Genomic DNA, 56,124 nt, shown 5'->3' with positions numbered 1-56,124 from the left:
GCCTCGCATCGTTCGCGAATAGCCGGCTCGGCTCGCCAATTGGATCTGGCTGCCGAAAGGCCGACTCTCCTTTGGCCGCTGCCTTTGATTGCTTGATTTTTGGACTATCGCGGGCGCGCGCTTTCCATATCAACCGATCCGCCGATGAAGTTGCCATCGCCGCAGCGCAACCAAGGCCCAGATCGCCTCGACGAGGCCAAAGGGCCAAGCGCCTTGCAAGAAGCCATAGAGCGAGCCGAGACAGCAAGCGCCCGCAAAAGCAAGGATGAACCAGGAGCTGCGCTCCTCCAGAGCGTAAGCCGCCAGCATGAGGCTGACAGCGACAAGTCCGAAAAAAGTCAAGCCGTCCATATGATCGCGATCCCGGCCAAGATGCAGTTGGCGCTAAATGATTTATATTTGTTTCCAAATCGAGTTGTTTCGTATATGGGATGCTGCAACTGCGAAGACGCTTATCCCAAACCGCTAGCTGGCTCAGCTCTGGATCGCTCGAAACTCCGGGCGTAAGAGCGTGTCCGGCATGAGCCTGTTTGGTTCGGCGTCGCCCCTGTTTCGCCGTCTCGCTCCCAAGCGCGGCCCCGGCACACTGATTAAGATGCGGCATTAATTATGAAACTGCGCAATATCGCCATCATCGCCCACGTCGATCACGGCAAGACGACCCTCGTCGATCGCCTGCTCCAGCAATCGGGCGCGTTTCGCGAGAATCAGCGCCTGGTCGAGCGGGTCATGGATTCGAACGATCTCGAAAAAGAGCGCGGGATCACGATCATGGCCAAGGCGACGTCGATCGCCTGGAAGGATACCCGCATCAATATCGTCGATACGCCCGGCCACGCCGATTTCGGCGGCGAGGTGGAGCGGATTCTGTCCATGGTCGATGGCGCCATCGTCCTGGTCGACGCCTCCGAAGGGCCGATGCCGCAGACCAAATTCGTCGTCGGGAAGGCTTTGAAGATTGGCCTTCGGCCTATCGTCGCGGTCAATAAGGTCGATAAGCCGGACGCCCGGATCACCGAGGTCGTCAACGAGGTCTTCGATCTTTTCGCCGCTCTCGACGCCACCGATGAGCAGCTCGATTTTCCGATTCTCTATGGCTCGGCGAAGCAGGGCTGGATGGCCGATAGCCCGGACGGTCCGCAGGAGGGCATGGGCCCCTTGTTCGACCTCGTGCTGAAACATGTCCCGCCGCCCCGGATCGAAGAGGGCGGCTTTCGCATGCTCGGCACTTTGCTCGAAGCCAACCCCTATCTCGGCCGTCTGGTGACCGGGCGGGTTTTCGCAGGGTCGGTGAAGCCGAACCAGAGCGTCAAAGTGCTGGATCGCAAGGGCAATGTCGTCGAACAGGGCCGGGTTTCCAAAATTCTGGCCTTCCGCGGCATTGAGCGCACCCCGATCGATGAAGCCGAGCCTGGCGACATTATCGCCATCGCGGGACTCGAAAAATTCAACGTGGCCGACACGCTCTGCGCGCCTGAGGTCGTCGAGCCGCTGCAGGCTCAGCCGATCGATCCGCCGACGCTGTCGATGACGTTCCTCGTCAATGATTCGCCTTTGGCCGGAACCGAGGGCGACAAGGTCACCAGCCGCGTGATCCGCGACCGGCTGTTCAAGGAGGCGGAAGGCAATGTGGCCTTGAAGATCGAGGATTCGCCTGGTTCGGACTCCTTCATCGTCTCCGGCCGCGGCGAATTGCAGCTCGCGATCCTGATCGAGACCATGCGCCGGGAAGGGTTCGAACTTGGCGTCTCGCGCCCCAAGGTGGTCTTTCAAAAGTCCGAGGACGGCAAGCAATTGCTGGAGCCGATCGAGGAAGTCGTCATCGACGTCGATGAAGAGCATTCCGGCGTCGTCGTCAAAAAAATGGCCGAACGCAAGGCCGAGATGATCGAGATGCGCCCCTCCGGCGGCAATCGGTTGCGGCTGGTGTTCCACGCGCCGACGCGCGGGCTCATCGGCTATCAGGGCGAACTTTTGACAGATACGCGCGGCACCGCGATCATGAACCGCCTGTTCCACGAATATGCGCCGTGGAAAGGCGAGATCACCGGCCGGCGCAATGGCGTCCTGATCTCGAATGACAATGGCGAATCCGTCGCCTATGCGATGTGGAAGCTGGAAGACCGCGGCCCGATGATGATCGAGCCCGGCTGGAAGGTCTATCGCGGCATGATCGTCGGCGAGCATACGCGCGAGAACGATCTCGAAATCAATGTGCTCAAAGGCAAGCAGCTCACCAATATCCGCGCCGCCGGCAAGGATGAGGCGGTGCGCCTGACCCCGCCGATCCGGATGACGCTGGAGCGCGCTCTCGCCTATATCGAGGACGACGAACTCGTCGAAGTCACGCCGAAATCGATCCGGCTGCGCAAGACCTATCTCGACCCGAACGAGCGCAAGCGCGCCTTCCGGGCCAAGGAAAGCGCCTGAGCGAGCGCTTTTGTCGGCGGCAGGCGGACCGTCGAGCGAGCCTTTGGAGCGAGCGTTTGTTTGACGCGAGCCTGGGGCGCGCACCTCGACCGTGCGCGAAAGAAAGCGGCGAGCGTGGCTTTCCTGCAATATCGCCGTGCGATTTTCTCGGCTAGGGTATGGGTTCCGCTCTTCTTACGAATGATCGTCCCATGACCCGATTGAACCGTCGTCTCGTCATCACCGGCGCCTCCGCCGCAGCGGCTTGCGGCCTCGCGGGCTGCGTCAGCACAACGCCCAATCCTTCGGTTCAAGCTTTCTCCGCTCCAGTTCCGCAGCCGCCGCCACAATCGGAGCCGCTGCAGCCCGCAGCGCCGCAATCAGGGGTCGCCGCAGCCGGGGGCGCGGAGCCGCAATCCAGCGCGATGTATGGGCCAGCGACCGGCGAGCCGTTCCCGGTTCCCGCGGTTAAATTGTCGGAGGTCAACGCCGCTTTCTTGCGCAAGAACGTCGCCTACGACACCAAGGAGCCGCCGGGGACGATCGTCGTCGATCCCGCGAATCATTATCTCTACCACGTCGAGGAGGGCGGCCGGGCGACGCGCTATGGCGTCGGCGTCGGGCGCGAGGGCTTCGTCTGGTCGGGCGTGGCGACGATCAACAGCAAGCAGGAATGGCCGGACTGGTATCCGCCGAAGGAAATGTTGGACCGCCGGCCAGAGCTCAAGAAGCAGATGAGCCAGCTTAGAAGCGGGACCGGCATGGCGGGCGGGCCTGACAACCCGATCGGCGCGCGCGGCATGTATCTTTGGCAGGGCAAGGTGGATACTTTGTTCCGGATCCACGGCACGAACGAGCCGTGGACGATCGGCAAGAGCGTCTCGTCAGGCTGCATTCGGATGATCAACCAGGACGTCATCGATCTTTATGCGCGCACGCCCGTCGGAACGCGGGTCGTCGTGCTCGGAACGGCGCCGGCCAAAGTCGCCAAGACGGACCGTCTTTGACGCGCCGCTATTTTTGGCACGAGCCACAAAGGAAGGTCGCGCGGCCCGATTGAACGATTCGCCGCACGACCCCGCCGCAGCCGGGCGTCTGACATGGGCGCCCATCGCAGCCGTAGACGCGGAAATTGTGCTGGAAATAGCCAAGCGCCCCATCGGTCTGGCGATGATCGCGCAGCGATGAGCCTCCCGCCGCCACAGCCTCTTCGAGAACATCGCGAATGACGCGGGCGAGAAGATGCGCTCGCGCGTTCGGGCCGCCATCCTTGCGCGCGAGGCTGCCGGCGGCGCGGCGCGGCGACAGGCCGGCCCGATGAAGCGCCTCGCAGACGTAGATATTTCCTAGACCCGCGATAAGGCTTTGATCGAGAAGCGCGGCTTTTAGAGAAGTGGCCCTGCCCTTGAACAGAAGCGCCAAAGCGGCGCCGTCGAGTTCGTTCCCAAGCGGTTCGATGCCGACATGTCGGAAGAGGGGATGCGAGGCGAGATCGGCGCGCGCGATCAACTGCATGAAGCCAAATCGGCGCGGGTCATTATAGACGATCCGCGCGCCGGTCGAGAGCTTGAAGAGGATATGATCATGCGCCGCGTTCTTGGTGGGGCCGGAGACCGGGTTTGGCTCCGCCCCGGGGTCTTCGATGCGAAAGGAGCCCGACATGCCAAGATGCATGACAAGGACCTCGCCGTCGTCGAGATCGGCGAGGAGATATTTCGCCCTTCGCGCCAGGGCTTCGACGCGGCGGCCGATGAGCCGCGCGGCGAAATTTTCCGGAAAAGGAAAGCGCAGGTCGGGCCGCCTCTGATCGACGCCGATGAGCCGCGCGCCCACCATCGCCGGTTCGAGCCCGCGGCGAACCGTTTCGACTTCGGGGAGTTCAGGCACCCTTTGGCGTCCTTGCTTGGATCATTGCTAAAAGCGCCGCTCGCGGGAATCCTCGGCCGGCGGTCCGATGTTCTAAACCCCGCGCCAGCGCGGCGATCTCTTTTCGAGAAAGGCGGCGACGCCTTCGCGGAAATCCTCGCTGAGATAGCACATCAGGACAAGATCCTCCGCCGCGCTTTGCGGCGCTTGCCCGCGCATGCGAAGCAAGGCTTCCTTCGTCGCCCGGAGGCTCAGGGGCGCGTGGCCTGCGACGCGGCGGCCGAGATCATGCGCGCGCGGAAGAAGCTCTTTCGTCTGATCGACGGCTTCGTTTAAAAGTCCCATCGCGATTGCCTCCTTCGCGCCGACGAGGCGGGCGGTCAAGATCAGATCCTTGACGCGGGCCGGGCCGATCAGCCCCGCGAGCCGCGCGTAATTGGACATGGATAGGCAATTGCCGAGCGTGCGGGCGATCGGCATGCCCAGTTTCGTTTCCGGTTCGCCGATCCTCAGGTCGCAACAGGCGGCGATCATGGCCCCGCCGCCGGTGCAGACACCGGCGATTGCGGCGATGGTCGAGGCTCGGCAGCGCTCCAAAGCGCTGAGCGCGGCCTCGATCCGCGCCTCATAGGCCAAAACGTCGTCGGGAGAGGCGAATTGGCGAAATTCCGCGATGTCCGTGCCCGAGGCGAAGGCTTGGTCGCCAGCGCCAGTCAGGATCAAAACCTTGATTGCCGGGTCGGCGTCGACCTTGGCGCAGATCGCGGCCAAACCTTCATACATCCCCGAGGTCAAGGCATTGCGCGTGCGGGGGCGGTTGAAGACGACTTGGGCTATTCCCGCCTCGACCTTGAACAGCAGGTCTTCGTTCATGTCGCCATGCCTTCCTCGCGCGGGGGCGGTTGTCGAATTGCGCCCAAGCGCGCTTTCGACATTCTTGAGCTTTCCTGTGGAATCCTTAGCCGGATTTGCCGGCGTTTGGGCGAAAAACGGAGGGCGCATTGGTCATGCCGCCTTCCGGGATTCGGCTTCCGGCCCTTGGCGGCGTGGGCGCGACGATAAACTCTTCTGCTTTTCCTGATGAAGACTTATTGAAAGGGGTTTGACGGGCCGCGTTCCGGCCGGTTTGGGATTTTGCGGGATCAATGGCGTCGTTTTTTTCCTATGCCGGGGCGGTTTGGTGGTGCCTCGCGCTTGCGCTTTTTTGCCTCAGTCTTTGCTGCGGACTTGTGCAACCCCTTGTCCAGAAGCGGCGGGCGACAAATGCAAAGCTGCCGCCGGTCTCGGTGATCGCGCCTATCAAATTGCTCGAGTCCGGTTTCGAGACCGCGCAAGAGTCGATGTTTCTCCAAGACTATCCGGACTACGAGATTTTGATCAGCGCCGCCGAGAGCCAATCCCCGGCGCTTGACGCGGCGCGAAGGGTCGCTGGCGGCTATCCCTGGCGCTGCTGCCGCATCCTGCGCTCGGAGGCGGCGGCGGCGGTCAGTCCCAAGCTCAACAATCTGACGGCGCCGCTCGCGCAGGCGCGGCATGATTTCGTCTTCATCAAGGATTCGAACATGACGCTCGAACGCGACACGTTGGCTGCTTTCATGCAAAATTTCGCGCGAGGCGTCGGCCTCGTCGTCGCGGTTCCGGTCGCGGTGCGGCCGGAGAGTTTCGCCGGGCGGATTGAAGCTTTCCTGCTCAATGGACATGCGCGGTTGCTGCTCAGCGCCTCGGTCCTTGGGATTGGCTTTGGCGTTGGCAAGGCGATGCTGTTTCGGCGCAGCGATCTCGCCAGGGCGGGCGGGATCGAGGCGATGAGCCATATGCTTGCCGAAGATACCGCGATTTCGACGGGTCTTGCGCGCTTGGGGCTCAGAACCGTGTTCGCCCATCGCACTGTCGCTCAGGAGATCGGCGCCCGCAGCCTGCGCGAGATCTATCAGCGCCAGGCGCGCTGGAGCGTGATCCGGCGCGCGAACGAGCGCTTTTCCTTTCCGCTTGAGCCGCTTGGCAGTCCGCTTCCTGCCGCCCTGGCCGGCGCTCTCGCCGCGCCGCTGATGGGAACTCCGGCCTGGTGGGGGTTTTGCGCTACTCTCTTCGGATGGTTCTGCGCCGAAATGGCTTTTGCCATTTTGAAAGGTTGGGAGGTTTCGCCTTGGTCGCCGCTAGCCTTCCTGGGCCGCGAGATACTCAGCCTTTCGGCTTGGCTTCACGCCTGGACCACCCATGATGTTGTCTGGGGCAAGGGCCGTTTCGATGCGCGCAAAGGCGCGCGGGAGGCGGCGAGGGCCTCGCGTGAGGATGCCGACTGACGGAAGGCGCCGCCTGATCGGGGTCTTGTCGTCAGGCGTCGGCTCCGGTGCGGCTTTGCCGAACGAATTCGGTCTTGAACACATAGTCCCACCAGGGCGCGCTGACCCCGAAGCCGCGGGTGGGATCGCGGAAATGATGCAGCAAATGGAGACGCCGGAAAGTCAGGCCGACGCGCGTCGTCGGCTCGCCATGATGCACATAGTAATGCACCATGTCATAGGCGAGATAGCCGAGGAGAAAGCCCATCATGACCGGATAGGCCAAGGGGTGGCCGAAGAGAAGCCGCAGGAGGCCATAGGCGATCAGCATGATCGGGCTGCTGAGCAGCGCCGGCATGACGAGGCGCAGCGGATCATTCGGATGCACGTGATGAACGCCATGGATCAGAAAATGGATTCGCGCGCCGAACGCGCCGGGGAATTCATAGTGGAACAGATAGCGATGCCCGAAATATTCGACGAGGGTCCAAATCAGATAGCCAAGGGCGGCGGCGGCGGCGACGGCCGGAGCGGCATATGTCGAAAGGCTGACAAAGGCGAGGACGGCGACAAGCGGCAGATAGATAAAGAGCGGCGTCGACCAATGGACCCGGGACAATTTATCGAGCACCGGGTTGGCGAACAGGCGCGGCGACGCGCTGAGGGCTTCCGATTCGCGCGGGAGGCTATGGCTGCTGTTTTCTGAAGTCGGCGTCATGAGGGTCAATCGAACCTGAGAAAATCTGATTCCAGGTTCTTAGAGCATTTTCGCCGCCGGTGGAAATCAGGCCTCATGCGGTCGCAAGACCCGCGCGCGATCGGGGCCAGGGGAATGGCCAGAGTGCTATCTCTTTGTTTCGACGGATTATCTCGGCTAAGGCGCCTGGAGCTTGCCGCACCGCGCGCCCGTGATTGTCGGAAACCACACGACAAAGCCATAGGCAGGACAATTTGGCGCGGCGCGCCGCCTTCAGGATTTTGCCCGGCGGCGCTTTGCTTCCCGCATGAGATTGAGGCACTCGAGCGTCGCGGCCATGTCGAGGGCGCCGACGCCATCGAGTTCATAGTCGAGATCGGCTCCCGCGGCGAGGAGTTTCGCCAGGGCCTTGGCCTTGCCGGCGGAGGCGGCATACATGAGCGCCGTCGACCCATTGACGTTTTTATGGTCGAGATCGGCCCCCGCCGCGATGATCATCGCGACGATTTCGGGATCGTCGCCGACGCAGGCGAGCCAGAGCGGCTGGCCGCCATCGCCGTTGCAGGAGTCGACCCGCGCGCCGGCCCGCAGCAGCTCGGCGACGAGGGCGGGGGGCCCCTGATAGGCGGCCCGCATGAGGGGCGTCATATCATTGGCGGCGACGGCGTTGACGCCGGCGGGCGGGAAGCCTTGTTCGGCAAGGAATGCTTGCAAGGCCTCGCTCAGCGCCGGGAGGCAGGGGGGCGAGTTATCCAACAGCTTTTTTCCAGCCTTCATAGCCGCCATCGAGGCTATAGACCTTGCTGAAGCGGAAATCGGCGAAGGTCTTGGCGTAAACCTGACTTGCATTGCCGTGGTAGCAATAGATCAGCACCGGCTTGTCCTTCGGCGTTCCAGATAGAAATTGGAAGATATTGGCTTCGTTGACATGTTCGGCGCCATCGATATGGCCGCTTTCGAACGAGCCGGGGTCGCGCATGTCTAGGACCAGGGCTTGCCCGCCGCTCATCAGCTCCCGGGCGAAGTCCGCGCCAATGCGCTGGAACGTCGCTTCCTCACTCATCGCTGCTGCTCCTTTTTGCGTTGCGTCGGTTGTTGCATCGGCGGGCGAAGTCTCGCTCGGCGGTTCGCCCCCGGCCTCCCGATGGGCATAGGGCGGCAGGGTCATGATCCGATTGTCGACCAGGGGATGGCCCAGGGTAAAATGGTAAAGCGAGGCGAAGGCGGCGTGCTTCAGACCGAGGACTTCATGCATGGAATCGTCGAAATAGCAGCCGATTCCGGTGCCGCGCAGACCCAGCGCCTCGGCCTCCAGATAGAGCACATGGCCAAGCAGGCCGGCCTCCCAATGCAATTGCTTGTAGCGCCAGGGCTCGGCCCGCACGAGGCTTTCGAACTCGCTGATCATGCCGAGCGCGAAGCAGCTATCGGCGGCGATGGGCTGATGGCAGTTCAAAGTCCTCGCCAATTTCACGCAATCGGTGGCGATGAGCTGATAGAAATCGAAATGCTCCGGCGCCGCGTCGGGTTTGCGCCAGACGAAATCCTTGTGCGTCGCGTCGCGCAGCTGCGGCTCGGCGCCAGGGTTGCGCAGGAGGATATAAAGCCCGGGCTCCAGTCCTTCGACGCGATGAACGAAAAAGACCGGATGGATGCGCGGCGTAAAGCTCCAGACGTCCCAGGGCGCGACCTTGCGCGGCAGCAGGCGGTCCAGAATGTGAAAGAAGGCCTCCGCGCTCATCGAGCCGCGCTTGTCGAATCCTTGCGCGCTGCGCCGGTTCAAGATCAGGTCCTTGGCCGCAATCCGCGACCCGGAATTGAGCGCGGGGAAATGCGGTGTTTGCGCCTGATCCCGCGCCGCCGCGCTCTTGCGCGTCGCCAGCGAGGCTTCCTCGATCACCGGCCATTTATACATCGGGTGGCGGTCGAGCACATTGGCGCGCCCCGTCCAGCCGGTTTGCCGCTCAGGCGGGATGAGGCTTTGAGCCGTCTCGGGGCGTTCGGCCGCCGGGTAGAGCGCGAGAAGGAGATCAGGGGTTTCGCTTTCCGCCGCGCCAAAATCCTCGCCGCGGTCGAGGCCGAGCAAGCGGGCGATCTCCCGGCTGCCGGGCTCCTCGACCATTTCGGCCTTCCAGCCAAGCGCGCCGGCGGCGTAGCGCAAGGCTCCGATCGCGTGACCGACATCGAGCTGGCAATAGCGGAAGGCCCTTTCGCCATATTTCCAGGCCTCGCGCCAATGGATCGACGCCAGCCCGATCCAAAGCAGCGGCGCGCTTTCTGTCGTTGGCCAATCAACCGCGCAGCGCTTCTCGAGACTATGATCGCGGCTGACATAGTGATGGACGCCATCCTCGAGGCCCACGATCCTCCGGCTCAGAACATAGGCCTCGGTCGGATGCAGATTGCCGCTCGATGGGGCGCACCGCAGCGCCCAGCGGTCGGGGCCATATTCCTTCCAGGCGGCCAGCGCCAAGGAGAGTTGCAGCAGGGTTCCAAGCGAGCCAAGGGTGAGGGGCGCGGCCGGGCCGCTCCGGCCTTGATAGATTTCCGAAAAAGGCGTCGCGACATCGTCCGCCCCCAAAGGGAGCAGAATGCGGGCGGCTCCCGAGAATTCCCGAAAAGGGTTTGGCTGTTCGGACCAATCGAGGGTTTCGGGTCCCGCCGCATAGCGCTCCAGGCGATGTTTGGTGCGCTGGTGATAGGCGAGTATGACTTCGGCGGCATTTGCCGCGGGATTAGGCGCCGCGGTCATGGCGCGGCCTCATCTTGCTCATTCCCTGACGGATCAGGCGTCGAGGACCCGCGCCGGCAGGTCTCCAAGTCAGCGCCTTGCGCGCGCGGATTGGTCAGCCCCACCCAGCTGTCAACATAGGCGGGATCGAAACCCACCGCGCGCACGCCGCCCGATTCCATCAGCGGGCGCCGGATCAGCAGCGGTTCGGCGAGCATCAGCGCGATCGCTCCGGCTGGGTCCAGCTTTTCTGGGTCGATGGCGCCCGATTTCACCCTTGGCGCCGCCTTATTGAACCACTCCGCCACTGGCCTGCGCCCAAAAAAGGCAAGCAGGCGATCGGCGCTCCAGGGCTCGTTCAAGAGGTTGCGGACATCCAACTTGTGCCCGGCCGCCTCAAGAAGCTGCTTTTGCCGCGCGTTATTGGCGCAGCCCGGCTTCTCGTAAAAGACAATATCCGCCATGCCGCCTTTTCCGTCACGCTATATTCACCATGGCGCGCCGGGGTTTATCCCGACCGCATCCGCGCCGCCGCGCCCGCGCCGGAAGTTCTTCGAAATGCGGCCGCAGGGAAATGGCCCCTAGCCTTGACGTCGCATTTTTCGGCTTGTCGGGCGCTCAGCCGAAATTGAAGTCGCCAAGTTGCACGAATTCGCTCTTCAATCGGCCCAGCAGCATGTCGACTTTGCGGCGGACGACCTCAACGGTCAGCGGCTTCGTTAAAATGCCATGCGCGCCGCCGCCTTTGGCGAGGGCCTCCTTGGCGAGCGGAACCTCGGCATTGTCGGCGACGACGATGATCTTCGCCTGCGGAAACTTTTCAGCGATTTCCTTCAGGACGCCAATGCCTTTTTCTTCCAGAATATTGACGCCGACAATCAGAAGCTGCGGGATCGACTTCTCTGTCTTGCCGTAAATCACCTTTTCCGAAGCATCGAACGCCTCGGCGACGGTCGCGAACTCATGCGTTTCGTTATCATCCTCAAGCATGAACTGAAGGATGGATCCGGTCATTCCATCATTGTCGATGACGAAGACGCGTTTGTTCTCAACTCTGCGTTCATTGTCGACGCCGATCTGCATGTCTACCTCGCTATAATTTTATTCGCCCGTCGCGACGCTCTTGATGCCTGACGAGGGCGTCGCCGCAATGGCGAAAAGCAAGTTTTGTTCCTTAATGCGGATTGAGCCGCCCCGATCCCGGCCAGCGGCGTTTTCTCCGCCGCGTCATCCCGCCCGACGACCGCCCGGCAGGATGCCTCCGCGCCAGCGCGGCCATGCCGTGAAGCGCGGCCGGAGCCGATCCTCTTACCTGTTTTGTTCATGACAGCCTAAGGGCCAGTGTCGGAATCGGAACATAGCCAAGCGCACCGAACATTCCGCCGCCGCCCCTGCGTTTTCAACGTGTTACCCAAACCCTGGGAGGTGGCACGGCGATTGCCTTATAGGGGCCGGGGATACGTCGCCGAGATCAAGGCATTTGACGTGTCGTGTCCCGCGCCGCCATGGCGCGTCGATGTCTCAATGTGGGGATCGAGCGTCTCGGGTCCACGGTTAACTGCGAAAACGGCACTAAGGAGATCTTTAATATGCGCCAGATTGCGTTCTACGGTAAGGGAGGTATTGGCAAGTCCACGACCTCGCAAAACACGCTCGCCTGCCTCGCCGAGCAGGGTCACAAGATCCTCATCGTCGGCTGCGACCCCAAGGCTGACTCGACCCGCCTGATCCTGCACAGCAAGGCGCAGGACACCATCCTCAGCCTCGCGGCGGCCGCTGGTTCGGTCGAGGACCTCGAGATCGAAGACGTGATGAAGGTCGGCTATCTCGACATCAAGTGCGTCGAGTCCGGCGGTCCGGAGCCAGGGGTTGGCTGCGCGGGTCGCGGCGTCATCACCTCGATCAACTTCCTCGAGGAAAACGGCGCCTACGAAGACACCGACTACGTTTCCTATGACGTGCTCGGCGACGTGGTTTGCGGCGGTTTCGCCATGCCGATCCGCGAGAACAAGGCCCAGGAAATCTACATCGTCATGTCGGGCGAGATGATGGCCATGTATGCGGCCAACAACATCTCCAAGGGCATTCTGAAATACGCGAACTCCGGCGGCGTCCGCCTCGGCGCGCTCATCTGCAACGAGCGTCAGACCGACAAGGAGCTCGAGCTCGCTGAAGAGCTGGCCAAGAAGCTCGGCACGTTCCTCATCAAGTTCGTTCCCCGCGACAATATCGTGCAGCATGCCGAATTGCGCCGCATGACTGTCGTGGAATACGCTCCCGACTCCAAGCAGGCTGGCGAGTATCGCGACCTTGCGACCAAGATCCACGCGAACAAGGGCAATGGCATCATCCCGACCCCGATCACGATGGACGAGCTCGAAGACATGCTCATGGCCCATGGCATCATGAAGCAGGTCGACGAGTCGCAGGTCGGCTTGACGGCGGCCGAGGTCGCTGTGGCCTAATGCTTGCTTAAACTTTGATCTGACCCCTCTTCGGAGGGGTCAGTGATCGGCTTATAAGTGACTTCAGGAGATTGGCATGAGCCTATCAGCACCCGAAACAATTGAAGAGATCAAGCAGAGGAACAAGGAGCTCATTGCCGAGGTCCTCGAAGCCTATCCCGAGAAGAGCAAAAAGAACCGCGCCAAGCACCTCAACCAGTTCAATGAAGGCAAGACCGATTGCTCGGTTAAGTCCAACATCAAGTCCGTCCCGGGCGTGATGACGATTCGCGGTTGCGCCTACGCCGGTTCGAAGGGCGTGGTCTGGGGCCCGATCAAGGACATGATCCACATCAGCCACGGTCCGGTCGGCTGCGGTCAGTATTCCTGGGCTTCGCGCCGGAACTACTACATCGGCACGACTGGCGTCGACACTTTCGTGACGATGCAGTTCACCTCGGATTTCCAAGAGAAGGACATTGTCTTCGGCGGCGACAAGAAGCTTGCCAAGATCATGGACGAGATCATGGAGCTGTTCCCGCTGAATCACGGCGTTACGGTTCAGTCCGAATGCCCAATCGGCCTCATCGGCGACGACATCGAGGCGGTGTCGAAGCAGAAGTCGCGCGAATACGGCGGCAAGACCATTGTTCCGGTCCGCTGCGAAGGCTTCCGCGGCGTGTCGCAATCGCTCGGCCATCACATCGCGAACGATTCGATCCGCGACTGGGTGTTCGACAAGATGGAGGGCAAGCCCGCCACCTTCGAACAGACGCCCTATGACGTCGCCATCATCGGCGATTACAACATTGGCGGCGACGCCTGGTCTTCGCGCATTCTGCTCGAAGAAATGGGCCTTCGCGTCATTGCGCAGTGGTCTGGCGACGGTTCGATCGCCGAACTCGAGGCGACGCCGAAGGCGAAGCTCAACGTTCTTCACTGCTACCGTTCGATGAACTACATCTCCCGCCACATGGAAGAAAAGTTTGGCGTTCCGTGGGTGGAGTATAACTTCTTCGGACCGAGCAAGATCGCCGAATCGCTGCGCACCATCGCCAGCCATTTCGACGACAAGATCAAGGAAGGCGCCGAGCGCGTCATCGCGAAATATGCGGCTCTTTCGGATGCGGTGATCGAGAAATACCGTCCTCGCCTTCATGGCCGCAAGGTCATGCTGTTCGTTGGCGGCCTGCGTCCTCGGCACGTGATCGGCGCTTACGAAGATCTCGGCATGGAAGTCGTCGGGACCGGCTACGAGTTCGGTCACAATGACGACTATCAGCGCACGACCCATTACGTCAAAGACGGCACGCTGATCTATGATGACGTGACCGGCTTCGAGTTCGAGAAATTCGTCGAAAAGATCCAGCCGGACCTCGTTGGTTCGGGCATCAAGGAAAAATACGTCTTCCAGAAGATGGGCGTGCCTTTCCGTCAGATGCATTCGTGGGATTATTCCGGTCCGTATCACGGCTACGATGGCTTCGCCATTTTCGCGCGCGACATGGACATGGCCATCAATTCCCCGATCTGGGGTCTGACGAAGGCTCCGTTCTAATCTCCGCTAGCCCTCCCCTGAAAAAGGGGAGGGCCACAGCCGGGGTGCAGCGGGAAAAACACATCAAAGGATTTTCAGAATGCCTCAAAACGCCGATCACGTTCTCGACCACTTCGACCTGTTCCGGCAGCCGGAATATCGGGAGATGCTCGCGAATAAGAAGAAAAACTTCGAAAATCCCGTTGCCGAAGCCGAGTTGCAGCGGGTTGTCGAATGGACCAAGACGCCGGAATATCGCGAGAAGAATTTTGCCCGCGAAGCTCTGACCGTCAATCCAGCCAAAGCCTGCCAGCCGCTGGGCGCCGTGTTCGCCGCTGTTGGCTTCGAGGGCACCGTGCCTTTCGTCCATGGCTCGCAGGGCTGCGTCGCCTATTACCGGAGCCATTTTTCGCGCCACTTTAAAGAGCCGAGCTCGTGCGTCTCGTCATCGATGACGGAAGATGCGGCGGTTTTTGGCGGCCTCAACAATATGGTCGACGGTCTGGCCAATACCTACAATCTTTATAAGCCGAAGATGATTTCGGTTTCCACCACCTGCATGGCCGAAGTGATCGGCGACGATCTCAATGCCTTCATCAAGACGGCGAAGAGCAAAGGGTCGGTTCCCGAAGCCTATGACGTTCCTTTCGCTCATACTCCCGCATTCGTCGGCAGCCATATCACCGGCTACGACAATGTTCTCAAGGGCGTGTTCGAGCATTTCTGGGGCGGCAAGGCCGGCACGGTCGAAAAGCTCCAGCGCGTGCCGAATGAGACGATCAATTTCATTGGTGGATTTGATCCCTACACCGTTGGCAACCTTCGCGAAATCAAGCGGATCTTCGACCTCATGGGCGTCGAATATACGATGATCGCCGACAATAGCGATGTGTGGGATACGCCGACGGACGGCACGTTCCGCATGTTCGATGGCGGCACGACCATTGATGAAATGAATGCGGCGGTCCATGCCAAGGCGACCATTTCGATGCAGGAATATTGCACCGAAAAGACGCTGAACTACATCAAGTCGGAATGGGACCAGGAGACGGTTTCTTTCAACCATCCGATCAGCGTCCAGGCGACCGACAAGTTCCTGATGGAGATCTCCCGGATTACCGGCAAGCCGGTTCCCGACCAGCTCAAACTCGAGCGCGGCCGTCTCGTCGACGCCCTGGCTGATTCGAGCGCCCATATCCATGGGAAGAAATTCGCCATCTATGGCGATCCGGATCTGTGCATCGGTCTTGCTGAATTCTTGATGGAATGCGGCGGCGAACCCACCCATATCCTCGCCACCAATGGCGGCAAGGCATGGGAAGCCAAGGTTCAGGCGATGCTCGACGCCAACCAGTTCGGCGCCAATTGCCATGTTTATCCGCTTCGGGATCTGTGGCACATGCGCTCGCTGCTGTTCACCGAGCCGGTCGACTTCCTGATCGGCAACACCTACGGCAAGTATCTGGAGCGCGATACCGGAACCCCGCTGATTCGCATCGGGTTCCCGATCTTTGATCGCCATCATCACCATCGCTATCCGGTGTGGGGCTATCAGGGCGGCCTCAACGTGCTGGTCTGGATTCTGGATCGCATTTTCGAAGAGATCGATAGAAACACAATCGTCCCGGCCCATTCGGATTTCAGCTACGACATTATCCGCTGATCTTCGGCGCGCGCGCTAACAATGCGGCGGGCAGCGAACTTAAAAAAGTTCATTCGCCCGCCGTTTGATCTTAAAGGCATTTTCTGTTGGTAAATTTGTCCATTCCTTGGGCGCTAATCTCTTGGACGCCGGATATCGTGGCGCCCATTTATGCGCCACGAGGGCGCATTGCGCCAATTGGATGGCGTGGATAGCCCGGCGGTGGTGGGTCGGCGGGTGAGGAGGTTCTGATGAGCAGTGTTTCGGCTACCGTTCAAGACGTTTTCAACGAACCCGCTTGCCCCAAGAATGCAGCGAAATCGGAGAAGGAACGTAAGAAAGGCTGCACGAAGCAATTGCAGCCGGGAGGAGCCGCCGGCGGCTGCGCGTTCGACGGCGCGAAGATTGCTCTCCAGCCCATCACGGATGTCGCGCATCTTGTCCATGGCCCGATCGCCTGCGAAGGAAATTCTTGGGACAATCGCGGCGCCTATTCGTCAGGCTCGACCTTATACCGCACCGGCTTTACGACCGACATCAATGAGACGGACGTCGTTTTCGGGGGCGAAAAACGCCTTTATAAAAGCATCAAGGAAATTATCGAGAAATACAATCCTCCCTCCGTATTCGTCTATCAAACCTGCGTCCCCGCGATGATCGGCGACGATATCGACGCGGTGTGCAAAGCGGCAACGAAGAAATTCGGCAAACCCATCGTTCCGGTGAACTCGCCCGGCTTTGTTGGGCCAAAGAACCTGGGCAACAAGCTTGCCGGGGAAGCGCTTCTGGCGCATGTGATTGGGACGGAAGAGCCCGACTTTACCACGCCTTATGATGTCAACATTATCGGCGAATATAATCTTGCGGGCGAAATGTGGCAGGTCGAGCCGCTTCTGAAGGAGATTGGCTTCCGTATTTTGTCCTGCATTTCCGGCGACGCAAAATATCACGAAGTTGCGCGCGCGCATCGCGCTCGGGCGACCATGATGGTTTGCTCAAAGGCGATGATCAACATCACGCGCAAACTCGAAGATCTGTATGGAATTCCCTATTTTGAGGGGTCCTTCTACGGGATCGGGGATATGAGCGACTCCATTCGGCAGCTCGCTCAGCTCGTGATCGACCGAGGCGCGCCGCCTGAATTTATGGACCGAGCCGAAGCCGTGATTGCTCGTGAAGAGAAACGGGCGTGGGAGCGGATGGCCGAATATACGCCGCGCCTCAAAGGCAAGAAGGTTTTGCTGATCACCGGCGGCGTCAAGTCCTGGTCTGTCGTCGCGGCTTTGCAAGAGGTTGGACTTGAGATTGTCGGAACAAGCGTCAAAAAATCCACGAAAGAGGACAAGGAGCGCATCAAGGAGCTGATGGGCGATGACGCCCATGCGTTCGATGATATGTCGCCCCGCGAGATGTATAAAATGCTGAAGGATGCGCGGGCAGACATCATGTTGTCCGGTGGGCGTTCGCAATTCATTGCGCTGAAGGCGTCGATGCCCTGGCTCGACATTAATCAGGAGCGGCACCACGCTTATGCGGGCTATGAGGGCATGGTCGATTTGGTGAAGGAGATCGACAAAGCGCTTTACAACCCGATCTGGGAGCAGGTTCGCATGCCCGCGCCCTGGCAAAACGCGTCGGACACCTGGCAGGCCAAGGCCGATGCCGCCGCTGCGAAGGAAGCGGCGGAGCTTGCCGCCGATCCGGCCAAGGCAGAAGAAAAGCGGCGCTCGAAAAAGATCTGCAAATGCAAAACCGTGGATTTGGGAACAATCGAGGATGCAATCCGCGCCAATGCGCTGACGACGGTCGCTCAGGTCACCGAGATTACGCATGCCGGCGGCGGTTGCACGAGTTGCCGGGGAACGATCGATGGGATTCTTGCCGATCTTGGCGTTGGCGAGATCGAAACAGATCCGGTGAAGCTCGAGGAGAAACGCCGCGCGACGAAGATCTGCAACTGCAAGTCAATCGATCGCGGCGCCATCGAAGACGCCATCCGGGCAAACGGCTTGACGACGGTAGCGGAAGTGACTGCGGCCACACAAGCGGGCGGCGGCTGCACCAGTTGCTGCGATTCGATTGACGATATTCTGGCCGAGCTCGTCGCGCCGGCTGAAGCCGCTCCCGTTGCGATCGCGGCCGAGTGAGGATCAGTTCAATGGCCGAAGTCTCAGTTACCAAAAAGGCCTGCACGGTTAATCCCTTGAAGATGAGCCAGCCGGCCGGAGGCGCGCTCGCCTTCATGGGCATCAAGGACAGCATGCCGCTGTTTCATGGATCGCAGGGCTGCACATCCTTTGGCCTCGTTCTATTCGTGCGGCATTTTCGCGAAGCGATTCCGCTGCAAACCACGGCGATGAGCGAAGTCGCCACGGTGCTTGGCGGTTATGAGAATGTCGAACAGGCGATCGTCAATATTTCGAACAAGCAGCGCGCGCGCCTCATCGGGATCTGTTCCACTGGCGTGACAGAGACCAAGGGGGACGATGTCGACGGCTACATCAAGGAGGTTCGGGCCCAGCATCCCGAACTGAGCGATGTGTCTTTAGTATATGTCTCGACTCCGGACTTTAAGGACGCCTTCCAGGACGGTTGGGAAAAGACCGTGGCCAAGGTCATCACAACCTTGGTCAAGCCGCGCCCTGCGGACGCTCCGCGGAACTCACGTAAGATTGCGGTGCTGCCTGGGTGCCACATGACGCCGGGCGATCTCGATGAATTGCGTGACATCATCGAATCCTTTGGCTTTGATCCTTTGTTCTTGCCTGATCTGGCTGGCTCGCTCGATGGTCATATCCCCGACGATTTCACCCCGACGACGCTGGGCGGGATCTCCTTGGAGGAAATCGCGGATCTTGGCGATGCGTTTTACGCAATCGCCATTGGCGAACAAATGCGGACGGCCGCCGAAGCCCTGAAGCAAGTTGCTGGCGTTCCGTTTCAACTTTTCGATCGCATGATCGGTTTGTTGCCCAATGACGAATTTATCGCCTTTTTGACGAAGATCAGCGGCAAGCCGGTTCCAAACAAAATCAAGCGGCAACGCGGTCAGTTGGTAGACGCGATGCTGGACGGTCATTTCCACATTGGAGGCAAGAAAATAGCGATTGGCGCGGAGCCCGATCTGCTGTGGGACATCAGCAGTTTTCTCGTGGATATGGGCTGTCGCATCGACGTAGCGGTGACCACCAACCTATCACCGGTGCTCGAGCGGATGCGCTGCGAATCTGTCCTCGTTGGTGATCTCGAGGATTTTGAAAAAATGGCGCCGGGCTGCGATCTTCTCATCACCCATGCGCACGGCCGGCAAGCTGCGCAACGGCTGCAGATCCCCTTTTTCAGATTGGGTTTGCCGATCTTTGATCGACTGGGGGCGGGACATATTACGACAGTCGGGTATCGCGGAGCGCGCGATTTGATTTTCGATATAGGCAACATGTTTATCTCCAACGCCCATGTCGCCAAGCCAGATACTTGGTATCCGCATCCGGCTGGCGATCTTGAGCATGATGCGCACGCGCCTGCGGCGGCGCACTGAATGCGTTTCCGTAGGCTCGCAAGACGAATAATAAAGGAGATCGCATGAAAGTCGCTTTTGCTACCCAGGACCTTGAAAGAGTCGACGCCCATTTCGGTTGGGCTAAGAATATCTCGATCTATGACGTATCGCCGGAAGGGCACGCTTTCGTCGAAACGATCGAGTTCAATGGCGATCTTCAAGAAGATGGAAACGAGGACAAGCTAGAGCCCAAAATCAACGCCGTGAAGGACTGCGCCATTTTGTATGTCGCGGCGATCGGCGGCTCAGGGGCCGCGCGCGTCGTGGCAAACAATATATTCCCAATGAAGGTCAAGGAGCCTGAATCGATTGCAGAGCTTTTGACCAAGCTACAGGACGTTCTGAAAGCCCCCGCTCCGCCGCCGTGGTTACGCAAGGCGATGGCCAAAGGCGCGGAAAAAGAAGAAGTCAATTACGACGATTGAGGTGGATCATGTCTGAAGTAGCAGTTGCCGCGCCGACGCCGGCTGGGATCGATAGCGTCTTTGTCAAGGAATTGATCAAGCAATGGCGCGCACAGGATATGCACGGCGCCTGGGACGGCAAGTCGGATCTCGATCTGTTGGAGCCCTACATCGTCGATAAGGCGAAGCGCAAGGAAATCCCTTTGGTCGGAGATCCGGATCCAGAGACGATCTGGCGTCTTGAGCTCTTTTACAATGCAGTTGGGCTGACCATCGAGCGCTCCACCGGTTGCATGGTGTCGCCGATGATGAAGATGTCCCATGAAGGTTTCGGCCGGATGATCCTGATGGCCGGGCGGCTCATTGTCGTGAACAAGATGCTGCGCGACATTCATCGCTATGGCTACGATAATCTTAACAAGCTCGCTGAAGAAGGCGAGAAGGCCGTGGCCGCGGGGATTGAGATGATCAATAAATTCCCCGAAGTCGCTAAGTATTGAAAGCAGTATTGAAACATTGGCGGAAGGCCGGAGGTTCGATTTATGAGCGAGGCTGAGGAATTGAAGGCGGAGATCAAGAAGCTGTCCGCCAGGGCGATGCAGGCGAAGATGGATCTGCACGATCTTTCCGAAGAGCTGCCGATCAATTGGGAACAGATTCTGTCGGTCGCTCAGCGCGCGCACGAAGCTTTCGAAACATTGGAAAACAAGCGCGCCGCGCTCAACGCGGTATCCCCTGCGTGAGCGCATGAGGCAGCTGGAAGGAAGCAAGAGGATGGACGGAAAAGCAACGCGCGACGGCCGCATGTGGGAGCCGGAATTTCTGACCGCGATCGATCCGGAGACATGTATCGGCTGCGGGCGCTGTTACAAGGTTTGCGGTCGGGATGTCATGACCTTGAAAGGGGTTAACTCCGACGGCGACATCCTTGAGCTCGAAGATGAGGACGATGATGATTTCGATCGCAAAGTCATGGCGATGAATGACATCGGAGCCTGCATCGGCTGCGGGGCCTGCGCTCGCGTCTGTCCGAAGGATTGCCAAACGCATACCAAGGCAAGTGAAGTTGAAGAAATAGGCGCTTGAAACAATGCATGGGACCGGGCAATCCCAAGGACATCTTGCCCGTCTCTCGGCCGGTCTTGAACATTCTGGCGTCGAGGACGGTCAAGGGTTCGATTTGCGGGTCCTGGTGCGGATGGTCCGCCATGCGGCCGCCGAGGCTGAACGGTTAGGGCAGCCGGTTCCTGACCGGCTCGGCGTCGATGGGGGCGGGTTTGCAGCGCTGGCCGCCTATTTATGCATCGATAGTTTGCTCGGCGGATCGCCGCATAGGCAGACGGATCCGGAAGATGAAGAGATCATGGTTCGGGAGCTGCTCAGGCAAAACTGCGCGGCAAATGGCCCCGTTGCGGAATGGATTTCCTGCATCGTGGCGCGGCGCGCCTTAGAGCCGAATCATTTGTGGGAGGATCTGGGGTTGGCGGCCAGGGGTGATCTTTCCACGCTTCTGGATCGGCATTTCCCCGCTCTGGCAGCCAAAAATACCCGCAACATGCGCTGGAAGAAATTCCTGTATCGCGCGCTTTGCGAAGCGGAGGGCTTTTCGATGTGCCCATCCCCAACCTGCGACTCATGCGCCGAGTTTGATCTCTGCTACGGCGACGAATCCGGGGCGTCACAGATCGTGCGCAACAATCGGAAAAGCCAAGAAGCTGATTAACGAACATTTCTTGAGCACTTTCAGTTTCGGCGGAATCAGAAAGCAGCTCTAGGTCTTTGTTTTGTCGGATTTTATCAACGCAAACCGGTATCCACTTCGCACGAAAATGCTCTAGCTCGCATTTTCTTACGGTTGGGCGTCGCTCGCCTGCCGACATTAGGAGCGCCCGATTGCCGCATGCGCGCTCAGCCGCTCCTGGGCCGGCTCCAGCGGGATAGCTCCGTTGGGCAAATGATCTGGTTTTTCAGGCCATATCACATTATCCATTTGGTCTTTGGCGTCGGCCGCCATTTGTTTCGGCCGGGGGTTGGTCGGCCGAAACAAATGGTGACTGCGGATGTCGCCGATGAGACGGATGTCGGCATCGCGACATGAGCCGGCGCTCGCTGCATCCCGCGCCAAATCGTGGCATCCTGCGCGAGAACAGGGAGTTAGCGCATGGCGCGGGTCTTGCTAGTACGTTATGTCGAGCTAATGTGACGGAGGTTTCCTGATGATTTCCCTTACCGACAGCGCGCTTAGCGCTGTGAAAAGCGCACTTGTCCGTTCTGGGAAAGAAGGGGCGGGCTTCCGGGTCAAGGCCGAGGCCGGCGGATGCGCCGGATATAAATACCAAATCGGCCTCGATGCGCAGGCGCGCGAAGGCGACACCGTCGTTGACGCCGGCGAGGATGTGAAGGTCTTTGTCGATTCGCTGTCCCAGCCGCTTTTGACCGGCATGCAAATCGACTTCGTGGAAAGTCTCGAAGGCGCGGGTTTTGTGTTCGAGAATCCAAACGCGACCAATTCCTGCTCTTGCGGCAAGTCATTCAGTTAAGGGGCATTTGATGTTGGATTCCGCTCAAAATGGCGATGTCAAAGTTGACGACGCCGCGCTTCAAAAAGAAGCGGCCGCCCTGGATCCGGTCGCGATCGAGCGCCGGAAAATAATCGAGGCCACGCTTGAAAGCATTCGTCCGAACCTTCAAAGGGACAAGGGCGACTGCGAATTGATCGATGTTCAGGGCGATAAGGTCTATGTCAAGATGACGGGCGCTTGCGTCGGCTGCCAATTGTCGTCGATGACTCTCAATGGCGTCCAAGCGAAGCTTGTCGAGGCGACTGGCCGCATGATCCGCGTCATACCAGTCGGATCCGGTCTGGTGAAATTATAACCAGCAAAGGCGGTCGCGCTGGCTACAGGGCGGGAGTCGCCTTGTTTCGCATCCATTGGTAATCTCGGCCTGATTGTTCAGGCCGATCCGGAGCGTTACACCCATGCCGGCAATGAAAAATCTCATCGCGGGCTCGATCGCGGAGCGGCGGCCGTCAATCGTTCTTAACGACACGACCTTGCGGGACGGGGAGCAGGCGCCTGGCGTCGCCTTCACCGTCGCAGAAAAAGTGGCGATAGCGCGCGTCCTTGCCGCCGCGGGCGTCCCTGAAATCGAAGTCGGGACGCCGGCGATGGGCGCGGAGGAAATCGCCGCCATCAACGCGATCGTGCGCGAGGATCTGCCCGTCACCGCGATAGCCTGGTGCCGCATGCTGCGGTCCGATGTCGTCGCTGCGCTCGCCTCTGGCGTCGGCATGGTCAATATTTCGGTTCCCGTGTCAGATATTCAGCTCAAGGCCAAATTCGGCTCTGGACGCGATCACGCCTTGAAGCTCATCAGGGACGTGGCGCCCTATGCGAGAGACAAGGGCCTCGAGATCACGCTTGGGTGTGAAGACGCCTCGCGCGCGGATGTCGACTTTTTACTGCGCGTCGCCGATTGCGCCTCGGAAAACGGCGCCAGGCGGATTCGCTTTGCCGATACTCTAGGCGTTCTCGATCCTTTCGCCACTTTCGCGATGATTGAGCGATTGCGGCGGGGGTGCGATCTCGAGATCGAGATTCATGCGCATGATGATCTGGGCTTGGCGACCGCCAATACGCTCGCGGCGTTGAGGGCGGGGGCGGCGCATGCGAGCGTCACAGTCGTCGGCCTTGGCGAACGCGCCGGAAATGCGCCGCTTGAGGAGGTCGCGGTCGCGGTGGAGGTGCTCTATGGGCTTGAGACCGGGATCGCCCTCCAGCGTCTGTCCGAGGTCGCCGGGATCGTTGCGCGCGCCGCCGGCCGCGCCATTCCCGAAGCGAAAGCCATTGTTGGCGACGCCATTTTCACGCATGAATCGGGAATACATGTGGATGGGCTGTTGAAAGACAGGCAATGCTATCAGGCGCTCGATCCCGCCGTCCTGGGTCGCAGTCACCGCATGGTTCTTGGCAAGCATTCCGGTCTTGGCGCCGTCGTCAACGCGCTCAAGGAATTGGGCTTCGATGTTCCGCCAGACGACGCCAAGGCGATATTGACCGAAATCAAGGCCTATGCCCAACAAACGAAGGGCGGCGTATCGAAAGACATGCTGCTGAGTTTCTACAAGGCGGTGCATAGGGAGCCATTGGGCTCGGCGTGTTTGCATGCGCCTGATGCGGCGGCGCGGCCCAATTGAGGGAGACAAAAGTGAGCAACGCTGCGGTTGCGGAGAGTCCGGCCAAGGATAGCGTCGCAACAGCTCGTCCGCTCTGGCGTTTGCTCGGTGAAGATCTCGGCTGTGTGGCTGCGCGCGACCCGGCTGCGCGCAATGCCTTGGAGACGCTGATCACCTATCCGGGCGTGCATGCCCTGATCTGGCATCGGATCGCGCATTGGCTTTGGGGGCGGGGCTTTCGGTTCCCCGGCCGTTTCTTGTCCTGGTTTGGTCGGGCGGTCTCGAATGTGGACATCCACCCAGGGGCGACAATCGGACGCCGTTTCTTTATTGATCATGGTGCCTGTGTTGTGATAGGGGAAACCGCGATCGTGGGAAATGACGTGACGTTGTATCATGGCGTCACGCTCGGGGGCGTTTCCTGGACTCCGGGCCAACGGCATCCAACCCTCGAAGATGGCGTGCTCGTTGGATGCGGCGCAAAAATTCTTGGGCCGATAACAATTGGGCGCGGATCTCGCATTGGCGCTAATTCCGTCGTGATCGAGGATGTTCCGCCCGGCGTCACCGTCGTCGGCATTCCCGGGCGCATCGTGCGGAACGCGCGCGAGCGGCGTTTGCTGGCCGGCGGCCGGATCGATCTCGAGCATCATCTGATGCCCGATCCCGTGGGAGATGCGATAGGGTCCCTGCTGGACCGCATCGAATTTCTCGAGGCGAGACTGACCCATTTGCAGGGCGAGGTCACAGGCAGGACGCGCCATGCGCGGGCCGCCGCCGAATAGGTGGGTGCTTGATATTTGAGCGCCTCATAATTGAGCGCTCTTGGAGCTAGGGTCGTTTGGGCGTATCGCGATCACGGCTCCGGTCCGGTGTTTGCGACGCATGGCCCGCTCCAAGAAGTCTGCGGCTTTTCGCCCGGCCATGCTCTCTATCTGATCATTTTAACGCATGATCTATCCAAATAGTCCGCAGCTTTTTGGGATCGTGCTCAAGGGGACGCTACCGTCATGAGCGAGACTTTAAAAACTCTACAAACTCTTTCGTCCGCGGAGGATTTCTTCAAGCTCCTCGAGGTTCCTTATGACCCGGACAAGGTCAATGTCGTGCGCATGCACATCATGAAGCGCATGGGTCAATATCTGGCGACGGAAGACCTCGAGGGCCTGCCCGACAATATCGTTCGGCAGCGATGCCAGACGACGCTCGAACGCGCCTATGAGGACTTCCAAAAATCCGATCCGTTGAAAGAGCGCGTCTTCAAAGTGCTCAAGGAAGCCGTCCAGGAAAAGACTCCGGCGCCGCCGCCGATCGTGCCATTTTCCGATCTTCTAAAATAGCCGATCGGATCGCGGCGCGGCGGGGAATTGCCGGTTCGCCGCGATTATCGTCCCGTGGCCGGGATGCGGCGACAAAGCATGCCGGCGTGGGCCCTATCATTGATGGCCTAGAACTTGCTTATTAGTATATCTAGCAATTATTTTGGGCGGAGGCGAGAGGTTAACCATGCATATCGTGGTCTGCATCAAGCAGGTTCCGGATTCGGCGCAAATCCGCGTTCATCCGGTCACGAACACGATCATGCGGCAAGGCGTGCCGACGATCATCAATCCTTATGATCTGTTTTCGCTCGAGGAAGCCTTGCGGCTTCGCGACAGGCACGGCGGCGAAGTGACGGTTGTCACGATGGGTCCGCCCATGGCCGATACGGCATTGCGCAAATGCCTGACGTTCGGCGCGGATCGGGCGGTGCTGCTCACCGATCGGTTCTTCGCGGGCTCCGACACTTTGGCGACCTCTTATGCGTTGGCCCATCTCATTGCCAAAGTAAGCGAGAATTGGGGCGCGCCCGACCTTATTTTCTGCGGCAAGCAGACCATCGACGGCGACACTGCGCAAGTTGGGCCCGGCATCGCCAAGCGGCTCAATTTATTGCAGCTGACATATGTGGCGAAGATCGAGAATTTCGATCTGGAGGCGCGTGAAATCACGGTGCATCGTCGGGCGGAAGGCGGAATCCAGGTTCTGAAAACCAAGCTGCCCTGCCTTCTGACAATGCTCGAAGGCACCAACGACATGCGCCGCGGCACAATGCAGGATGCATTGAGGGGTGCGCGGTCGGAGATCATTACCTGGAGTGCGGCGGACGCGGGAATTGCGGACCTGACCCTATGCGGCTTGCGCGGCTCCCCAACGATTGTGAAAAAGGTTTTCGCCCCGACCGCGCGGGACGAAAAAGCGTTCCAGATCAAGGTGGCGGACAAGTCGATGGGCGATATTTCCGAGGCGTTGATCGCCGAAATTTTAACGCGGCAGCCGGTCCTTGATCAGGAATTGACGAAGACGGCGGCAGGCTTTTGATGGATCTCCGTAGCAAGGGAAGCTTTCTATGAACGACAAGGCGAAAGCGCCTGCGGCGCCAGCTGGAAAGGGCCGCGCCAATCAGAAGAAGGAGCTGCCGGAGCACCTGAAGAGCTACAAGCATGTTTGGGTCTTGCTGGAGCTCGAGCGCGGCGTTGTCCATCCGGTGTCCTGGGAGCTCCTCGGCGAGGGCCGCAAGCTCGCCGACCAACTCAAGGTCGATCTGGGCGCGGTGGTCCTTGGGCCTCCAGGGGGAACGGAAGCGGCTGTCACAGACGCGTTCGCCTATGGCGCGGACGTGTGCTACGTTGTCGAAAATCCGTCGCTCGTCGATTATCGCAACGAGCCCTACACGATGGTGATGACGGAGCTGGTCAATAAATATCAGCCCGAAATTCTTCTCCTCGGCGCGACCAACCTTGGTCGCGATCTCGCCGGATCCGTGGCGACCACGCTGCTCACCGGCCTCACGGCCGATTGCACGGAGCTCGCCGTCGATGCGGATGGTTCGCTGGCGGCGACGCGGCCGACCTTTGGCGGTTCGCTGCTATGCACGATTTATACGCTGAACTACCGGCCGCAGATGGCGACGATGCGCCCGCGCGTCGCGCCGATGCCGGTCTATCAATCCGGGCGCACAGGCCGGATTGTCCGTCATGACGTCTCGCTTCCGGAAGATAACATCATCACCAAGCTGTTGTCCTTCCTGCCGGACGGCAGCACGGACAAGGCCAATCTCCCCTATGCCGATATTGTCGTCGCCGGCGGGCTGGGGATGCAGAACGCCGACAATTACCAATTGATCCGCAAACTCGCCGGGGTGCTCGGCGCCGAATGGGGCGGATCGCGCCCGCTCGTCCAAAAGGGTTGGATTCCTTCCGACCGCCAGATCGGCCAGACCGGCAAGACAATCCGGCCGCGCCTTTACATCGCCGCCGGGATATCGGGGGCGATCCAGCATCGAGTCGGCGTCGAAGGCGCCGATCTCATCGTCGCGATCAACACCGACAAGAACGCGCCTATCTTCGATTTCGCCCATGTCGGGATCGTCGCCGACGCGACGCAAGTTCTGCCCGCGCTCACGGAAGCGTTCCGCAAGCGTCTCTCAGTCGCCGCCGCCGCAGCGGAATAAGAGGAGGCCATCATGTCGGAAGAAAAATTCGATGCCATCGTCGTCGGCGCCGGCCCTTCGGGAAATGCCTGCGCCTTTACGCTTGCGACGGCTGGCTTGCGCGTCCTGCAGCTCGAGCGCGGCGAATATCCCGGCTCGAAGAATGTGCAGGGCGCGATCCTTTACGCCGATGCGCTCGAAAAGCTGATCCCGGATTTTCGCGAGGACGCGCCGCTGGAGCGGCACATCATCGAACAGCGCATTTGGATGATGGATGATCGCTCATATTGCGGCGCTCATTACCGTTCGGAGGATTTCAACGAGGATCGGCCGAACCGTTACACGATCATCCGGGCGCAGTTCGACAAATGGTTTTCGCGCCGCGTCGCCGCGGCCGGCGCGCTGGTCATCTGCGAGACGACCGTCGTCGAATTGGTGCGCGATGCGCAGGACAAGGTCATTGGCGTGCGGACCGATCGCGACGGCGAAGCGATCTATGCCGATGTCGTGGTGATGGCCGAGGGCGTCAGCGGACTGGTCGGGGCGCGGGCGGGACTTCGTTCGGTTCCGCCGCCAGATAGCGTCGCGCTGGCGGTCAAGGAAATGCACTTCCTGCCGCGCGAGACGATCGAGGCGCGCTTCAACCTGCAAGGCGATGAAGGCGTCGTCATCGAGGCCGCCGGCACCATCACCAATGGCATGACCGGAACCGGGTTTCTCTATACCAACAAGGAATGCATTTCGATCGGGATCGGCTGCCTGATTTCGGATTTCGCCGATAGGGGCGAGACGCCCTATGGTCTGCTCGAAGCCTTCAAGGCGCATCCTTCGATCAAGCCGCTGCTGGCGGGCTCCGAGGTCAAGGAATATGCCGCGCATATGATTCCAGAGGGCGGCTACAAAGCCATCCCGCAGCTTTTCGGCGACGGTTGGCTGATTGTCGGCGACGCCGGCCAATTCGTGAATGCGGTTCATCGCGAAGGCTCCAATCTCGCGATGACGACGGGCCGGGTCGCGGCGGAGACGATCATCAACATCAAGGCGCGCAACGCGCAGATGAGCGCGGGGAACCTTTCCGTCTATAAGTCCCGACTGGACGATTCTTTCGTGATGAAAGATTTGAAAAAATACAAGAACCTTCCGCACGCGCTGCACAACAAGCATCTTTTCACAACCTATCCGGAGCTCCTGTCGAAGGCGGCGCAAACCTGGTTCCGCGTCGATGGCGTCGATAAAAAGTCGAAGGAAAACGAGATCGTGAAGTCCTTCTTCAAGACCCGCAGAATCAAGGGTCTGCTTGGCGACGTTCTTGGCATGGCGCGTGCTTGGAGGTAGGGAGCCGATTGATTCGTCGCCCTATTCGGATCCTCAAATGTGTTGTGAAAGGAGCGCGCTATGAATACGGAAACCGTGGTCCGCGTCGAGGACAAGCTGTTTCAGAACCGTTATCTGGTGGATGCCGGGCGTCCGCATATATCGGTGACGCCGCATACCGTTCCCTCGCCGCGGCTCTTGTCGCTCACCCGGATTTGCCCCGCGGGCTGCTATTCGCAGGCGGATTCAGGTCAAGTCGAGATTACGACCGACGGCTGCGTCGAATGCGGAACCTGCCGGGTCGTCGCCGAGCCGAGCGGCGAAATCACGTGGAACTATCCGCGCGGCGGATTTGGCGTCCTTTTCAAGTTCGGCTGATATTGGCGCGCGCCCTGGCGCCCCACTCTCCTCGCAAAGGAGCCGGGGGCGGCACTCCCTGGGGCGCCGAGTTGCGGCGCCTGAAAAGGCAGCGAATGAGGTGAACGGAAAGCCACAATTGCTTTTTGTAGGAAATATGACCGTCGAATTGATCTTGGCGAAAGCGCTTTGCTTTGACCATATCCAGCGGCGCAAAGGGCAGTTGCCGGACGTATTGGCAGAGCAGTTTGGGAAGCGATTGTCGCCATGATGAGATCCTTACAAGACATGTTCGCTGTCGGTTCGTCGTCGGCGCATCAGCCAAGCCGGACGCTCTTGGAAAAATATGGCCTCCGCGCGACCCGGCAGCGCCTCGGTCTTGCAAAGCTGCTGTTCAGCAAGGGCGACCGGCATGTGACCGCCGACGCCCTGGCCGCCGAGGCGAGCGCAGCCCGGATGGCCGCGTCTTTGGCGACGGTTTACAATGTCCTCAATCTTTTTGCGGAAGTCGGCTTGGTGCGCGGCTTGGCGATCGACGGCAGCAAGACCATTTTCGATACGAATACGAGCGATCATGGTCATTTCTTTTTCGAGGAAACCGGCGAGATCGAGGATATTTCCGCGCAAGGTCTGAACATTGCCGAGGAGATCGAGCCTCCCGAAGGCTATGAGATCGTCCGGGTCGATGTCGTCGTCCGGTTGCGGCGCAAGACGGGCGCATCCCTCCCGTCGTGAGTCCCGCCTCTGGATCATGCTGGCGGCGGCTTTAAGCGTGTTGCGCGCGCCGAGAGCCGGCGCAAGGTCCGCCCGAGCAGGAGGGCCGCTTTCGCATTGAGCGCTTCGACTTCGCCGCCGAAGCCGAACCAGCGCCTTGCCTTCAAAGTCTCGATCCGAAGCGAATGTTCGGCGATCGAGATCATGGTCTCGGCCGGTGCGCTGGAAAGGCCGGGACAGAGATTTTCGAGCGTTTCGGGTCGGGCGGCGTAGATCCTTGCGCGGCTTTTGATCATAGCCGCTGCGGTCCTCTGGGCTTGCGCCAGGATAATGGCGTCGGTCTCGCGGCGGGAGGTCTGGCGGGGCATGGCATTCTCCGGTCAAATAACCGGAAATCGCTATAAGGTACTTCTACCTATGTAAAGGCGCAGCTACCGGATAATATCCGAGCCTTACCTTTATCTCCGGCGCCATTGACCGGATCGCACCACGCCTTGAATTTCAGCCGCCCATTCGATTTGAACGCTTCGGATCGGCGCCGCATTGTGACTTTCGAGGTCGAAGGTTCCCGCCACCGAGCCGCGTTGGATCCGTTTCAAATAGCGCTTGCCGTCGGCGGTGCGGACCGCCGCCTCCCAGCCGACGACCTCGTCCGCATTTGCCCCTTGCCGCCAGCAGATGATGACGTCGCCGGAATCATAGCGCGGCCACATGCTGTCGCCCTCGACCTGGAAGGCGATCGCATCGGGCGCGATCGGGAATGGCACCTCGATCTCATACAGCCCCTCGGGGGGGATCTGCTCGAATTCCGGCAGGATCTCGGCGCCGGCGCCGATGCGTCCGACGACGCGGACGCGATTGCCGGGGCTGGCCTCGCCAACGCCTTCGAGGAGCCAGGCCGCCGTCGTCTTCAGGACCGGCGCGAGAGCGATCAGGGTTTCCGTGGTGACGCCGCGCCGGTCGCCATTCTTGACCGCCCGCTTCAGGTTGCGGATTGCATCGGGCTTCTTGGCGGCCAGGGAGGCGGCGTGCGCGGAGAGCCCCAAGGCGGAGAGCCGGCTTTCGATTCGGGTGAGGACGTCTTCGAGTTCCATAGGGGTAAAATAACCGAATCGGTCCAAAAATGCATTCGGTAAAAATACCTTTACAAAGCGGTAGAGCTACCTTATTCCTGGTCCGGCGGCGCGAAGCTTTGGCTTCAAACGTCGCCTACGAGACAGCAGGGAGCAGTTCCATGACAGTCGCAACAGAGATCCGTAAAGCCCGCTGGACCGGCGAGCGCATCGCCCGCCTCGGCTTTTTGCTTGGCATGGGCTGGGACGCCCGGCGGATCGCCGAAGATCCGCTCATCGCCTCGACGCCGAACAATGTCCACCGCCAGGCCCAACGCTTCGGCCTCGCCTTTCGCGCCGCGGCCGCCGCCATCGCCCTGCGCCTGCCGCCCGACGCCGCCAGCCTCTATGACGCCGCGGCGTCCAAGCGCAACCTCACCCGCGAAGCCATGATTCGCCTGCTGCTTCTCGTCGTGGCGGCCGAGCCGGCCTTGCTCGACAATATTCTCGACGATGGAGCGTGATCGTGGAAGAAGAGCCCAAAATCAACGCCCTCGAGCAGCCCTATGAACCGCGCCGCGATAGGCTGCCGGCGCAATGGGAGGCGGAGCATGTCGGCAAAAGGCTGGTCAAGGCCTTCGCCACGCTCGATCGGCTGCCCCGCATGCGCGGGCCGCGCGAGCCGGGCGGGCATTGGCCGCGCCATGCGCTCGAATGGGCCGATCAGTTGGCCCAGGCCGAACTCGACGACAGCGAACGCCGGAGCCGCGCGCAGTCCAGCAATCGAGTGACGATCCGCCCGACCGGCGCCGAAATCGCGCAGATGGAGGCGGCCTTCGATTGGCTGCGCGAATTGCGCGCCGAGGATAGCGGCATGGCGCTGGTGACCAGCTTTTGGGCGATGCGCTCGGCGCGGGGGCGCTCGGTCAAGGCGCTCTGCGCCGAAAAGCAATGGGCGCCGCACACCTTCTACCGCAAGCGGGCGAAGGCGCTGGACCATCTGGCCGCCTGGCTCAATGCGACCAATGTCCCGGTGTTTTAGGCGGAGGCCGAGACGACGGACCTCGTCGGGTGAACTCATCCATTTTGCATCTGCCGCCCGCCCCTTTGATCCCCGCCCGATTCGCCCCATATTGGCGGCATGGTCAAAGCTCCCGAATCGCCCCCTTCGAAACCGGCCGCGAAGCCAACCAAAAAACCGCCGCGGTCCAAGGCGAGCAAGCCGGAACTCCAGCCGCTTGGGGAGCATCTGGCGGCTCTGCTCAACCCGGCGCTCAACCAGCGCCGGGAGGGTTTCGCCGAGGCGCCGCAGGCGGGCTATGACGCCGGCCCCGTCTCGCGCATCGACGCCAAGCTGGCCAAGACGCTCGGGTTCGACGGCGCCGGCGAGAAGCATGCGCCCTCCGCGCCTCTGTATCAGCCGCCGGGCGTCAGCGGCGCGGCCGCGACGGCGGATTCGCTGAAGGACCTGCTCGAACGCGGCGATCCGAATCTGCGCGAGACAAAGCCCTGGACGCCGCACCGGCCGCTCCGCCCGGACAAGTCCGAAGGCGGCCTCGCGTTCAAAATCGTTTCCGAATATGAGCCGAAGGGCGACCAGCCGGCCGCCATAGAGGAGCTTGTCAAGGGGATCGAGGCTCAAGAGCGCGACCAGGTTCTGCTTGGCGTCACCGGCTCGGGCAAGACCTTCACCATGGCGCAGGTGATCGCGAGGACCAATCGGCCGGCGCTGATCCTAGCGCCGAACAAGACGCTGGCGGCGCAGCTCTATGGCGAGTTCAAGAGCTTCTTTCCCGACAATGCGGTCGAATATTTCGTCTCCTATTACGACTACTACCAGCCGGAAGCCTATGTGCCGCGCTCCGACACCTATATCGAGAAGGAAAGCTCGATCAACGAGCAGATCGACCGGATGCGGCACGCCGCGACGCGGGCGCTGCTGGAGCGCGACGACGTCATCATCGTCGCCTCGGTGTCCTGCATCTATGGCATAGGCTCGGTCGAGACCTATACGGCGATGACCTTCACCGTGAAGCTCGGCGAAAAGATCGATCAGCGCCAGCTCATCGCTGATCTGGTCGCGCTGCAATATAAGCGCTCGGCGGGCGATTTCTCGCGCGGCGTGTTTCGGGTGAGGGGCGACACGATCGAGCTCTTTCCGGCCCATTATGAAGACCGCGCCTGGCGCATCGGCTTCTTCGGCGATTCGATCGAAACCATCGCTGAATTCGATCCCCTGACCGGCAAGAAGACGCAGGACCTCGAATTCGTCAAAGTCTACGCCAATTCGCATTATGTCACGCCGCGCCCGACCCTGTTGCAGTCGATCAAAGGCATCAAGGCGGAGCTGCAACAGCGGCTGAAGGAACTCAACAATGCCGGCCGCCTGCTCGAGGCGCAAAGGCTCGAACAGCGCACGATGTTCGATCTCGAAATGCTGGAGGCGGCGGGCTCTTGCGCCGGCATCGAGAATTATTCGCGCTATCTCACCGGCCGCCGCCCCGGCGAGCCGCCGCCGACTTTGTTCGAATATCTGCCCGACAACGCCCTCGTCTTCACCGATGAATCGCATGTGACCGTGCCGCAGATCGGGGCCATGTATCGCGGCGATTTTCGGCGCAAGGCGACGCTGGCCGAATATGGCTTCCGGCTGCCGTCCTGCCTCGACAACCGTCCGCTGCGCTTCGAGGAATGGGAGGCGATGCGCCCGCCGACCGTCCATGTCTCGGCGACACCGGGCTCGTGGGAGATGGAGCGCACCGGCGGCGTCTTTGTCGAGCAGGTCATCCGCCCAACCGGGCTCATCGATCCGCCGGTCGAGATCCGTCCGGCCCGCGCCCAGGTCGACGATCTGTTGGGCGAAGTGCGCGAGGTCGCCTTGAGGGGCTATCGCAGCCTCATCACCGTCCTGACCAAACGCATGGCCGAGGACCTGACCGAATATTTGCACGAGCATGGCGTGCGGGTGCGCTACATGCATTCCGACATCGACACGATCGAGCGGATCGAGATCATTCGCGACCTGCGCCTTGGCGCCTTCGACGCGCTGGTCGGCATCAACTTGTTGCGCGAGGGCCTGGACATTCCCGAATGCAGCCTCGTCGCAATTCTCGACGCCGACAAGGAAGGGTTCTTGCGCAGCGAGACATCGCTGGTGCAGACGATCGGCCGAGCGGCCCGCAACATCGACGGCAAGGTGATCCTCTACGCCGACCACGAGACCGGATCGATGCAGCGGGCGATGGCCGAGACCAGCCGCAGGCGCGAGAAGCAGGAGGCCTATAACGCCGAGCATGGCATCACTCCGGCGACGATCAAGCGCGGCATTCAGGATATTTTGGGCTCGGTCTATGAGCAGGACCATGTCACGGTTGACGCCGGACTCGCCGCGCCGGAGCTTCTCGCCGGGCATAATTTCAAGGCGACCGTCGCCGATCTCGAAAAGCGGATGCGCGAAGCCGCGGCCAATCTCGATTTCGAGGAGGCCGCCCGTTTCCGCGACGAGTTAAAGCGGCTGCAGGCGGTCGAACTCGCCATCGCCGACGATCCGCTGGCCCGCCAGCGCGATGTCGAGGACCAGGCCGGGGCCTATAAAGGCGAGCGCAAATATGGAAGCGCCGCGAACCTCCCGGCGAGCCGTCCGCACAAGCCGACCGACGCCGAGATGGGCCCGCATAATTTCGGGGGAGGGGAGGCGAAACCGCGCGGCGACGCAAGAGCGCGCAGCTCGGCGGGGAAGGGCGGGACGCGGGTGTTCAAAGGGAAGCGGCGGTGAGGCCAGCATTGTTCGCATGCGCCGCGATGGCTCTGCTTGCAGTGTGGGATCCCTTCGACGCCTCAGCCACACAACGGCTCTTGCCAACGCCCTATCCGGAACAGCTCGGACCCAATGCGCAAATTGGCGGCGGCGCGCGGCGGACGCATCGGCATCAGCATTTGCTCCCCGATCCTGTCCCGCAGACGCTTGGCCGCAACGCGGCCGGCAATCCAAAACCCTATGGGCGCCATCGGCATCAGCATCTTTTGCGAACGCCCTATTGGCGGCAATATCATCATTGGCGTTAGAGCATATTCCGAACAGATCGGTTCAATCTGTTCGACGAGAATATGCTCAGGCTCTTTAGCATTGGAGCGATTTCTGATCGACCGAATGACGCCATTGGATCGGAAAGCGCTCCAGGGCGCGGGTTTTGCGACAGGCGCGACTTTGGCGCGCGAGGCGGACGCATGGCGTTGAACATCGAGGATTACGCGATCGTCGGCGATTGCGAGACGGCGGCGCTCATCGGCCGCGACGGATCGGTGGACTGGCTGTGCTGGCCGCGTTTCGATTCGCCCGCCTGTTTCGCCAATCTGCTCGGCGCGCGCGAGAACGGGCGCTGGCTGCTCGAGCCGACGGATCCCAACGCCAAGGCGACGCGCGCCTATCGCGGCCACACCCTCATCCTGGAGACCACGATCGAGACCGAAGGCGGCGTCGCCGTCGTGACCGAATTCATGCCGACGAAAATCCGCGGCTCGCATCTTGTCCGTCTGGTGCGCGGCGTTCGCGGCAGCGTCGACTTCCGCACCGAGCTGATCATCCGCTATTATTACGGATCGGTCATGCCTTGGGTGCGCCGCCAGGACGATGGCAGTTTGCAGGCTGTCGCCGGGCCCGATCTTTTGGTCTTGCGCACGGCGGTCAATCTCCGCCCCGAGGGACGAACCCATGTCGCGGAATTTTCAACCGTGGAAGGAGAGAGCGTCGCGTTCACCCTGAGCTACGGTCTTTCCTACCAGGATGCTCCAAGAGCCATCGACCCCTTTAAAGCGCTCGAGCAAACCGAGCGGACCTGGCTCGCATGGTCGGCGACGTTCGAGGGCGCGGGGCCATGGTCGGAAGTCGTGATCCGCGCGCTGCTGACGCTGCGGGCGCTGATCTTTCAGCCGAGCGGCGGCATCGTCGCGGCGCCGACGACCTCGCTGCCCGAGCAATTGGGCGGTTCGCGCAATTGGGATTATCGCTTCTGCTGGCTGCGCGACGCGACTTTCACTTTGCTCGCCCTGATGAACGCGGGCTATGCCAATGAAGCAAACAAGTGGCGCGAATGGCTGATCCGGGCTCTCGGCGGCGAACCGGAGCTGGTCCAAATTCTCTATGGAATTGCCGGCGAGCGGGGCATCCCGGAGCGGACGCTTCCCTGGCTGTCAGGCTACGCTAATTCGCAGCCGGTGCGGGCCGGCAATGCCGCCGCCGGACAATTGCAGCTCGACATCTATGGCGAAGTTCTTGACGCGTTTTATCAAAGCCGCAAGCATCGGCTCGTCACCGACGCCGCCGACTGGATGCTGCAATGCGAGCTGTTGAAACATTTGGAGACGATCTGGGAACAGCCCGACGAAGGCATTTGGGAGGTGCGCGGCGGGCGTCGGCACTTTACTTATTCGAAAATCATGGTCTGGGTCGCCTTCGATCGCGGCGTCCGGAGCATCGAGGAATTCGGCTTTGTCGGACCGCTCGACCATTGGCGGCGCCTGCGTCAAACGATCCATGATGACATCTGCCAGAAAGGTTTCGACCCGGAGCTTGGAGCTTTCACACAGAGCTATGGCGCGAAGGAGCTCGATGCGAGCCTGCTCTTGATCGCCCTTGTCGGTTTCTTGCCGCCCGAAGATCCGCGCGTGCGCGGCACGGTCGAGGCGATCGAGCGATGCTTGATGGTGGATGGTTTCGTCCGACGCTACGATACGCGGGTGGTTAAGGATGGCTTGCCCGCAGGGGAGGGCGCCTTCCTCGCCTGCAGCTTTTGGCTGGTCGATAATCTCGTGCTCTTGGGAAGGTCCGAGGACGCCCGGCGCTTGTTCGCACGGCTGCTCGCCCTTCGCACCGATCTCGGCCTTCTGGCGGAGGAATATGATCCTGCGACCGGCCGCATGGTCGGCAATTTTCCGCAGGCCTTTTCGCATATCGCCTTGATCAATTCGGCCTATAATTTGGCCCATGCCGACAAGCCGTGCGAACAGCGCTCCGGCGCGAAGAGCCGGGAGGAAGAGGACTCTTCGGCTTTGTTTTGAGCGCGCTATTTACTGCCCTTCAGCCTCTTTAACACTGGAGCAATTTCTGATCGATCGAATGACTCCATTCGATCGGAAAGCGCTCTCGGGGCGGCCTCGCGCCATTTCTTTATAACGACGAATTGGGCCGCCCGGGGGGAGGGCCACCCATATCCTTGAGTCAAGCCGCGGCGGAGGCCAGAACATTCTGGACGTCGCGCTGAGCGCAGCGTCGCTGACCTGAGGCGCTTTCGGATCAGATGGAAAGCGTTTGATCGAAAAGGAAGCGCTCAAAATTCAGGGGTTGAAGCATGTTCCGAAAAAGTCGATCAACTCTTTAGAACATGCTCTAGGCGCGGCGGCGTCAAAGCTCGCAAAGTGCGAAGTGCTTCCGAACACATCCATTTTCTCCAACATCTAATAGTTAGAGAAACTGTAAGAGGCAAATGAGCCTCAAACAGAGGAGAAAGGAAATGTTGCACAAAGCTCTCTTGTCATTGGCGTTGCCTGCCGCGATCATGCTTTTTTCCCCAACTTTGGCTTCTGCGCGATCTGGTTATTGCGAGGAGCTGCGACTGGCCTGTCTACACAAGGACAGCTTAGGCGAGAGGGGCCAAGGAAACTGCCGTAGATATCGGGAAAACTGTCAGCCGATGCAATCCAGCTACAACGGCGGCTTCTATGACGGCTATAATGTGAACGCCGTTTGTTCGGCGAAAGCCGACGCCAGAGGATTGTACGGGGACGTGCGCCAGGACTTTCGCATGAGCTGCATGAGGCAATTGCGCGGAATGTATTAATTCACCTCAAAGAGCATTTTTCGGTGCGGCCTCCCGACGCTAAATAAATCTTTACGGGGGCATCAAGAATTAAGGCTTGTAACGCAAAGGAATGCATCGACTTGACTTTGGGCGTCGGCTCAAAATATGGCAGGTCCTCGGCGAAGGACCTGCCTTTTTGCCTTACGACCGCAGGCGAAATCGGATTGCCGGAGGTCCCCGCCTATTCCCCTCCCGCGAGCTTCGTAGCAAAGAGCGCGATCGTCCGCGAATAGACATCGGCTTTGTTCCATTCCTTGATGACGGCGAAATTGGGCTGCCCTGGGGCCCATCCGGCGCCGCGCTGCCAGCCGTAGCCCTTCAAGTAATTCGCCGTCGAAGCGAGAACGTCGGGGACATCGTGAATGAGGTCGCGGCGACCATCGCCATCGAAATCGACCGCATATTTGAGGTAGGATGAAGGCATGAACTGGGTCTGGCCGAGTTCTCCCGCCCAGGCGCCGCGCATCGCGCTGGGCGCGAGGTCGCCGCGCTGAACGAGGCGCAAGGCGTCCATGAATTCGGCCTGGAACCGGTCTGTGCGGCGGCAATCATAGGCGAGCGTCGCGAGGGCGCGCAATGTTGGGACATCGCCGTTGACCGCGCCGAAATCGGTTTCAAGGCCCCAGATCGCGACGATTATCGCGGCTGGAACGCCATAGGTCTGCTCGATCCGGTTGAAGGTCGAGGCATATTGCTTGATCAGGGACGCTCCCTTGCGCAGCCGGTAGGAGTTGACCATCCGAGCGGAGAATTGCTCGAAGCTCTGGCGGAAGACATGCTGGCCGTGATCCTTCGAAACGATGGAGGGATCGTAGGCGATGCCATCGAGGGCGCTGATCGCCGATTCGGAAATGCCTTGAGCCGCGGCTTCGCGCTTGAAGCTTGCGAGCCAAGCCTCGAACCCAGCGGGATCGCGGCAGGTCGCGGCGTGAAGCGGCGCGAAGCACATGAAGCAAAGGATCAAAACAAAGAATCGGATCGCCGATTGCATGAAAACAACTCCGCCTTGGAAGTCCTCGGAAGGGAGGTTGGCGATTCGCCAGTGATCTTTTCAAGAATATCCCACAAATGCTGCTAAGATAGCGTTTTAGCCAGGGAAATTGCGTGACCATTGCCGCTGGCGGGAATCGGCCGGGAGCTCGTCCGGCCGGCGGAGGCGCCACTGTCAAAGGCGCCGTCGCCGCTATCTGCCAAAACGGCCGCATGCCTTGGGTAAGACCAGGGGGCAGTTCAACGCGCCCCGACGCCGGCGGTTCACAAATGCCGTCCAACTCCTTAAAGTCAAAGGTGGGACGCAAGGGGCTTAAGGGTGGGCGATGGCGGAGACGAAGCGCGCGGCGATCATCGGCGTGGTCACAATCTCCGACCGCGCCAGCATCGGCCTCTACGAGGACCAGAGCGGGCCGGCCATCATGGCCTATCTGGCCCGGATATTGATTAGCCCGTTCCATATTGTGCGCCGGATCATTCCGGACGGGTTTGAGTCCGTGCGCGACGCGCTTATCGAACTGGCCGATGCGGAGCATTGCGACTTGATCCTGACCACCGGGGGCACCGGGCCGGCTCCGCGCGACCTGACGCCCGAGGCGACGCTGGCGGCCGCGCCTCGCGAGCTGCCGGGCTTTGGCGAACTCATGCGCCAGGAAAGCTTGAAACAAGTTCCAACCGCGATCCTCTCGCGCCAGATTGCGGCTCATCGCGGAGCCTGTCTCGTCATCAATCTGCCAGGAAAGCCTGCTTCGATCGAAACATGCCTCAATGCGGTTTTTCCCGCGACGCCTTATTGTCTGGATCTCATTGGCGCCGCCTATCTTGAGACCGACGCCGCGATCTTGAAATCATTCCGGCCGAAACAATAGATGAGCTTCACCGCCGCGGATGCGATGACAAAAAATTTGACCGCGGCGCAGCGTCTGGCGGCGCTCGTCGCCAATTACAAGCCGCTCGCCGGCATCCCCGATGAATTCATCGGCGCGGATGGGCGCCCGCGCGCGCACTGGCTGCGTTACCTCGACTCGCTGACGGATCTTGGCGCCGACGACATCGGTCGGCGCTTCGCGACGGCGGATCGGCATATTCGCGATGCTGGCGTCTCCTACCGCATTTATGGCGATTCGAACGAGCGGGCCTGGCCGCTCTCCCATGTGCCGCTTTTGATCGAGGCGGGGGAATGGCGCGAGATCGCCCAGGGGATCGAGCAACGCGTGCAGCTCATGGAGCTGGTTCTCGCCGATATTTATGGCGATGGGCGGCTGATCGCGGCCGGCGACCTCCCTGCCGCGGCGGTTACCGGCTGCCCCGATTTTCTGCATCCCTTGCATGGCGTGAAGCCTCCGGGCGGCAAATTCCTGCATATTTACGCGGCCGACATCGGGCGCGGGCCGGATGGGAGATGGTGGGTGATCGGCGACCGGGCTCAGGCGCCCTCCGGCGCCGGCTACGCGCTGGCCAACCGTCTCGTCCTGTCGCGCGCCTTCCCCGCCCTTTACCGGGACATGAATGTCGAGCGGCTGGCGCCGTTTTTTCAGGCGTTCCGCTTCGGCCTGATGTCGATGGCGCAGCGTTCCGACCCACGGATCTGCCTGTTGACGCCGGGTCCTCTCAACGAGACCTATTTCGAGCAGGCCTATCTCGCCCGCTATCTCGGCTTTCTGCTGGTGGAAGGCGGCGACCTGACGATGCGCGAAGGCAAGGTCCATGTGCGGACCATCGCCGGGCTGAAGCGGGCGGATGTCATCTGGCGGCGCATCGACAGCGATTTCGCCGATCCGCTCGAACTCAACGCCCGCTCCCGCCTCGGCGTGCCGGGTCTCGTCGACGCCTTGCGGGAGGGTGGGGTGGTGCTCGCCAATGCGCTCGGCTCCGGAGTTCTCGAGGCGCCGGCCATGATGAGCTTCATGCCGAAGCTCTGCCGCAAATTGCTGGGCGAAGACCTCCGCCTGCCCAATATCGCGACCTGGTGGTGCGGCCAGCAAAAGGAGCGCGAGTCGGTCATCTCCGACCTGGACGAACTGGCGATCGCCGGCGCTTTCGGCAATCCGGTTCTGCGCTTTCCGGCCAATCAGCCGGTCATTGGAGCCGCGCTCACGCCGGAAGAGAAAAGCCGGCTCGTCAAGGCCATCGCCGAACGCGGCGTCGATTTCGTCGGCCAGGAGGTCGTCAATCTCTCGACGACGCCGGTATGGAACGACGGCCGGCTGACGCCCCGGCCCTTTGTTCTGCGCGTCTATGCCGCGCGCACGCCCGACGGCTGGCGGATCATGCCTGGCGGATTCTGCCGCATTTCGGACCGCGCCGACGCCCGCGCCGTGTCGATGGGCGAAGGGGTGCAATCGGCCGATGTCTGGGTGCTCGCCGACAAGCCGGTCGAAATGGTCACTTTGCTGCCGACCGACGAGACCGTCCGCATCCGCCGCGTCATGGGCAATCTGCCGAGCCGGGCCGCCGATAATCTGTTCTGGCTCGGGCGCTATCTCGAGCGCGCCGAGGCGACCTTGCGGCTGATCCGCTGCCTCGCCGGGCGGATGATCGACACCGACGCGCAGACCGTCAATGCGGGATGGACCGTCTCCAAGCTGACGAGCTTGCTCGTCTCCTGGCACGCCGCGCCGCGCGCCGCCGCCAGCGATTCCATGGGGCTCGCGGCGATCGCCCTGCACGGCGATGAGGACTATGGCTCGGCTCTGTCGATCGTCCGCGATGCGCGCCGCGCCGCTTCATTCATTCGCGAAAGGCTTTCGCCCGACGCCTGGCGGCTGATCGGCGACCTCAACCTCGCTTTGGAAATGGCCCCCAAGGCCCTGCTGACTGAAGCCGAGGCCTTCGAACATGCCGATGCGGCTTTGCGGACGATCGCCGGGATTTCCGGCTTGGCCCAGGAAAACATGAATCGCGGCGCCGGCTGGCGGCTGTTCGATATCGGGCGGCGCGTCGAGCGCGGCATCAACGGCTGCCGTTTCGCCCGCCATTTCGCCAATCGCGACGCGCCGGCCGACGATCTCGACGTCTTGCTCGACCTCTTCGATTCGCAGATCACCTATCGTTCGCGCTATCTGATGGGCGTGACGCTGAGCACGGTTCGCGACATGGTCGTGCTCGATCCGTTCAATCCGCGCTCCGTTGCGTTCCAGGTCGAGCGGCTCGACGAGCATCTGGAAAACCTGCCTTTGCTGAGCGATGACGGCATGCTTGAGACGCCGCGCCGGCTGATCGTAAAGCTCGCCGCCGAAATTGCGACTGCGGTCGCCTCCAAGCTCGACAATGAAAAAATTCTCGGCTTCGAGAAAAGCATTCTCGAACTCGCCGACGCCGTCGCCGCGCGTTATTTCCTGCAAGGGCCGCATGTCGCGCGGGCCGACAAGTCGAGCGGTCTGGCATGATCTATGACATTCGTCATGTGACGACCTATGAATATGCATCGAGCGTGACTTTCGCCCATTGCGCGCTGCGGCTGCTGCCGACCGACGCGCCGGGTCAAACGGTGCTCGCGAGCGAACTCGCCATCGATCCGAAGCCGGCGCAGATCGTCGAGCGGCTGTGCTTTTTCGGCAATCGCGTCACTTCCATCACGATCGAGACCGCGCATCGCGAGTTGATCGTCGAGGCGCGCACGAGCGTCGAGCTCGACCGTCCCGAACCGCCGCGCCCGGCGGTGACACTTAGCTTCGAGGAGGTGCGCGAACAGGCTTTCGACAGCGAATCGCTTGCTCCGGATTCGCCCGCGCATTTCCTGCATCCCAGCCGCTTCGTGCCGAGGTTCCCGCCCGCCGCCGAATATGCGCGCGCGAGCTTCCCCCAGGGCCGGCCGGTTCTCGAAGGCGCCGCCGAGTTGATGCATCGCATCAGGGCCGATTTCAAATATGACACCAAAGCGACGGTGGTCTCGACGCCCATTTCAGAGGCTTTCGAGAAGCGCCGCGGCGTCTGCCAGGATTTCGCCCATATCATGATCGCGGGCTTGCGCGGGCTTGGGCTGCCCGCCGCCTATGTCAGCGGGTATATCCGCACCATTCCCCCGGCAGGGAAAAAGCGCCTCGAAGGCGCCGACGCGATGCACGCCTGGGTGTCGCTGTGGTGCGGCGAGGACTGCGGCTGGGTCGATCTCGATCCGACCAATTCGATGATGATCGGCAATGACCATATCGAATTGGCGAAAGGCCGCGACTACGCCGATATCTCGCCCGTCGCCGGAATTATCCTCGGGTCAAGGGAGCAGGATGTCGATGTCAGCGTCGATGTCGTGCCAAGGGAGCCGGCCGGGGTCTGAGCGCGGAGGGGAGGCTCGGATGCCGGCGAGCCTTTCATATTGGACATTATCCGCCGCGCATAAAGGAGCCCGTCTACGCGAAAGCTGCCTCTCGTAAGTCATTGAAAATAAGCGGGTTAGACCAAGCAAAAGGGGTGCGCTTATGGGCAGCGGGGAGGACGAGAAGCCAAGGCAGCCGTTCAAGGGGAATCTCGTAAAGGCAACTCAAGCTTGCGAGCGCGCAGCAATCGGAAAGCCGTAAAGCCCTTTGGTGCGGTTGCAGGAGTCGAACCCGCGACCTACTGACTATTTATCAGCGATCGTGGCCAAATGAACGGTCTCTAGCCCCGCCGCGGGGTGAACTACCGCGTCCGAGCCTTCTCAGACATTCCATGGCAGATCGTCTAATGATCGGAGTTGGCCGATCGCAGCCGGACTGCTTTGGAGCGTGGCAATTGGAGAAGCAGCCGTTCGATCCAGCAAGCGGAGGCCGGCTGCTTTAGACTCCAAGCATATGCTCTATCCATTGACGAGCGCATCGGAATTGCCTCCGGTGCGCGCATAAGTGCCATCACCATCCCCGGTATCACAGTTCCTCCGATGGCGATCTCAAGGGAAGCAAGGCCCTGATCCGGGAGTCGCGCAGAAAAAGGCCACCCCATGCGAGGACAGCCAGATAAGCCCCGAACAGCATATGGGTGAAGAGCGGATTGCCCACGCGCAGATGCGTTGCAACGGCGCCCCCCATGTAGGCCGTCAGCAGGATCGCACCGAGCACCGCCGTTCGCGGGAAAGCATAGAGCGCGGTGCACAGCAACGCCACCACGCCCAGCCCTCGCGCCAGCTCCGGCAATGGCGGATAGCCGAGTTCGGCGGTCGTCTTGATCACCACGTCCAGCGGGACCAGTTTCATCCCGCCGTCGAGCAGCATGAAGGCGATGACGAGCCCGCTCATCACATAGCCGGCTGCGCGTCCAAATCTTTCTTTCGTCATTATCTTTCCCTGTCTTGAAGCTGCAGGACATCGCCCGACCGAGCGCCGATTGCGGGCCATGAATATCCAGCGGATCGGAATAATGAAGATGGGGCTGAGCGCGCCTCAACCTAGCTATTCCTTGGCCCTAGCTATTCTTGCCTTTGAGAAGCGCAACGATCGCCATGGCGTGACCATGGCCGAGGCCGAACTCATCCTTCAAGGCGGCGACGATGGCGCCCGCCTTCATGCCCTCCGCAAGTCCTTGCCCTGTAGAAAAACCCCGGTCGACGCCCCACTGGCGGAACTGGTCCGGGGTCTTCCCGGTCTTGGCTTCGATATTGTCAAGATAGGCCTGAAAACTCATAGCCGCGCTCCTTCGATTCGTTCTCGCCACCGAGGCGGGTGCGCGCCACGAATATCCGATCAGGCGCCTTTTGCTTTGTATGAGAACGACAGTTGCGGCCGCTCGCGCGCAAGCCGCGCAGGGGTCGTGCCGATCAGTTGTTTGACCGAGCGGGTGAGATGCGCCTGATCGAAATAGCCGGTGTCGAATGTCGCATCGAGGACCGAGCTCCCATCCATCAACAAGGCTGCCGCATGACGGGCCCGCACAATTTGCCGATAGCTGCTGAACGTCATGCCGGTGACATGGCGAAAATGGCGCTGCACCGAACGCAGGCTCATTCGGTCGCAATCGCCTTCGATCGCAGCGTCGGTTGCATGGCTCTGCGCGATAACGCCGGCGCGCGCCAGGCGAGCGACGAAGTTCTCCGCATTGTCATAGCTTGGGATTTCCCAGGCTTGGCCTGAAAACCAGAAGCGGCCATCGGCGAGCATTGGCAAATGGATATTCTGATGGTCGATTAAAGTCGCCGTCGGGATCTGCGGTAGATAGGCGCCCAGCCGAAAGCGGACGGCTAGCCATTCGCCGTTCGGTGGACATTCGACGAGGACGCCTTTGGACACTGGCCCCCGCAGCGTCACTGCCGAAAACTCCGGCAGTCTGGTGACGACGAACTCGATGCTGCTTTCAGCCATGGAGAGGAAGAAGCCGCCCTGCCGGCTCCGGCTGCGCCATATGCGCTCGACATAAGGTGAGTCCGATTCCCGATGATCAAATTCTATCAGCACGAGTGCATCCCGAAAACGCAGGTCGCCATGCTTCGAGCGTAATAGGAAAGGCTAGAATTGCATAATTCTACAGCGACCTTCGGCGCGCATTGTTGATAATCAGGGGCGACGATCGAAAAAACGCTGCTTTCGGGCAATGGCTCCATAACTCGCAAAACGACCGACATGACCGCGAACCGGCCCAAGGCAAATGCTATTCGGGCCGGAAGGCGAGTCCGCTTTGGGCGATTGGCGCGGCGGAGCGGACATTCGCGTCCGCACGGTCGAGCGGCATGGCGGCAACATTCCGACAAGAGCATGCCGGCCGTTCTCGCCGGTTCGAACATCCGCAAGCGCTTCCCCGGCCGTCGCACCGAGGCCGAGGCCATCGTCGCGTTCGCGACACGCAGGAAGTCCAGCATCGGGCGCGACCAAGCGGCGAAGTTGCAGCGTCAAACGGAGATCAAAATCGAGCCTGAGCGCCCCGTCATTCGATTCACCCGCCGGGTTGGCCATGTTCGGAGTCGCAACTCGCAAATAAGCCATTGAAAGTGATAGATTAATTGCGTCACGCTCTGCAGATTTACGTCACATGCGGCGAATGCGGTTTCAAAACCTTGGCTCTGAACATGCATGGACGCGCAGACGGTCCAACTGTCGCGAACCCTTTCGCACAAAAAGACGGGGTGGCGGCGCGGGCTCCTACATGAAAGAGCGCGGCATGACGGACAAAGAGGAATGGGTCGTCTGGAATGGCTCGCTGGGAATCCTCGATAAGGTGACGATCGGCCATATCGAGGATGGCGAGGGCGGCAGAAGCGCCTTTCTGGCGCCGCCCTATGACGTCGTGGGGCCGTTCAGTCTTGATGAACTTGAAGCGCGGGGCCGGATCGCCTTTGGCGCATGCCTCGTGATGTCGCGCCAGAAATGGCGGGAGAATCAGGTCGATCTGCGCCTCGAGGCGCGAAAAAAACGCCGGGCCTTCCTGTTTCAGCCGGATTTCGATGACGATCAGGAGCATCGCGAGGTCCTGAACCTGCCGATGGAGGGTGCGCTCAAGCCGTCGGAGATCAATGCCGCCTTTCGGCGTCTGGCCAAGACTGCGCATCCCGACGCAGGCGGCGCCGACGAAGATTATCGTCGCATCACGGAGGCGCGCGACTCCTTGCTCGAGCAATTCGCAAGCGCCTCGTAGAAAAGATTCGAAACGCTGCCTTCGATCAATGCCGCTTGACGGCTCTGGAGATCATCACGAAACTGCGCGCGACGATATATAGCGCGAGTTTCTGATGCCGGACACTCTTTTTGCAAATGCCAGTCTCGTTCTGGACGGCTTCACGGAATTGCAGCGATCGTACAACGTTCTCATCAAGAATAATCGCATTCATTCGCTGTCTACCGAGCCCATCGATCCCGTCGGCGCGGCGATAATTGATCTAGGCGGCCGGACGCTCATGCCCGGGCTGATCGACGCACACGCCCATATAACCGGACTGTCCCTAAGCCCCAAGAACGTTGCCTATCCGGCGTCGGAAATCGCTATCGCTTCGGCGAACTATTTGCGCAACAGCCTCATGGATGGCTACACTACTATTCGGGAGGCTGGCGGCGCCGATTATTCGATTGCCCACCTTGTCGCGACGGGCGCAATCATAGGCCCGAGAATATTTTATTCAGGCAAAGCGCTCACTCAGACAGGCGGAGGCGCGGACTTTCGCAAGGTCAGCGAACTGATCGACCCTTGCGGCCATATCAGTCCATTTTCCGTTATGTCGGTCATCGCCGATGGCGTTGACGAGGTGCGCAAAGCCGCGCGGGAAGAATTGCGGAAGGGCGCGACGCAAATCAAACTGTTTGCGTCCGGCGGCGTTGTATTTCCTTCCGAATCCCATTCCACACTCTATGAATTTTCTGAAGCCGAACTGCGCGCCGTTGTCGAAGAGGCAAACGCGCGCGGCGCCTATGTCATGGCTCATGTCTATACCGATGAAGGGGTGCGGCGGTGCCTGAAGGCTGGCGTGCGTTCAATTGAGCACGCCAATTTTGCCAGCGAGGAGACAGTCGCAATGATCGCGCAATGCGGCGCATTCCTTGACCTCACCTTCATATCGCTTGTCCAACGCATCGAAAGCGCTCATGAAACGCATCTTCCGGATAAGATTGTCGAAAACGTCAAGCAGACGGTCGAAAGGGGAAAACAGGTTTACAGATGGGCCAAGCAATATAAGGTTCCGATCGCGTTCGGCACCGATCTGTGGGGCCCGGAGGCGCAAAAATCGCAGCTCAGAGAATTTGAAATGCGGATTGATCTCGATACAGCTCCCAATGTGATCAGATCCGCCACGGCAATCAACGCGGAACTGCTGATGCAAAAAGGCAATTTGGGGACAATTTCGCCAGGCGCTTATGCTGATATTCTCGTTGTCGAAGGCGATCCACTCACCGATTTGCGCGTTATGCTGAAGCCGGAGAAAAATCTAAAGCTCATCATGAAAGACGGCGTGATTTTCAAGAACGAACTTGGGTGAATGCAACGGGCGAGCATCCCTTAGCGGTCTAAGGTTGGCGGCAAGTCGCCCCGCCGATTTTCTTGTTTACAGTAAACATGGCCATCAAACGGCGGCGGCACATGACGCGAGTCAGGGACGTCCATTGCCACGTGCCGGCCGGCCGGGGCCCCATGAGGATCCATGGAGGCCCTGCGCGGCGCGGCCGCCAATCGATCAGGCCGGCAGGCCAAAAAGCCTGACCGCGTTTAGGCGGCCGATCTTCTCGCGATCGTTTTCAGCAATGGTCGCGGCGTCAAACCAGGTCGCTGCGTCGCCGACTTCCTCGAATGGATAGTCAGTCGAGAACAAGACCCGATCGGATCCGATCTCCGAAATCGAGTTGATCAAGGCTTGGGTTCGAAATGAGCCCGAGGTGGTGATGTAGAAATTCCGATGGAAGCATTCTTGAAACGTCTTTTTGATCTGAATGCCTCTTGGCGCCGTGGCAACCCGATGATCGACGCGCCAGATCAGGAAGGGGAGTCCTTCACCGTGGTGACCCACGATTATCTGTAGATCTGGATGCCGGTCGAACAGACCGCTTCCCATCAGCCTGAGAGCATGCGTTGCGGTCTCCACACCGAAGGCCCATGCTGAGCCAAGGAGCCAAGGATGACCGTCGTAGATGCGGGCCCACGATGCGATGGGATCGCGAGGGTGCAAGTAGAATGGACGATTCAAGTTCGCAAACTCAGCCCAGAATCCTTTGTATCGGGCGTCATCTAAATAGACGACCGTCTCTTCGTCGCCGACCTGAGAAAAGCCGTTGATGAGGGCGCCGACGAAGCCTAGGTCGGCGATGCATCGGCGCGCTTCGAGGGCGGCGGCATCCGGATCTTGCAGCGGCAAAGCCGCGAATCCGCGAAATCGATCGGCTCTTTTGGAGACGTGTTCGGCAAGCAAATCGTTCGCCCGTCTCGCAATCTCCGTCGCCTTGGAGACGTCGCAAATGGCTTGGATAGCCGGCGCATTCAATGAGATGATCATCATCTCCATGCCGTACTGATCCATGAGCCTCAGGCGAATGTCGCCGACGTCTACAAGGCGTTTCTTCATCTCATCCCATTTTTCCGCCACGAAATACTCTTGCGAGTCGCCAACTGTGTCGGGATGCGAGAAATGCTCCTCAAGACCAATCTTTCCCTTCATCCTGTCACCCCTCGAAAAGCAAACGAAGTAGAGATCGCCTGTGGCGCGACGCGCCCGGAATTCCAATTGAGATTAGAGCGCATAAGGCGCGGCGTCCGCCACGTTGAATCCGCAGCAGCCAGTTGCGGCCCAATTACGCGCGGTCGTCAGATCGCGCATACAAATATCTGCTTGCGGCAGCAGGATCAATCATTGGGAACGAGGGCGATTGGCGCAGCGCGGGAGACGCCATCGCCGGCGCATAACTTCTCGCCGCTGGGTCGAGGAGATCATAAGATCGCTATGCCTCCGCGCCTTCTACAAGGGCGAGCGCATCCTTTATGTCGACGCCGAGGCGCCAAATGGCGCTTTCGATCTTAGCAGGGTCGAGCAATATCTGCGCCGCGCTCAGGTTGCCTGTCCGCCTATAGAGGATCGACGCCTTGGTTCGGCGAAGCGAATGCGTCCCATAGTCCTCCCGGCGCAATCCCTGCTGGAACGGGTAGCCAGCTATGCGGATGCCAAGCTCTGCGACGCGCTGCTCGTCTTCGGCGTCGCGGGGCGCTGGCTGTCAAATGCGCTCGCCCCGGATGGGCGCCGGACCGGAGGGGCCCCGGGCGCGCCCGATGACCTCGGCCAAGCCCATTTGACCCAGGCTTGGCTTGCTATTAGCGATGACCCGGAAGCGAGGAGCGCCGGCCGCGCAAGACCCCGCGCTGCAGGACCGCCCGCTCGATGACGGCCGCGACCGGTCCCCTCTTTCGCTTACGCGCCCCATGGCGTAAGGGCGCGGAATCTTATCTGGATGCCATACACTCATGATTCGTCTCGATAACATCGGTAAACAGAACGGCAAGCAGATCGTCTTCGTCGAGGCGTCGGCGGCGCTCCAGAGAGGCGAGAAGGTCGGTCTGGTCGGCCCCAATGGCGCCGGCAAAACGACGCTCTTTCGGATGATCACGGGGCAGGAGCAGCCTGACGAGGGTCAGGTGGTTGCCGATCGAGGGATTACCATCGGCTATTTCAGCCAGGACGTCGGCGAGATGTTCGGCCGCAGCGCCGTCGCGGAGGTGATGGACGGCGCCGGCCCCGTGAGCGCCGTCGCGGCCGAGTTGAAGAAACTTGAAGCCGCCATGGCGGATCCGGACCGGGCGGATGACATGGAGGCCATCATCGAGCGCTACGGCGAGGTGCAGGCGCGCTTCGAGGACCTTGGAGGCTATGCGCTCGAGGGCCTGGCGCGAGAGGTCCTGGCCGGGCTCAGCTTCAGCGAGGAGATGATGGACGGCGACGTGGGCGCGCTCTCCGGGGGGTGGAAGATGCGCGTGGCCCTGGCCCGCATCCTCCTGATGCGTCCGGACGCCATGCTGCTGGACGAGCCGAGCAACCATCTCGACCTCGAAAGCCTGATCTGGCTGGAGGATTTTCTCAAGGGTTATGACGGCGCGCTGCTGATGACCTCGCATGATCGCGAATTCATGAACCGCATCGTCACCAAGGTGGTGGAGATCGATGGCGGCGCGCTGACGACCTATTCGGGCGACTACGAATTCTATGAACAGCAACGCGCGCTGAACGAGAGGCAGCAGCAGGCCCAGTTCGAGCGTCAGCAGGCGATGCTCGCCAAGGAGATCAAGTTCATCGAGCGCTTCAAGGCGCGCGCCTCCCACGCCGCGCAGGTGCAAAGCCGGGTGAAGAAGCTGGACAAGATCGAACGGGTGGAGCCGCCTAAGCGCCGCCAGTCTGTCGCGTTCGAGTTCCCGCCGGCGCCGCGCTCCGGCGATGACGTCGTGAGCTTGAAAAACGTGCACAAGCGTTACGGCAACCGGAGCATCTACGAGGGTCTCGACTTCGCGGTGAGCCGCAAGGAGCGCTGGTGCGTGATGGGCGTCAACGGCGCCGGCAAGTCCACGCTGCTGAAACTGGTGGCCGGCGCCACGCAGCCGGACAACGGCGCGGTGGCCTTGGGTGGAACCGTCAAGATGGGCTATTTCGCCCAGCACGCCATGGATCTGCTCGACGGCGAGCGCACGGTGTTCCAATCGCTGGAGGACTCCTTCCCGCAGGCGGGGCAAGGATCGCTGCGGGCGCTGGCCGGTTGCTTCGGATTTTCCGGCGACGACGTGGAGAAGAAGTGCCGGGTTCTGTCGGGCGGTGAAAAGGCCCGGCTGGTCATGGCAAAAATGCTCTATGATCCGCCGAATTTTTTAGTGCTGGACGAACCCACCAACCATCTCGACATTGTGACAAAGGAGATGCTGATCACGGCGCTGTCGCAGTACGAGGGAACCATGTTGTTCGTCTCGCACGACCGGCGCTTCCTTGCGGCGCTGTCCAATCGCGTGCTCGAACTGACGCCGGAGGGCATACACAAATATGGCGGCGGCTACACGGAGTATGTTGCGCGGACAGGCCAGGAGGCTCCCGGACTACGAAGCTGACTGACGCTCAGACCTTTACGGCTGAGCTAAGCAACGTATGCAATTGACGTTCACAAGACCTAAGCCTTGGCATTTTAAGATTCGTGGCTAGCCCGCGAAAGCGTTGAAGACGCAAAAAACGGCGCTGGATAAGCGCCGCGTGGCGCCGGCTCGAGCAGACTCCCGAGTCGGGTTGGATCAAGCTTGGAACCCAGGAGACTGGCGTAAGCGGGGCGCCATGTTTTTGACGCGCTTTTGCCGGACCATCTCCGTTGACGAATGTGAGAGAGGGCAAAGCGATGACCCATTCATTGCGCCGCGATCGCAAGGTCAAGGCAATTGCCGAAGCGCTGGCGATGCTCGCTGACGCTCAGCCGCCACTAGCGCCGCATCTACGGCGTCCCGTCCTCGAGACAGAGGATTGGCTATTCGAAAGCGCCACCGCATTTTGCGCGGCTTTGGAGAAATATGCCGAACGCGGGAAGTTGCAGTCACGCCTCAAGACTATGCCGGGCAGATCGCGAATGTGGTGAAGACGCGGCCGAACGCGGGAATGTGGTGATGCAATGGCGGTTGCCTGTTCAATGGTCCTTGTTCGCACCCGAGTCGCTCACCCGGTCCGCGGTCGCCACAATAAGCATGACTACCGCGAAGGCGATCATGACGCCCACGAGCCAGGCGAGCGTGGCCGTGTTGGCGGTGTGGTCGATGTCCATGAACCACTCCAGCACGTGGACCGCCGTTATCGCCACGATCGAGCCCAGCAGCTTCTGCTTCAGGACAGCGAACCCGATCCTGATCAACCCGTTCGGCATATTAGGATGGTCGGCGGGGTTGATTGGTCTGATGAAATTCTCATAGCTTGAGCAGATCACGATCAAGATCAGATTTGCTGTGAGCGAGAGATCGACGAGGCTGAGGATGCCGACCAACGCCTCCGAATTGGGGGCATCCTTCAAATGCAACACAAATTCGGCAAGCTTGACAATGAATTTGTAAAGCAGCCCCGCCAAACCAACGATGAGCCCAAAAATAAATGGCGCCGCCAGCCAGCGGCTGTTGAAGATGACCGCCTCGATGCCGCGCCCTATCCCGTTCATGTGCCTAAAGCCTCGTTCGCGTCCACGGTTGAGCAGGGCATAGGCTCATTTCGCGCCCTTCTGCAACCGCACGCCCGGCCCGCCGCCGTTCTCAGCGATGAACTCGACGCCGGCCGATTCGAGGGCCGCGCGGACCTTATCGATCGTTGACTGCTTTATGCTGGTCCGGCCGGCTTCAATCCCGACGATAGTCTCATGAGAAACCGCTGCTAATTCAGCCGCTTGCCGTACGGTGAGGTCAAGTGCGGTCCGAGCCATCTTCAATTGCAGCGGGTTCATTATGGTATTTTATCCAATTGTCTATTGACCATAATTCGATAAAATACATTTATTGGACTGTATACCAGATCTGATCCAGGGAACAATCCAAAGCCGAACCAAACTGTTCCGCCAGCTGCCCGGCTTGCCAGCGCCACGTCGATCTCGCCGAGGCGCGAGCTTCGACCTCCGCCGTGCTAGATTAACGAAGTCTTTACCGAAACTTGGGATGGCTTGAGCATCTTCTGCCGGTTGGGTTCCTTAGAACTTTTACAGCCCTCGCCATCCGGGTCCGCCCCGCGTCCCTCCGATTGTCCCTAAACCCGAAGCTGAATGATCACTCTGTATCATCATCCGATCTGCCCGCATTCGCGTTTCGTCAGGCTTCTGCTGGGGGAATATGGCATCGAGCCGCAATTGGTCGAGGAAAACGTCTTTGAGCGCCGGCGCGATTTTCTGATCCTCGATCCGGCCGGCCAGACGCCGGTGCTCGTCGAACAGGACGGCATGGTCGTGCCGGGTGCTGGTCCGATCGCCGAATATTTTGACGAAACCCGGGGCCTCGCCTTGGGCAAGCATCGGCTTTTGCCGGACGATCCCGCCTCGCGGGTGGAAGTGCGCCGGCTGTTCGATTGGTTCAGCCGCAAATTCTTTGACGAGGTCACCAATTGGCTCGTCACCGAAAAGGTCTATAAGCGCTACATGCCGCGCGAGCGGGGCGGCGGCGCGCCGGACATGGAGCTTGTGCGCGCGGCGCGAACCAATATTCGCACCCATTTGCGCTATATCGCCTATCTGGCGGGCGGGCGCAAATGGCTCGCGGGAGACCGTCTTTCGCATGCCGATCTCGCCGCCGCCGCGCAACTCTCCTGCGTCGATTTTCTGGGCGATGTGCCATGGGACGAGAACGAAGGGGCAAAGCTCTGGTACGCCAAAGTGAAGTCGCGTCCGGCGTTCCGCTCCCTGCTCGCCGATCGGCTGCCGGGCCTCTCCCCGGCGCCGATCTATGCCGATCTCGATTTCTGACCTCGAACCTTAAGGCAAGGCTGCAAGCCAAGGCGCGACAACTCGGCTTCGATGTCTGCAAGATCACCCATCCCTCCGCCATTCCCGAGGCGGCGGAGAGGCTCGACGCCTGGCTGAACTCCGGCGCCGCCGGCGACATGGATTGGCTCGAAGCGACCAAGGCGCGGCGGGCGTCGCCGGGCGCACTCTGGCCAGAGGGGCGCAGCCTCCTCCTGCTTGGCATGAATTATGGCCCCTCCGGCGACCCATTGGCGACGCTCGCGCAAAGATCCGCCGCCAATATTTCGGTTTATGCGCGGAACCGGGATTACCATGATCTGATCAAGGGGAAGCTCAAGATGCTGGCGTCCTGGCTCGCGGCGGCGGCGCGGGAGGGCGGCGTCGAGGCGGCCGGATTCAAGGTTTTTGTCGATACCGCTCCGCTGATGGAAAAACCTCTGGCGCAAGCGGCGGGTCTTGGTTGGGCCGGCAAGCACACCAATCTTGTGTCGCGCGAATGGGGCTCCTGGCTGTTTCTCGGTTCGATCTTCACGACGCTGCCGCTCGCGCCCGATCAACCCGAGAGCGATCACTGCGGCAGCTGCCGGGCCTGTCTCGATATTTGCCCGACCAAGGCTTTTCCGCGTCCCTATGTGCTGGATGCGCGGCGGTGCATTTCCTATCTGACGATCGAACATAAGGGCCATATCGCCCTTGAGTTCCGGCCGCTGATCGGCAATCGCGTCTATGGCTGCGACGATTGCCTCGCGGTTTGTCCCTGGAACAAATTCGCGCGGATCGCGCGGGAGCCGAAGCTGCTGCCGCGCGACGAATTGCTTGCGCCGCGGATTGCGGACTTGCTCCGCCTTGACGATGCCGCCTTTCGCGCGTTGTTTGCCGGCAGCGCCGTGAAGCGAGTCGGTTCGGATCGCTTCATGCGCAATGTCTTGATCGCTGCGGGCAATTCCGGCGATGGCGCGCTCGTCTCGCCGGTCGCCGAAAAGCTCGGCGCGCAGTCGCCTCTTGTGCGCGCAATGGCGGTTTGGGCGCTGGGCCGGCTCGCGCATCGAGACTGTTTGCTGGCCTTCGCCGAGCGCTGGCGCACGCGTGAGAAAGATTCGGCGGTCGAAGCGGAATGGGTCGCGGCGATCGGCGGCCAGATCGCTTTCTGATTCCTTAGAGTCGGATGATTTTGGACGGAATCGCAACGCGATCTCGTCCAAAGTCTGAATCCGCCTCTTATCAAAGAGTTAGAGCATGATGTCGTCCGAAAACCGGTTTCCACTTTTCGGCATCATGCTCTAGGCATTTTTTCAAGGCGAACCAGTCGCTGCTTCGCTCGAAAACGCTCCAGAGCATGACGCCAAAGGGTCGCAGACTTTTGGAAAAGTTGGCGCGTTTTTGCAGATCATCCTTTGGCGCCAAAGAAGGTCGGCTTTCATGAAGCTTTTCGCTTTCGGTCTCGGCTATAGCGCGCTGCATTTCCTCGCCGGCTCCGGCTCCTCGTTCGATTCGCTCGCGGGCACCGTGCGGAACCCGGAAAAGGCGCGCGAGCTTCAACAGGAAGGCGTCGCCTGCTTCGTTTTTGGCCCGGAGGGGGAGGATCCGGCTATTGCGCAGCATGTCGCAGATGCCGATGTTTTGCTGGTCTCGGTCCCGCCGGGCGTTTCGGTCGATCCGGTGCTGGCCCGGTTCGGCCACCGCATCGCCAGTTCGCGCCGTCAGCAGACGATCATCTATCTCTCGACAATCGGAGTCTATGGCGACAGGGGCGGCGAATGGGTCGATGAGACCCAGGCGCCGACGCCTTCTCCTGGACGCTCGCAGGCAAGGCTTCAGGCCGAGAAGTCCTGGGCGGCCATCGGCAAGGGAACCGACAAGAAGGTCCATATCCTGCGCCTGGCGGGAATCTATGGTCCCGGCCGCAATGCGCTGGTCAATCTCAAGGCGGGAACCGCGCGCCGCCTCATCAAGGAGGATCAGGTCTTCAACCGCATCCATGTCGAGGATGTGGGCCGCGCCATCGCCGCCGCGCTCGCCTATGAGGGCAAGGGCGGCGTCTTTAACGTGAGCGATGACGCCCCGGCGCCGCCGCAAGACGTCGTCACTTTCGCGGCCATGCTGATGGGGGTCGAGCCGCCGCCGGAGCAGGATGTCGCAACCGCCGAAATGACCCCTATGACGCGCAGCTTCTATGCCGAGAACAAGCGCGCCTCGAACCGGAAACTGAAGGAGGAGCTTGGCGTCGAACTCGCGTTTCCGACCTATCGCGTTGGGCTGGAGGCGCTTTGGAACGCCGGGGAGGGGCGCGAATGAGCGGCGATCCCCCCGCGCTGTCCCGCTGGCTGGTCCAGGGCTTGGGTCATTTCAGCTTGCGGCTTTTTTTCGGAACGTATTGACGAGATTGTCCCAGAGTTCGATTTTGACGCCGGCCTGTTTCATGATCATGGTCTGCTGCAGGACGGAGAGGATATTGTTCCAGGTCCAGTAGATGACGAGGCCGGAGGGGAAGCTGCCGAGGGTGAAGGTGAAGACCACCGGCATCCAGGTGAAGACCTTCCGTTGCAGCTCGTCGGCCGGCTCCGGATTGGTCTTCATCTGGATGAACATGGTGACGCCCATGATCAGCGGCCAGACGCCGAGCGCCAGGAACGAGCCGAACACCGGCAGCGCGGTCGGATCGAACGGCAGCAGGCCGAACAGGGTGAAGACATTGGTCGGGTCGGGCTTCGAGAGATCCTTGATCCAGCCGAAAAACGGCGCCTGCCGCATTTCGATGGTGATGAACAAGACCTTGTAGAGCGCGAAAAACACCGGCA

56 protein-coding genes, 1 tRNA gene and 2 pseudogenes (1 of these 59 only partly in view) are annotated in these 56,124 nt (G+C 60.7%); 38 read left to right on the top strand and 21 right to left on the bottom strand.

What is annotated here, in order from left to right:
• Positions 1-22, top strand: partial view of a TAXI family TRAP transporter solute-binding subunit gene (locus DL86_RS15425; RefSeq protein WP_051953551.1) — the final stretch only. It extends 1,310 nt beyond the left edge of the window; only the last 22 of its 1,332 coding nucleotides appear in the window; its start codon lies beyond the left edge, outside the window; its stop codon occupies positions 20-22.
• 107 nt (positions 23-129) lie between these two features.
• Here DL86_RS15425 and DL86_RS15420 read toward each other — a convergent pair whose 3' ends face one another.
• A complete protein-coding gene (locus DL86_RS15420; RefSeq protein ID WP_036263352.1) occupies positions 130-351 on the bottom strand; it encodes a hypothetical protein in 222 nt (73 codons plus the stop codon).
• Between the two features lie 258 nt (positions 352-609).
• Between DL86_RS15420 and typA the strand changes: the two genes are divergently transcribed.
• On the top strand, positions 610-2,430 hold the full coding sequence (typA, locus tag DL86_RS15415) for a translational GTPase TypA (protein ID WP_036263350.1): 1,821 nt from the start codon (positions 610-612) through the stop codon (positions 2,428-2,430).
• 191 nt (positions 2,431-2,621) lie between these two features.
• Positions 2,622-3,416 carry a L,D-transpeptidase gene (locus DL86_RS15410; RefSeq protein ID WP_036263859.1) on the top strand — a complete coding sequence of 265 codons (795 nt, stop codon included), beginning with the start codon at positions 2,622-2,624 and terminating at the stop codon, positions 3,414-3,416.
• A 7-nt stretch (positions 3,417-3,423) separates the two neighbouring features.
• On the opposite strand, the gene mutM is transcribed toward DL86_RS15410, so the two are convergent.
• The gene (mutM, locus tag DL86_RS15405; protein WP_036263346.1) at positions 3,424-4,296 is read right to left on the bottom strand and encodes a bifunctional DNA-formamidopyrimidine glycosylase/DNA-(apurinic or apyrimidinic site) lyase; all 873 of its coding nucleotides are present in this window, start codon (positions 4,294-4,296) and stop codon (positions 3,424-3,426) included.
• 72 nt (positions 4,297-4,368) lie between these two features.
• On the bottom strand, positions 4,369-5,148 hold the full coding sequence (locus tag DL86_RS15400; protein WP_036263857.1) for an enoyl-CoA hydratase/isomerase family protein: 780 nt from the start codon (positions 5,146-5,148) through the stop codon (positions 4,369-4,371).
• A gap of 272 nt (positions 5,149-5,420) precedes the next feature.
• Between DL86_RS15400 and DL86_RS15395 the strand changes: the two genes are divergently transcribed.
• Positions 5,421-6,578 carry a glycosyltransferase gene (locus DL86_RS15395; RefSeq protein WP_036263343.1) on the top strand — a complete coding sequence of 386 codons (1,158 nt, stop codon included), beginning with the start codon at positions 5,421-5,423 and terminating at the stop codon, positions 6,576-6,578.
• A gap of 31 nt (positions 6,579-6,609) precedes the next feature.
• Here DL86_RS15395 and DL86_RS15390 read toward each other — a convergent pair whose 3' ends face one another.
• The 5 genes from DL86_RS15390 to DL86_RS15370 all read right to left on the bottom strand — a co-directional run bounded on the left by DL86_RS15390 (position 6,610) and on the right by DL86_RS15370 (position 11,068).
• On the bottom strand, positions 6,610-7,275 hold the full coding sequence (locus DL86_RS15390) for a sterol desaturase family protein (protein ID WP_036263341.1): 666 nt from the start codon (positions 7,273-7,275) through the stop codon (positions 6,610-6,612).
• A 252-nt stretch (positions 7,276-7,527) separates the two neighbouring features.
• Positions 7,528-8,010 (bottom strand): ankyrin repeat domain-containing protein, encoded by a 483-nt coding sequence (locus tag DL86_RS20320; protein ID WP_202899218.1) that lies wholly within the window; start codon positions 8,008-8,010, stop codon positions 7,528-7,530.
• Positions 8,003-10,006 carry a rhodanese-like domain-containing protein gene (locus tag DL86_RS15380; protein WP_036263337.1) on the bottom strand — a complete coding sequence of 668 codons (2,004 nt, stop codon included), beginning with the start codon at positions 10,004-10,006 and terminating at the stop codon, positions 8,003-8,005. Before DL86_RS15380 ends, DL86_RS20320 begins: the two co-directional genes overlap by 8 nt.
• The gene (locus DL86_RS15375) at positions 10,003-10,449 is read right to left on the bottom strand and encodes an ArsC/Spx/MgsR family protein (protein ID WP_036263334.1); all 447 of its coding nucleotides are present in this window, start codon (positions 10,447-10,449) and stop codon (positions 10,003-10,005) included. Before DL86_RS15375 ends, DL86_RS15380 begins: the two co-directional genes overlap by 4 nt.
• Positions 10,450-10,603: 154 nt before the next feature.
• Complete coding sequence (locus DL86_RS15370) at positions 10,604-11,068, bottom strand: response regulator (protein WP_036263331.1); 465 nt, start codon at positions 11,066-11,068, stop codon at positions 10,604-10,606.
• Positions 11,069-11,565: 497 nt separating this feature from the next.
• On the opposite strand from DL86_RS15370, the gene nifH reads away from it, so the two are divergent.
• From nifH to irrA, 20 genes are all read left to right on the top strand, one after another.
• On the top strand, positions 11,566-12,450 hold the full coding sequence (nifH, locus tag DL86_RS15365; protein WP_036263855.1) for a nitrogenase iron protein: 885 nt from the start codon (positions 11,566-11,568) through the stop codon (positions 12,448-12,450).
• 76 nt (positions 12,451-12,526) lie between these two features.
• Complete coding sequence (nifD, locus tag DL86_RS15360; RefSeq protein ID WP_036263327.1) at positions 12,527-13,987, top strand: nitrogenase molybdenum-iron protein alpha chain; 1,461 nt, start codon at positions 12,527-12,529, stop codon at positions 13,985-13,987.
• Between the two features lie 79 nt (positions 13,988-14,066).
• Positions 14,067-15,629 carry a nitrogenase molybdenum-iron protein subunit beta gene (gene nifK, locus DL86_RS15355; protein WP_036263324.1) on the top strand — a complete coding sequence of 521 codons (1,563 nt, stop codon included), beginning with the start codon at positions 14,067-14,069 and terminating at the stop codon, positions 15,627-15,629.
• A gap of 230 nt (positions 15,630-15,859) precedes the next feature.
• The gene (nifE, locus tag DL86_RS15350) at positions 15,860-17,755 is read left to right on the top strand and encodes a nitrogenase iron-molybdenum cofactor biosynthesis protein NifE (RefSeq protein WP_036263321.1); all 1,896 of its coding nucleotides are present in this window, start codon (positions 15,860-15,862) and stop codon (positions 17,753-17,755) included.
• Between the two features lie 11 nt (positions 17,756-17,766).
• Positions 17,767-19,146 carry a nitrogenase iron-molybdenum cofactor biosynthesis protein NifN gene (gene nifN / locus DL86_RS15345; protein WP_036263318.1) on the top strand — a complete coding sequence of 460 codons (1,380 nt, stop codon included), beginning with the start codon at positions 17,767-17,769 and terminating at the stop codon, positions 19,144-19,146.
• A gap of 44 nt (positions 19,147-19,190) precedes the next feature.
• Positions 19,191-19,592 carry a nitrogen fixation protein NifX gene (gene nifX, locus DL86_RS15340; protein ID WP_036263315.1) on the top strand — a complete coding sequence of 134 codons (402 nt, stop codon included), beginning with the start codon at positions 19,191-19,193 and terminating at the stop codon, positions 19,590-19,592.
• Positions 19,593-19,600: 8 nt separating this feature from the next.
• On the top strand, positions 19,601-20,071 hold the full coding sequence (locus DL86_RS15335; RefSeq protein WP_036263311.1) for a NifX-associated nitrogen fixation protein: 471 nt from the start codon (positions 19,601-19,603) through the stop codon (positions 20,069-20,071).
• Positions 20,072-20,113: 42 nt separating this feature from the next.
• Positions 20,114-20,314, top strand: coding sequence for a CCE_0567 family metalloprotein (locus DL86_RS15330; RefSeq protein WP_036263308.1), 201 nt, complete (start codon positions 20,114-20,116; stop codon positions 20,312-20,314).
• Positions 20,315-20,345: 31 nt separating this feature from the next.
• Positions 20,346-20,657, top strand: coding sequence for a ferredoxin III, nif-specific (gene fdxB / locus DL86_RS15325; protein WP_036263854.1), 312 nt, complete (start codon positions 20,346-20,348; stop codon positions 20,655-20,657).
• Between the two features lie 4 nt (positions 20,658-20,661).
• Complete coding sequence (locus DL86_RS15320) at positions 20,662-21,294, top strand: nitrogen fixation protein NifQ (RefSeq protein ID WP_036263306.1); 633 nt, start codon at positions 20,662-20,664, stop codon at positions 21,292-21,294.
• A gap of 493 nt (positions 21,295-21,787) precedes the next feature.
• The gene (locus DL86_RS15310; RefSeq protein WP_036263300.1) at positions 21,788-22,111 is read left to right on the top strand and encodes a HesB/IscA family protein; all 324 of its coding nucleotides are present in this window, start codon (positions 21,788-21,790) and stop codon (positions 22,109-22,111) included.
• Between the two features lie 10 nt (positions 22,112-22,121).
• Positions 22,122-22,448, top strand: coding sequence for a NifU family protein (locus DL86_RS15305; RefSeq protein ID WP_036263296.1), 327 nt, complete (start codon positions 22,122-22,124; stop codon positions 22,446-22,448).
• A gap of 103 nt (positions 22,449-22,551) precedes the next feature.
• Positions 22,552-23,769 carry a homocitrate synthase gene (gene nifV, locus DL86_RS15300; protein WP_051953547.1) on the top strand — a complete coding sequence of 406 codons (1,218 nt, stop codon included), beginning with the start codon at positions 22,552-22,554 and terminating at the stop codon, positions 23,767-23,769.
• An 11-nt stretch (positions 23,770-23,780) separates the two neighbouring features.
• Positions 23,781-24,533 (top strand): serine O-acetyltransferase, encoded by a 753-nt coding sequence (cysE, locus tag DL86_RS15295; protein ID WP_051953545.1) that lies wholly within the window; start codon positions 23,781-23,783, stop codon positions 24,531-24,533.
• Between the two features lie 225 nt (positions 24,534-24,758).
• Positions 24,759-25,088: a nitrogenase stabilizing/protective protein NifW gene (gene nifW, locus DL86_RS15290; protein ID WP_036263293.1), complete on the top strand. Its 330-nt coding sequence runs from the start codon at positions 24,759-24,761 to the stop codon at positions 25,086-25,088.
• A 166-nt stretch (positions 25,089-25,254) separates the two neighbouring features.
• Positions 25,255-26,109, top strand: coding sequence for an electron transfer flavoprotein subunit beta/FixA family protein (locus DL86_RS15285; RefSeq protein WP_036263292.1), 855 nt, complete (start codon positions 25,255-25,257; stop codon positions 26,107-26,109).
• A gap of 28 nt (positions 26,110-26,137) precedes the next feature.
• Entirely contained in the window at positions 26,138-27,241 is a 1,104-nt protein-coding gene (locus DL86_RS15280) for an electron transfer flavoprotein subunit alpha/FixB family protein (protein ID WP_036263291.1), read from the top strand.
• 12 nt (positions 27,242-27,253) lie between these two features.
• Positions 27,254-28,555: an FAD-dependent monooxygenase gene (locus tag DL86_RS15275; protein WP_036263289.1), complete on the top strand. Its 1,302-nt coding sequence runs from the start codon at positions 27,254-27,256 to the stop codon at positions 28,553-28,555.
• Positions 28,556-28,615: 60 nt separating this feature from the next.
• Complete coding sequence (locus DL86_RS15270) at positions 28,616-28,912, top strand: ferredoxin family protein (RefSeq protein WP_036263288.1); 297 nt, start codon at positions 28,616-28,618, stop codon at positions 28,910-28,912.
• A gap of 246 nt (positions 28,913-29,158) precedes the next feature.
• Positions 29,159-29,626: an iron response transcriptional regulator IrrA gene (gene irrA / locus DL86_RS15265; RefSeq protein ID WP_051953544.1), complete on the top strand. Its 468-nt coding sequence runs from the start codon at positions 29,159-29,161 to the stop codon at positions 29,624-29,626.
• A gap of 14 nt (positions 29,627-29,640) precedes the next feature.
• Here the strand turns inward: irrA and DL86_RS15260 are convergent, their stop codons facing one another.
• Together DL86_RS15260 and DL86_RS15255 are read right to left on the bottom strand one after the other, a co-directional pair.
• Entirely contained in the window at positions 29,641-29,973 is a 333-nt protein-coding gene (locus DL86_RS15260) for a hypothetical protein (RefSeq protein ID WP_036263285.1), read from the bottom strand.
• 90 nt (positions 29,974-30,063) lie between these two features.
• The gene (locus DL86_RS15255) at positions 30,064-30,726 is read right to left on the bottom strand and encodes a S24 family peptidase (protein WP_245276394.1); all 663 of its coding nucleotides are present in this window, start codon (positions 30,724-30,726) and stop codon (positions 30,064-30,066) included.
• A gap of 113 nt (positions 30,727-30,839) precedes the next feature.
• On the opposite strand from DL86_RS15255, the gene DL86_RS15250 reads away from it, so the two are divergent.
• From DL86_RS15250 to DL86_RS15230, 5 genes are all read left to right on the top strand, one after another.
• On the top strand, positions 30,840-31,181 hold the full coding sequence (locus tag DL86_RS15250; RefSeq protein ID WP_036263282.1) for a hypothetical protein: 342 nt from the start codon (positions 30,840-30,842) through the stop codon (positions 31,179-31,181).
• Positions 31,182-31,183: 2 nt separating this feature from the next.
• Positions 31,184-31,699, top strand: a complete 516-nt coding sequence (locus DL86_RS15245; protein WP_036263852.1) for a hypothetical protein — start codon at positions 31,184-31,186, stop codon at positions 31,697-31,699.
• A gap of 99 nt (positions 31,700-31,798) precedes the next feature.
• Positions 31,799-34,432, top strand: a complete 2,634-nt coding sequence (gene uvrB, locus DL86_RS15240; protein WP_036263280.1) for an excinuclease ABC subunit UvrB — start codon at positions 31,799-31,801, stop codon at positions 34,430-34,432.
• 26 nt (positions 34,433-34,458) lie between these two features.
• Positions 34,459-34,722: a hypothetical protein gene (locus tag DL86_RS15235; RefSeq protein WP_036263278.1), complete on the top strand. Its 264-nt coding sequence runs from the start codon at positions 34,459-34,461 to the stop codon at positions 34,720-34,722.
• A gap of 162 nt (positions 34,723-34,884) precedes the next feature.
• Entirely contained in the window at positions 34,885-36,714 is a 1,830-nt protein-coding gene (locus DL86_RS15230) for a glycoside hydrolase family 15 protein (RefSeq protein ID WP_036263276.1), read from the top strand.
• Positions 36,715-37,695: 981 nt separating this feature from the next.
• On the opposite strand, the gene DL86_RS15220 is transcribed toward DL86_RS15230, so the two are convergent.
• Positions 37,696-38,505, bottom strand: coding sequence for a lytic murein transglycosylase (locus tag DL86_RS15220; RefSeq protein ID WP_036263271.1), 810 nt, complete (start codon positions 38,503-38,505; stop codon positions 37,696-37,698).
• A 325-nt stretch (positions 38,506-38,830) separates the two neighbouring features.
• Here DL86_RS15220 and mog point away from each other — a divergent pair, with 325 nt between their 5' ends.
• Genes mog through DL86_RS15205 form a run of 3 tightly spaced genes read left to right on the top strand, consistent with a single transcriptional unit; the run spans position 38,831 to position 42,780 of the window.
• The gene (gene mog / locus DL86_RS15215; protein ID WP_036263269.1) at positions 38,831-39,373 is read left to right on the top strand and encodes a molybdopterin adenylyltransferase; all 543 of its coding nucleotides are present in this window, start codon (positions 38,831-38,833) and stop codon (positions 39,371-39,373) included.
• Positions 39,374-41,893 (top strand): circularly permuted type 2 ATP-grasp protein, encoded by a 2,520-nt coding sequence (locus tag DL86_RS15210; RefSeq protein ID WP_051953543.1) that lies wholly within the window; start codon positions 39,374-39,376, stop codon positions 41,891-41,893.
• Positions 41,890-42,780: a transglutaminase family protein gene (locus DL86_RS15205; protein WP_036263267.1), complete on the top strand. Its 891-nt coding sequence runs from the start codon at positions 41,890-41,892 to the stop codon at positions 42,778-42,780. The genes DL86_RS15210 and DL86_RS15205 overlap by 4 nt, the downstream gene beginning before the upstream one ends.
• A gap of 248 nt (positions 42,781-43,028) precedes the next feature.
• On the opposite strand, the gene DL86_RS20040 is transcribed toward DL86_RS15205, so the two are convergent.
• The 5 genes and pseudogenes from DL86_RS20040 to DL86_RS20595 all read right to left on the bottom strand — a co-directional run.
• Positions 43,029-43,128, bottom strand: a tRNA-Ile gene (locus DL86_RS20040).
• Positions 43,129-43,345: 217 nt separating this feature from the next.
• On the bottom strand, positions 43,346-43,753 hold the full coding sequence (locus tag DL86_RS15200; RefSeq protein WP_036263265.1) for a DoxX family protein: 408 nt from the start codon (positions 43,751-43,753) through the stop codon (positions 43,346-43,348).
• A 127-nt stretch (positions 43,754-43,880) separates the two neighbouring features.
• A complete protein-coding gene (locus DL86_RS15195; RefSeq protein WP_036263262.1) occupies positions 43,881-44,099 on the bottom strand; it encodes a DUF4287 domain-containing protein in 219 nt (72 codons plus the stop codon).
• A 59-nt stretch (positions 44,100-44,158) separates the two neighbouring features.
• Positions 44,159-44,866 carry a helix-turn-helix domain-containing protein gene (locus DL86_RS15190; RefSeq protein WP_051953542.1) on the bottom strand — a complete coding sequence of 236 codons (708 nt, stop codon included), beginning with the start codon at positions 44,864-44,866 and terminating at the stop codon, positions 44,159-44,161.
• Positions 44,867-45,148: 282 nt separating this feature from the next.
• Positions 45,149-45,361: pseudogene (locus DL86_RS20595) on the bottom strand (IS1380-like element ISCARN79 family transposase); the annotation flags it as partial.
• Positions 45,362-45,566: 205 nt separating this feature from the next.
• Here DL86_RS20595 and DL86_RS15180 point away from each other — a divergent pair.
• On the top strand, positions 45,567-46,040 hold the full coding sequence (locus DL86_RS15180) for a J domain-containing protein (RefSeq protein WP_036263849.1): 474 nt from the start codon (positions 45,567-45,569) through the stop codon (positions 46,038-46,040).
• 94 nt (positions 46,041-46,134) lie between these two features.
• Positions 46,135-47,373: a metal-dependent hydrolase family protein gene (locus DL86_RS15175; RefSeq protein WP_036263255.1), complete on the top strand. Its 1,239-nt coding sequence runs from the start codon at positions 46,135-46,137 to the stop codon at positions 47,371-47,373.
• Between the two features lie 195 nt (positions 47,374-47,568).
• Here DL86_RS15175 and DL86_RS15170 read toward each other — a convergent pair whose 3' ends face one another.
• On the bottom strand, positions 47,569-48,543 hold the full coding sequence (locus tag DL86_RS15170) for an amidohydrolase family protein (protein ID WP_036263252.1): 975 nt from the start codon (positions 48,541-48,543) through the stop codon (positions 47,569-47,571).
• A gap of 280 nt (positions 48,544-48,823) precedes the next feature.
• Positions 48,824-49,012: pseudogene (locus tag DL86_RS20590) on the bottom strand (hypothetical protein); the annotation flags it as partial.
• A 328-nt stretch (positions 49,013-49,340) separates the two neighbouring features.
• Here DL86_RS20590 and DL86_RS15160 point away from each other — a divergent pair.
• Entirely contained in the window at positions 49,341-50,963 is a 1,623-nt protein-coding gene (locus tag DL86_RS15160; protein WP_036263245.1) for an ABC-F family ATP-binding cassette domain-containing protein, read from the top strand.
• Positions 50,964-51,523: 560 nt separating this feature from the next.
• Here DL86_RS15160 and DL86_RS15150 read toward each other — a convergent pair.
• Both DL86_RS15150 and DL86_RS15145 read right to left on the bottom strand, forming a co-directional pair.
• Positions 51,524-52,042, bottom strand: coding sequence for a YqhA family protein (locus DL86_RS15150; protein WP_036263238.1), 519 nt, complete (start codon positions 52,040-52,042; stop codon positions 51,524-51,526).
• A 45-nt stretch (positions 52,043-52,087) separates the two neighbouring features.
• Positions 52,088-52,321 carry a helix-turn-helix domain-containing protein gene (locus DL86_RS15145; RefSeq protein ID WP_036263236.1) on the bottom strand — a complete coding sequence of 78 codons (234 nt, stop codon included), beginning with the start codon at positions 52,319-52,321 and terminating at the stop codon, positions 52,088-52,090.
• 312 nt (positions 52,322-52,633) lie between these two features.
• Between DL86_RS15145 and DL86_RS15140 the strand changes: the two genes are divergently transcribed.
• From DL86_RS15140 to DL86_RS15125, 3 genes are all read left to right on the top strand, one after another.
• Positions 52,634-53,326, top strand: coding sequence for a glutathione S-transferase family protein (locus DL86_RS15140; protein WP_036263233.1), 693 nt, complete (start codon positions 52,634-52,636; stop codon positions 53,324-53,326).
• Positions 53,224-54,477: a tRNA epoxyqueuosine(34) reductase QueG gene (gene queG, locus DL86_RS15135; protein WP_245276414.1), complete on the top strand. Its 1,254-nt coding sequence runs from the start codon at positions 53,224-53,226 to the stop codon at positions 54,475-54,477. The genes DL86_RS15140 and queG overlap by 103 nt, the downstream gene beginning before the upstream one ends.
• A 268-nt stretch (positions 54,478-54,745) precedes the next feature.
• Complete coding sequence (locus DL86_RS15125; protein ID WP_036263227.1) at positions 54,746-55,621, top strand: SDR family oxidoreductase; 876 nt, start codon at positions 54,746-54,748, stop codon at positions 55,619-55,621.
• Positions 55,622-55,672: 51 nt separating this feature from the next.
• Here DL86_RS15125 and yidC read toward each other — a convergent pair.
• A partial coding sequence (gene yidC / locus DL86_RS15120; protein WP_036263224.1) for a membrane protein insertase YidC occupies positions 55,673-56,124 on the bottom strand: 452 nt, incomplete at its 5' end.

Source organism: Methylocapsa aurea (genome assembly GCF_000746085.1).
Taxonomy (GTDB): domain Bacteria; phylum Pseudomonadota; class Alphaproteobacteria; order Rhizobiales; family Beijerinckiaceae; genus Methylocapsa; species Methylocapsa aurea.
Note: the sequence above shows the minus strand (reverse complement) of the source record. Positions and strands in the feature narration are given on the sequence as shown.

Excerpts from the sequence above, each read along its gene's own strand:
- DL86_RS15420 (WP_036263352.1), bottom strand. The coding sequence starts at position 351 with ATGGACGGCTTGACTTTTTTCGGACTTGTCGCTGTCAGCCTCATGCTG.
- typA (WP_036263350.1), top strand. The coding sequence starts at position 610 with ATGAAACTGCGCAATATCGCCATCATCGCCCACGTCGATCACGGCAAG.
- DL86_RS15410 (WP_036263859.1), top strand. The coding sequence starts at position 2,622 with ATGACCCGATTGAACCGTCGTCTCGTCATCACCGGCGCCTCCGCCGCA.
- DL86_RS15400 (WP_036263857.1), bottom strand. The coding sequence starts at position 5,148 with ATGAACGAAGACCTGCTGTTCAAGGTCGAGGCGGGAATAGCCCAAGTC.
- DL86_RS15395 (WP_036263343.1), top strand. The coding sequence starts at position 5,421 with ATGGCGTCGTTTTTTTCCTATGCCGGGGCGGTTTGGTGGTGCCTCGCG.
- DL86_RS15390 (WP_036263341.1), bottom strand. The coding sequence starts at position 7,275 with ATGACGCCGACTTCAGAAAACAGCAGCCATAGCCTCCCGCGCGAATCG.
- DL86_RS15380 (WP_036263337.1), bottom strand. The coding sequence starts at position 10,006 with ATGACCGCGGCGCCTAATCCCGCGGCAAATGCCGCCGAAGTCATACTC.
- DL86_RS15375 (WP_036263334.1), bottom strand. The coding sequence starts at position 10,449 with ATGGCGGATATTGTCTTTTACGAGAAGCCGGGCTGCGCCAATAACGCG.
- DL86_RS15370 (WP_036263331.1), bottom strand. The coding sequence starts at position 11,068 with ATGCAGATCGGCGTCGACAATGAACGCAGAGTTGAGAACAAACGCGTC.
- nifD (WP_036263327.1), top strand. The coding sequence starts at position 12,527 with ATGAGCCTATCAGCACCCGAAACAATTGAAGAGATCAAGCAGAGGAAC.
- nifK (WP_036263324.1), top strand. The coding sequence starts at position 14,067 with ATGCCTCAAAACGCCGATCACGTTCTCGACCACTTCGACCTGTTCCGG.
- nifE (WP_036263321.1), top strand. The coding sequence starts at position 15,860 with ATGAGCAGTGTTTCGGCTACCGTTCAAGACGTTTTCAACGAACCCGCT.
- nifN (WP_036263318.1), top strand. The coding sequence starts at position 17,767 with ATGGCCGAAGTCTCAGTTACCAAAAAGGCCTGCACGGTTAATCCCTTG.
- nifX (WP_036263315.1), top strand. The coding sequence starts at position 19,191 with ATGAAAGTCGCTTTTGCTACCCAGGACCTTGAAAGAGTCGACGCCCAT.
- DL86_RS15335 (WP_036263311.1), top strand. The coding sequence starts at position 19,601 with ATGTCTGAAGTAGCAGTTGCCGCGCCGACGCCGGCTGGGATCGATAGC.
- DL86_RS15330 (WP_036263308.1), top strand. The coding sequence starts at position 20,114 with ATGAGCGAGGCTGAGGAATTGAAGGCGGAGATCAAGAAGCTGTCCGCC.
- fdxB (WP_036263854.1), top strand. The coding sequence starts at position 20,346 with ATGGACGGAAAAGCAACGCGCGACGGCCGCATGTGGGAGCCGGAATTT.
- DL86_RS15320 (WP_036263306.1), top strand. The coding sequence starts at position 20,662 with ATGCATGGGACCGGGCAATCCCAAGGACATCTTGCCCGTCTCTCGGCC.
- DL86_RS15310 (WP_036263300.1), top strand. The coding sequence starts at position 21,788 with ATGATTTCCCTTACCGACAGCGCGCTTAGCGCTGTGAAAAGCGCACTT.
- DL86_RS15305 (WP_036263296.1), top strand. The coding sequence starts at position 22,122 with ATGTTGGATTCCGCTCAAAATGGCGATGTCAAAGTTGACGACGCCGCG.
- nifV (WP_051953547.1), top strand. The coding sequence starts at position 22,552 with ATGCCGGCAATGAAAAATCTCATCGCGGGCTCGATCGCGGAGCGGCGG.
- nifW (WP_036263293.1), top strand. The coding sequence starts at position 24,759 with ATGAGCGAGACTTTAAAAACTCTACAAACTCTTTCGTCCGCGGAGGAT.
- DL86_RS15285 (WP_036263292.1), top strand. The coding sequence starts at position 25,255 with ATGCATATCGTGGTCTGCATCAAGCAGGTTCCGGATTCGGCGCAAATC.
- DL86_RS15280 (WP_036263291.1), top strand. The coding sequence starts at position 26,138 with ATGAACGACAAGGCGAAAGCGCCTGCGGCGCCAGCTGGAAAGGGCCGC.
- DL86_RS15275 (WP_036263289.1), top strand. The coding sequence starts at position 27,254 with ATGTCGGAAGAAAAATTCGATGCCATCGTCGTCGGCGCCGGCCCTTCG.
- DL86_RS15270 (WP_036263288.1), top strand. The coding sequence starts at position 28,616 with ATGAATACGGAAACCGTGGTCCGCGTCGAGGACAAGCTGTTTCAGAAC.
- irrA (WP_051953544.1), top strand. The coding sequence starts at position 29,159 with ATGATGAGATCCTTACAAGACATGTTCGCTGTCGGTTCGTCGTCGGCG.
- DL86_RS15260 (WP_036263285.1), bottom strand. The coding sequence starts at position 29,973 with ATGCCCCGCCAGACCTCCCGCCGCGAGACCGACGCCATTATCCTGGCG.
- DL86_RS15250 (WP_036263282.1), top strand. The coding sequence starts at position 30,840 with ATGACAGTCGCAACAGAGATCCGTAAAGCCCGCTGGACCGGCGAGCGC.
- uvrB (WP_036263280.1), top strand. The coding sequence starts at position 31,799 with ATGGTCAAAGCTCCCGAATCGCCCCCTTCGAAACCGGCCGCGAAGCCA.
- DL86_RS15235 (WP_036263278.1), top strand. The coding sequence starts at position 34,459 with ATGGCTCTGCTTGCAGTGTGGGATCCCTTCGACGCCTCAGCCACACAA.
- DL86_RS15230 (WP_036263276.1), top strand. The coding sequence starts at position 34,885 with ATGGCGTTGAACATCGAGGATTACGCGATCGTCGGCGATTGCGAGACG.
- DL86_RS15220 (WP_036263271.1), bottom strand. The coding sequence starts at position 38,505 with ATGCAATCGGCGATCCGATTCTTTGTTTTGATCCTTTGCTTCATGTGC.
- mog (WP_036263269.1), top strand. The coding sequence starts at position 38,831 with ATGGCGGAGACGAAGCGCGCGGCGATCATCGGCGTGGTCACAATCTCC.
- DL86_RS15210 (WP_051953543.1), top strand. The coding sequence starts at position 39,374 with ATGAGCTTCACCGCCGCGGATGCGATGACAAAAAATTTGACCGCGGCG.
- DL86_RS15205 (WP_036263267.1), top strand. The coding sequence starts at position 41,890 with ATGATCTATGACATTCGTCATGTGACGACCTATGAATATGCATCGAGC.
- DL86_RS15200 (WP_036263265.1), bottom strand. The coding sequence starts at position 43,753 with ATGACGAAAGAAAGATTTGGACGCGCAGCCGGCTATGTGATGAGCGGG.
- DL86_RS15195 (WP_036263262.1), bottom strand. The coding sequence starts at position 44,099 with ATGAGTTTTCAGGCCTATCTTGACAATATCGAAGCCAAGACCGGGAAG.
- DL86_RS15180 (WP_036263849.1), top strand. The coding sequence starts at position 45,567 with ATGACGGACAAAGAGGAATGGGTCGTCTGGAATGGCTCGCTGGGAATC.
- DL86_RS15175 (WP_036263255.1), top strand. The coding sequence starts at position 46,135 with ATGCCGGACACTCTTTTTGCAAATGCCAGTCTCGTTCTGGACGGCTTC.
- DL86_RS15170 (WP_036263252.1), bottom strand. The coding sequence starts at position 48,543 with ATGAAGGGAAAGATTGGTCTTGAGGAGCATTTCTCGCATCCCGACACA.
- DL86_RS15160 (WP_036263245.1), top strand. The coding sequence starts at position 49,341 with ATGATTCGTCTCGATAACATCGGTAAACAGAACGGCAAGCAGATCGTC.
- DL86_RS15150 (WP_036263238.1), bottom strand. The coding sequence starts at position 52,042 with ATGAACGGGATAGGGCGCGGCATCGAGGCGGTCATCTTCAACAGCCGC.
- DL86_RS15145 (WP_036263236.1), bottom strand. The coding sequence starts at position 52,321 with ATGAACCCGCTGCAATTGAAGATGGCTCGGACCGCACTTGACCTCACC.
- DL86_RS15140 (WP_036263233.1), top strand. The coding sequence starts at position 52,634 with ATGATCACTCTGTATCATCATCCGATCTGCCCGCATTCGCGTTTCGTC.
- DL86_RS15125 (WP_036263227.1), top strand. The coding sequence starts at position 54,746 with ATGAAGCTTTTCGCTTTCGGTCTCGGCTATAGCGCGCTGCATTTCCTC.